Genomic DNA, 56,578 nt, shown 5'->3' on the forward strand with positions numbered 1-56,578 from the left:
GCGGGAGTAGTAGCCAGAGTAGCCCGGACAAGTTCATGGATAGGAGCAGTATTTGTATTGAAAGTGCAGGTAGCCATACAAGCACCGCAGCCATTGTACTCTGTCAGGAACAGCCAGCAATCAACAGCATTCGTCCAATACTGCTTGCGGCCGGGGGAATGGACAATGTCCGCCTTGCCATAAATATTTGGCAAATCCCAGGTGGGTTCATGATCTTTGGGTATGGCGTTTACCGGACAGGCATCAGCACACTTGGTACAGGTCTGACAGAACCTCCAGATACCGGCATCTATAGGATTGGTAGGCTCAAGAGGCATATCGGTCACCAAACTGAACACCCCAAGTACAGGTCCGTATTCAGGGCTAGTGCAAAAACCGTTGTTGCGGTTTCCTTCGGTAATACCGGTCAGCTGGGCGCTGGCAATAGCAGGCATAATACCCGAAAAGGGTGAGGCATAACCGTAACAGGTATAGCCAAGTGAACGGATAAATTCCTGAATAGAATTCTGGATATTACCGAAGAGCCGATAACGCGACAGATTGGCAGCATACATTATCTGGGATTCATTTGCTGTCCTGAACATGTCTTTGGACATAGGCACGGTGAAGCAAAATTCATAAAGCTGTTTATTGGCCGGCAGAACAAAAGTAGTCGCCCCTTCGTAACCTACATCCACATCTTCAAATACATATGCTTTGCCCAGCGCCGGAGGCGGTGGGAAATTTTCCACGAAACCTATAGAGTTCGCAGCCCCTTTATGGTTGGTGAACACCAGTTTATCCTTGATTTTCTGGTCTATAACACCAAAACCGACCTGCCCGCCGCCGTAAAAGATTACCGCTGAACGCAGCATACGGCTGTTTTCCTCAGGAGTACCCTGCCAGACAGGTACATTCATACTTTGGGGAGTAGCCACCTTCTGGGGACCCATAAAAGTGGTCACATAAGGCAAATTCATAAAAAAGCCTGCGCCGGATGAAAGGGCATAATCCTTCAGTGTCTGACCAGGAGTTTCACTGGTAATAGCATTTACTTTATTGGTCAGGACATTGGCATATCGTTTCTTTATTTCGTCCACACCCAAATACTTAGCCTGGATACCGGGTGCCTGCCCTGTCTGGCGTCCATCCCATCTATTCATCAATGACCAGTCAATTTCAGTAGTGGGATTATCCAACTCACGGTATTTCACCCACCAAGGGCGTTTCCATTCAGCATTAGGCGAAGATATCACATCATCCAGATCACGAAAAGCCGGAGCGGCGGCCGCTGCAGTTCCAAGACCGGCACCGACTACCCCAAGCCCTTTCATAAAGTCACGTCGTGACAGCGCGGAATGAAAATTAGGCACTTTTCTATTTCCTTTTTAATAATATTTAGTCTTTCCTATAGTCACCCGGTCTTCCCCGGGAGCCAATTTACATCTTCACCTCCGAATATTAACTGGCATTTTGCTAGTATGCGATACTAGTATACGATTATAGTTTTAGATATTTCAGAGGTCAATAAGCTTTATGGCTTAGAAGCCTAGGCATTTAGTATATTTTCAACATATATTTGTATTTATCCTCCGAATTATTGTTTAATAAACACATACAGGTAGTAGGCAAATCTGCTTAATACAAGAAGGTTATATGACTCACAGACTAAGAAAAGACGGCTACAAAATATGGTCAATTCTTATGCAGGCCAGAACGGCAGCCTACCACGTACGCAGAAAAGACCTGATGGAGTATGGAGTTTCACCGGAACAGGCAGGCATACTGGAACGGCTTTACCACACTAAAGACAAAACTATGACACCCACCCGCATAGCCGAGATTTTTTTACGTCAGCCCAACACTATTACCGCCATTTTGAGGGGCATGGAGAGAAAAGGGCTGGTTGAACTAAGCAAAGACCTGGAAAGAAAAAACATGATTCGGGTCACCATTACCGAAAAGGGCACTCAGCTAAGAGAGATTATAAACACTAATCTTGCTGAAACACGCAAAATATTTGATGTCCTGTCTGACGAGGAGTTGGAACTGCTGGAAAATATGCTCTTAAGAATAAGAGATAAATCCATAACCCAAACTTCATCCTCCAAGTACAATGCAAAACGCAAACTTGAGCAGATTCACGAATCTGACAGCCAGATACTCTGACGGTATTCTCTCCGATACCCCGTTTGCCCGCTCCGGAAATACCTGCCACCTATATTTTTATCAGACCTCATTTATGCTTTTTCCGCTTGTGAAAATACTCCCGAATTGGTATCCTTTCGGCATAAGGAGACGCCTCTTATGGAATATAATGTAGAAGTAAAACTGCTGGCTATGACCCCTGATGCCGAAAATCTGGCCGAACAGGCCGGGCGGCTGTGTTACGCCAGCGGCAGTAAACAGGGCAGCAGCCAGGACTGGCTTCAAACCCGTATCAAACAGGGGCATGAAAGTCTGCTTGAACATGTGTCTGCCACTTTTTATATAAAGGCATCACGGGTGGTTACCCACGAACTAGTCAGACACCGCATTGGCAGTTACTCCCAGCGGAGCCAGCGTTACGTGAAGGAAAATCAGGCCGAGTTTATCACCCCGCCTGAAATAGCCGAAGGAAACGACGCCAAACTGGATTTATTTAAAGAGGCCATGGAAAGTGCCTGGGATTCATACCGCAAACTGCTGGAAGCGGGTATAAAAGCAGAAATTGCCCGTTATGTGCTGCCTAATGCCTGCGCCACTGAGATTATCTGCACCTGGAATTTCCGCGAACTGCGGCATATCTTGAAACTGCGTACCGCCCCGTCCGCCCAGCCGGAAATGCGGGCCGTAGCCGGCCGTATAAAAGAGATACTACAAAAAGAAGCCCCCAAAATATTCGGAGACCTCTAAACAGCACTTAATAATATTTTACCCTGCCGTATCAGATTAAATGGCAGGCACAGAGGTGATTTTCGTAAACCATCTTCAAAGGCGGCGCTTCCTGATGGCAAACCGGCAGATGCAACGGGCAGCGCCCAGCAAAACCGCAGCCGCATCCGTCTTCGTCATGGTGATGCAGGTCGTGCCCATCTTCAAGCTCCAGTGCCAGCCCTGCCATAAGCATTTTGGTATAAGGGTGAACAGCCTGGGATATATTTTCTTTCCCCATCACTTCAACCAGCTTGCCTCGGTACATAACCGCCAAACGGCTGCAAACCGAACTAACCATTTGCAGGTCATGTGAAATAAGCAGATAACTCAAACCATATTCTTCTTTAAGCTCCAGCATAAGCCTGAGCAGCTGGTAACGCAAAATAGTATCCAGCCCGCTTAAAGGTTCATCAGCAATTATTATTTCAGGTCTTACCAATATAGTTCTGGCCAGTGACACCCGCTGACGCTGCCCGCCGGATAGTTCTACCGGGTAGCGGCCGGAAAGCGAAGGCGGAATAAAAGTTTTCTCCATAACGGCTGAAACCGATTGCTGCATTTCAGCCTTGTTTAAGTGACGGTTTATCTTTAGAGGTTCTTCCAGAAGCCCTGTAACCCTCATGCGGGGGTCTAAAGTGGCGTCCGAGTCCTGCAGCATTAACTGGACTTCACGGCGGTACTTTTTGAACTCAGGGCCTTCCATCTTTTGCAGATCCTGCCCTTTATATTCAACCACACCGGCAGAAGGGCGAACCAATCCTGCCAAAGCTCTGGCCAGAGTAGTTTTACCGGAGCCGCTTTCACCTACCAGCCCCAGTATTTCACCTTTTTCCAGTGTGATACTCACATCTGAAACAGCCTTGATAGTATGGTCCGGGTGCTTAAGGCGTACCAAAGGGTTATGTCTGACTACAAAATTAACTGACAGATTTTCAGCTTTTAACACGTTTGCAACCCATTTCGGGTATACAAATGACAAACCACCCTGCCGCTCTCCAGACAAACTTCCTGCGGTATTTCTTTTAAACAAATTGCGGTTGCCTGGGGACAGAACAGGGCGAAGCTACAACCCTTGTCATCACCTAATAAATCCCGGCTTTCAAAACCTGTCAAAGGCATATTCAAAAAACCTGCGGACTGCTGATATTTCATAAGCATACGGCTATATGGATGGCGGGGATTTTCCATCAGACTTTCAGTATCACTGTACTCTACAACCCTGCCAGCATACATTACCGCTAGTTTCGGGCAAAGGGTTTTCAACGCAGGTAGGTCATGGCTGATAACAAGCAAACTGGTTTTACTTGAGGACTTTTTCAGTATATTCAAAGCGGTAGTACGGGTACTTGCGTCAAGGGCGGTAGTGGGTTCATCTGCCACCAGCAAGTCAGGCTCAGCAAGAAGGGCCATGGCGGTCAGCACTCTTTGGCGCATACCTCCGGACAATTGGTGGGGATAGCTTTTCAATACATGCTCAACAGCATGAATATCCCCCAACCCTAGTTCAAAAAACAAATGTTTTGCTCTATCCAGCCCAGTGTCCGGGCTGTTGAAGGCTGTTTTAATTTCACTAATCTGCTCACCCACCTTTAAAAGCGGGTTCAGAGCAGTAGACTGGTTTTGGGGAATAAGGGCAATCTGCCTGCCCCTTATATAGTTCAGCTCTGTTTCGGGCAGATTTACCAGCTCCCTGCCTTTAAAAAGTATGCTGCCGCTTATAACTTTACCGGGTTGCTGCAGCCCCAGCAGGCTATAGACAAGCACAGTCTTGCCGCAGCCGCTCTCACCCATAATACCCAGACTACAGCCTGCTTCAAGATGTAAATTCAGCCCGTTGTTAGCCCTTACCAGCCCGGCTGGAGTCTCAAAATATACGTGCAGGTTGGTAACTTCAAGCAGGTTTTTCATCTGTCCAGTATCCTCTGCAACCGCGGGTCAGTACGGTCTTCAAAACTCATATTGATAAAGGTCAGCCCCAATATACACAGGGTAATGCACAGCCCCGGCGGCAGATACCACCAGTACAGATTCTGGACAAATCCTCCCCGCGAAAAAGCATAATGAAGCATCATACCCCAGCTCTTTTGAGAAGGATCACCCAGACCCAAAAAGCTCATAGAAGCCTCAAGAAGCAAAGCCACCGCCACCGCCAGAATAAACTTGGCAGCTACTAAAGGCAATACATTCGGAAACACATGCCTCCACATCAAGCGGAATTCACTTGCCCCCATAATACGGGCAGATTCCACATAACCGCTCTGGCGGATAGTAATCACCTGCGAACGGATTACTCTTGCCGTCCCCGGCCAGAGAGTCAGAGCGATAACCAGAATAATATTCCAGATGCTAGGGCCCAAATATACCGAAAGTAGTATTACCAAAGGCAAAGCCGGTATGACCAGAAATATATCCGCCGTACCCATCAGCACATTATCCAGCCAGCCGCGGCGGAATCCCGCCCAGATACCTACCGCCACCCCCAGTAAAGTAGCCAGAGAGGCAGCTGCAAATCCCACCCACAAAGACACTCTGGCCGAATAAACCAGCTCGGAAAATATATCCTGTCCCACATCATTAGTCCCCAGCAGATGCTGGGCAGAAGGGTGCAAAAAAGCCTGCCCGTAAGTCCATGGGTCATACAGGGAAATTAGCGGTGCAAACACGGCCGAAAACACAAATATGCCAAGGATTATCACCCCGAAAAACAGCAGCTTGTCTAAGGTCAGTCTCTTAAGGATATTCATCTTAGGCAACCCTCGGGTCAAGGCGTCTGTAAAGCATGTCTGCCGTCATATTTGCAAGCAACACACAAACTGCAATAATCAAAAACGCACCCTGTATAAGCGGGTAATCACGCGCCCCGATAGCTTCATAAATAAGTGTCCCCATGCCCGGCCAAGAAAAAACAGTTTCCACCAGCAACACTCCCGAAAAAAGCATGCCGAACTGTATAGCGGTAACCGTTACCAGCGGGGCAAGTGAATTTCTGAGTATATGTTTAAAAAGAATCCGCCCGCGGCTGAGCCCCTTGGCTCTGGCCATCAGGATATAATCCTCCCCGCAAATGGAGATAACCGTATTTCTCATAATCAGGAAATCATAAGCGGCTTTAAACAGGGTAACAACCAGCAATGGCAGCGCCATATGCCAAAGCAGGTCTGCAAAATAGGCAAAGCCGCTTAGTTCGCCTGAAGTAACCTTGCCCATGGGAAACCAGCCCAGATTAAAACTAAAAAACATAAGCATCAGCATGGCAATCCAGTAATGGGGCATGGCGTAAATCAGCATAAAGCCGCTGGTAAGGCCTATGTCCAGCGGAGTCTTGCGGAAATAACCCGCTACCAGTCCGGCAAAACCGGCCAGCAATGCTCCCAGTATAATAGCCGGCAGGATAAGCACCAGTGTCCACAGCAAATGCCCGCCCACTGCCTCCAGAACCGGCTGCATATACAGGTATGAGTAACCCCAGTCTCCTCCAAACAGCCCGCCCAGATAATCACCAAACTGCTGATATATAGGTTTGTCCAGCCCCAGTTCAACTGAAAGAGCGGCCACATCCTCGGCGGTGTAGTAGGCCTGTTCACCAAGAATATTTTTAACCGGGTCACCCGGCATAACCCTGGGAATCAGAAAATTTAAGGCAATGATAACTAACAGTACGATGCCGTAACGCAGCGCCTTACCCAGAAAACCGGCCGCCGGATGATAATGTCTTTGCATATCTTTATAGAATGAAGAAAGGCTGACCGGAGTCTAGAAACCCCGGTCAGCCATAATACATTAGGGAGACCGAACACTCAAGAAGGAGAAGCCATTAAAGACTCCTCCGTAGATACTGTCTATCACCCAGCCTGACCAACCCTGCTGGTAGGGGTAGACACTCTCTGTCCAGGCCAGGGCAATACCCGGCAAATATTCGGCGGTAAGTTCCTGTATCCGCAGGTCCAGTATAGCCTGCTGGGCAGGATCAGCCGTAGCCAGTCTGGCATCACAGGCGGCCAGATATTCAGCCACATCCAGATTGTGCAAAACACCCTGACCGGTACGTCTGGAATCAAAGTAGCCCGAACCATGCCCGGCATGCATCAGGGTCCCCCAGGGAGTAGCCCCGAAGAGAACCATATCATAATCAAGGGCATCCTTCACCGAAGCCCAAGCCGAAAGGTCAAGTGCCCTTATTTCTACCCCAAGCCCAATCTCAGACAGGGCATCCCGCAGTATTTCAGCCAGACGCATATTGGTAGACTGATCAGATCTGGCCAGCAGCCTCAGGGAAATGTTCTGGCCGGATGCATCTTCACGAATGCCATCCCCGTCTGTATCCATCAACCCGGCCGCATCCAGCAGGGCATTTGCCTCTGCAGGATTATATGCCAAAGAAGGCAGATTTGCATTGTAGTTGGGGTGGGTGGGGGGAACAAAACCAGTGGTAGGCACACTGCCGTAACCCGCATAAAAGTATTCTATTATCTGCTGGTAGTTTATAGCCGCGGCAATAGCCTTGCGGACATTTATGTCACTGGCAGGGCCGTCTTCAAGGTTAAAACCCAATGCAGACGGAACACCCAGATAGGTGCTGGTCTCAAAATCCACTTTGCCTGACTTTATCAGGGCGGGTATGCTGGTATAGGGAAAAGTACCCGAATAATCCCACCAGGTATCTATATCACCATTAGCCAGTGATAAAACTAAAGCATCCATATTCTGGTAGATATCCACTTCAAGGCGGTCAACAGTTGGCTTGCCCTGAAAATAGTCTTCGTTAGCCTTGAAAATAAACTTGCCGGAAGCAAGGTCAAAACTTTCAAATACAAATGGGCCTGAACCGACTGTCATATCCGGCTGGTTATACTTAAGCGGGTCGTCCACATCCTGCCAGATATGTTTGGGTACAACCGAATAGGTCATAAACTCGGTCAAGAGGTTGCCGTAAGGACGAGACAAACTCAAAGTAACCGTATCCCCCGAAAAGCTTACATCTTCTATAACATCTTTCATCCAGCTGGCTGACGCAATGTAATCACGGTAGTACTCTACTGAAAAGGCCACATCCTCAGCCGTCAGTTTGGTACCGTCATGCCAGTAGGCATTGTCTACAATAGTAAAGACAAATGTCATGGCATCATCCGACACTGTCCATGACTTGGCCAGCCAAGGCTTGACGGACATGTCATCCCCCAGCCTTATCAGGCTGTCATGGGTAGTCAGATTGGTTAGTACCCCGTACCAGTAGTCACTGAAGCGATTGACAGTCTTGAAAGGTTTGGTAGAACCAACCTTCAGGGTAACAATCTCGGTATTATCGGCATTCGGGGTTATCTGCTCACAGCCGGCAAACAGGCTCAGCGATATCACTCCCGCCAGACCCAGCAGCCACACTTTCTTAAATTTTTTCCAATTCCCAATCACCAGATTACTGTACCTCCTTTTTTATCCAGATAAGGGCATCCCGGTTTTGGCGTTTCAGCCAAACCTGTCCACCCTCAGTAAAAGTTTTACCGCTATCTGAAAGATGCTCTTTCAGCTTCGCAAGCTCATCCGGATTGAGCCCGGGATTGTAAGAAAACATTTCCAGCTGCACTTCCAGCGGTATCTTATAATCACGGCAAAACACCTCTACATCAGGGCTAAAACCCATCTGGTAGAGTATGTTGTAGATATAAATATAATCAGGTGACGCCTGCAGTCCAAAAAGGGTTTTCAAGGCAGGTCGCAGATCGTTGCCTGCAGTGTGTACAAGAAGCACATTTTTAGCAGCAACCGCTATCATTTTCTCCAGTGCCAGACGGATATTTTCCATCTCCAGCGAATATACCGCCATCACGTGATCATGCTTAGTTATTTCCTCTGGCAATAGGGCTTCCCACTCGTCATGCACTATTCTGATATTCGCCAGAGACTCTTTTTGAATTTCTTTTGCAAGCGCACCGGACTGTCTGGGTGAAGGCTCAACCGCAGTTACATTAACCCCGTGAAGAGCCAAAGGAATGGCAAACGAACCGGCACCCGCCCCTATATCCAGCAGATTTTCACCCTGGTGGGTAATATCTAAAATCCTATCAAGCAGTTTACCGGGGTAATCACGGTTGACATACAGGCTCATCCATGTCTGGTATTTCTGCCAGAAATCCTCGCGGCTGTGACCCTGCCGTTCAAGATTCGCCCTCAGCCCTCTTTGGGCGGTAGCATCATCCCAAGCTTTAGCCCAATCTATGTCAGAAGCGGGTCTGTTCATATTACCATCCATTATGCGATATTAAGCAATTGCAACTAGTTGCATTAGAATACAATAAACACCGCCTCCCGTCAAGACGCAGACACCCTCTTTAAAACTCAGGAAATAACCCCGCTAAACCCGTCCACCCAAGCAGAAGACTGCAAAGCCGGGAAACCAATGCATAGTGCTATACACGTGTTACTTCAGTTATATATGCGTGTTTTTTTAAAGTACTTGCCCTGATATGTTATAATGACCCGCACGTTTTATTTAATGGGAGAAAGAAACAAAAAGCATAATGGTAGAAATGTTCGACAACCTGAATCACAGACTTTATCATCACTTTAGCTGCACTTATCTGGGTATTTTGCGTTATATGCAAAAGCGGATGGCTCACGATACCGAATATACCCTTGAGCAAATGTCTATCCTGAATATGCTCAGAAATCTGGGCAAGGCTGATGTGGATACCATGGCCCGTCTGATTATCAAAGAGCCAAACACCCTGCTGCAAATTATGAACCGCATGGTAGACAAAGGCTATTTGGAAAAACAGAAGATTGGCCGCAAGACTGTTTACCAGATAACCGAAGACCACCGCGCCAGGCATAACCCGGAGTTATTTAATGATTACGCAAAGGATATTTTTGACTGCTTCTCTCAGGAAGAAAAAGACAAATACCTTGAGCTCTCAGATAAGTTGTTCAATTCGGTAAATACCAAACTGACCAACTATTTCGTAGAATACGAATAATCTAAAACCCTGTTTATCAGCCACCGTTATTCCTCCGCTTTTGACAGTTGTTGTCTCCAGCCGGAGGGATGGCGGGAGCGGCAGCCCCTCAAAACCGCTTGATTTCAATTTATTTTATTCTTCTGCTAGAATACTTTATCTGATGTATACCGTCAGTTAACCACTGCCTGTTTTAACCGCAGTTATTACTGGGCAGATAACGCCCGTTTCCCAGTATATTATTCATCAGCATTTAAAAGAGGTGTTTTCTTGAGCGAGATACTGCTGCTGGCGGCAGGCGGAGCTTTGGGTGCAGTCAGCCGTTACGGATTAAATAATCTTTTTATCAAGCTTCTGGGAGAAAGCTTTCCCTACGGAACTCTTATTGTAAACTGCCTGGGCTGTTTTGTATTAGGCTTCCTGATGCAGTGGGGCTTCAGCTCCGGCAACCACAATACCCACCTGAAACTCATGCTTACAGCCGGTTTTCTGGGAGCTTTCACCACTTTTTCCACTTTCAGTTATGAAACTTTAGACTGTTTCAGAAATGGCAACTACGTAAGCGGATTATCCAATATTCTGGCCAACGTAGTGCTGGGTCTGCTGATGGTATTCATAGGAGCATATCTGGGCGGTCTCCTGAAACAAAACAGCGGCACCTAATAAAACAGCCTCCTTTAGGAGGCTGTTTTTGTTTATACCTAATTTACAACCTAAAGACTGGTTAGAGAATACTCGATATTGCGGTCTTTCAGACTGGATACCAGAGCATACACATCCTCTTCAGTACACACCACTGCCGAAGACAGCCCATGCAAAGCAGCATCTATCACCACTCCGGAAACATCATAAAGGTAATTCGGCTCTATGCCGGCACGGTGAAGCGCCGCCACAGATTCAAGCCCTATCGCCCCCACATGACCAACCCCTTTGAGTTTGGTTTTTATAAGTGCCAAATCAATATGACGTGAGCCGCCTTTGGCAATACCCGGCACAACCAGCACCGAAACAATCCCATAGCTGAATTCAATCAGACCCTGTATATTGCGTACACCCACATCCTCACCTGCCTTGGCGTCTGCTTCAGCAATTCCGGTGGATTTGGTCTGACAATCAGCGGTGGCAAAAAGCAGGCCGTTTATCATCTTTAACCCTACCTGCTCACCCTTTTTGATATCCTTTTCAGCAATAGCGGGGGATATCACTATCCCGTTTATGACGCTGTCTATCCCGTCAAAATAGGCTTTTACCTCACGGACGTTCTTGAGCACCCAGTTCACCCCTTCGCGGGTTATCTGATAACGGGAACGCCCCAGATAGGTAATCATGCTTTCGCCTTCCAGCTGGCTTATATAATCCGAGACTGCCTGCGGGGTAATAGACAACTCCTGAGCTATAGCCCTTTGCTGAATAGTAGGCCCATGGGTGGCTATCTCTATAAGTATCTGGAAGCGGGTGGCAAAACTCTTGTTCCGAAGTATCTCTACCATATCAGGTTTATTATAACGGCTAAACCATCAGCTTACAATGTGCATATTTATGGCAAAGCAGTCTTAACCAAGGCAAAAAAGAGTGTTATACTTGCATTCAAATATCCCGTTTAAGGAGGTTTTTATGTCTCCGCGCAAACTGAAAACTGACCCGGTAATAATGGATATGCCCGCCCAAAAGATGGCGGCGGTTCGAGGAAAAGGTGCTCCGGACAAGGTTTTCTCCCAGATATTCCCTGCTCTTTTCGGCTCTGTATACACCATGAAATTTGACCTGCTTAAAAAGGGGCTGGAATCATTCAAAGTGAGCTGTCCGCGTGCCCGCTACCCCAATGCCAACCTATCCCCGAAGGAAGAATGGGTTATTATTGCCGGTATACCGGTACCTGAAAACACAACTTCATTACCCCAAAAAATGCCGGATACTGAAGTAAAGCTGGAAACATGGGAATACGGCACGGTAGCTCAAATACTTCATCTGGGCTCATATGACCAGGAAATGGAAACCGTAGAACGTCTGCACAAGTTTATTGCCGAAAACGGTTATGAAATAGCCGGTCCGCACGAAGAGGAATATCAATCCAAACCGGATGCCAAAGTACTAAAAACCCTTATCCGTTACCAGATTAAGAAAATCAAATAACAGGCCACACCAAGAAGTCAGCATAAATTCCTTGGTCATATACGGCTTACTTTCTCTTTAGCAGTAAGTAGACTGCAAAGACTCAAAAGCCGTTTCCGGGAGGTGTGGCAGTCAAAGCCCGCTTAAGGTTTTCGGGTATTGCCTCTGGACAGAGACGCAAATATCCCGATAAAGCACAGGGTAGTAAAGAGTATCATGGCAGTACGCATACTAGTCAGCAGACCTTCATAATTTTCAGGGCTGATATTTACCGGCCCCAATATCAGGGAAAACAAGAACATAACCACTGCCAGACTTATCATTTGGCCGGAAAGACGCATAGTAGAGAGCGTGCCGGAAGCCACCCCGTAATGTTTTCTTTCAACCGAACTCATAACCGCATTGGTATTAGGTGAGGAGAACAGGGCAAAGCCCATCCCCAGCAGTGCCAGCGATATGATTATAAATACCAGCGGAGTGTCCATACTCAGAGTTGATAAGAGGGCCAGTCCGATAGTCGTCAAACCCATACCGGTGGTAGCCACAAAACGCGGCTGGATACGGTCTGACAGCCGGCCGGCAAAAGGAGACAGACCAGCCTGAATAATAGGCATAGCCACCAGCACCAGCCCGGCAGACTGGGGGCTGAAACCCCTTATATACTGCAAATACAGACTCATCAAGAAGCCCACCCCGAAAGTAGCACTGTAATTTATAAGGGCCGCCAGATTGGACAAAATAAACGGACGGTTTTTTGTGAACAAACGTACGTCAAAAATAGGACTGGTATAATTCAGCTCCCGCCAGATAAACATACTGAAAGCTATAAGCCCAGCCAGTATATACCAGATTGCAGACGGATCAGGTAAAATAGTGGTACCGGCCATAGCAGCTACCACCCCAAGCCCGTATACCAACGAACCCATATAGTCAAATTTTTCGCCTCTGGATTCAGCCATATCCCAACCGCGCATCTTCCAGAAAATAAACCCGATAATCAGCAACCCCAGAGGCACATTTGACCAGAAAATACTCCTCCAGCCGAAGTGTTGGGTAAGAAAGCCCCCCAGAAAAGGCCCGGCAGACAATCCTATATAAACTGCCGCCACATTTATACCCAGCACCCGCCCCCGCATACTGGGGGGAAAAGCCGAAATAAGAATGGGAGCGGAAGTACCGAATATACCGGCACCGCCTATACCCTGAATAATACGGCTGAATATCAGCCAGGCCTCATTGGTGGAAAGCGCTGAAGAAATAGACGCCAGCGTGTAAATAATAATGCCGATAGTCAGTATGCGTTTACGTCCGTATATATCCGCCAGCCGTCCGAAAGGCACCAGACAGACTACCGCCGCCAAAATAAAGGCGGTGGCTATCCAGCTGAGGTGTACAGCATCAATACCAAACTCTTCACCCATGGAAGGTAACGCGATATTGATAGAAGAAGAAATAAAAGGAGTCAGGAAGGCACTTAGGGTGGTTACCAACAGTACAGCTTCCTGGCTTATCTGTTTTTTAGGCAAGTTTATTTGAGCCATAATCTGTTTATTATAATCCAAATACCCCTTGCAGAAAAATCAAACCTAATTACAGGATAAGATTCATAAGTCCCCCCACCCCGATAGCCGCAACCAGCATAACCAGTACTGATTTCAGGGCATCTTTCCGCCCCAGCTCACGGAAGAGTATCACCAGAGACGCTATACAGGGGAAGAGCATGGCCAGTACCAGACTGGCCACCACCAGCTGTTCAGGCCCCATATCCAAAGGCCCTAAAAGAGCCATAGCCGCATCTTTACGCAGAAAACCCACCACCAGAGGCACAGCCGCATCAGCCGGCAAACCCAGAATACCGGTCACAACCGGCTCGGCCGCTTTGGCGATAACGTCAAATACCTTGGTAAAACTAAGAATATTTATAACTGCCACTACCCCCAGTATTATGGGTAAAGCTTCCTTGAGAAAACTTTTAATCCTGAAAGCCAGCTTTTTCAGCACCAGATTGACAGGGGGCAGGCGGTAGGGAGGCACTTCCAGCAATAGTTCCGGGCTGAAACCGGGAGTAATCTTGTTCAGAATCATACCCAGCCCCAGCCAGACTGCAAACAGAGTACCGAAAACCAGAAAAACATACCCTATCCCGAATCCCCCCAGCATACCTATTATCATAGCCTGCAGGGAAACACAGGGCACGGCTACCGAAACCAGTGTAGCCGCAATAAAGCGCTCACGTCTGCTTTCCAGACTGCGGGTAGCCATAATAGCCGGCACGTTACAGCCTAATCCCAGCAGGGTGGGTATAAAGGCAAACCCGTGCAGCCCCAGCCGGTGCATTACGTTATCCAGCAGCACCGCCAGACGGGGCAGATAGCCGGTATCTTCCAGTATGCCCAAGACCAGGTAAAAGGCTACTATGTAAGGCAGAACCATGGCAAACGGCACGTATAATCCGCTGGTAAGCAGCCCCAAAGATTCTTTAAAGTTTATTTCCCCGCCGCTTACATCACCCACCAGCAGCCCGTGCAGGAAACCGCTGCCGCCCAAAGCATCTGACAAAGAATGGACTACCGGCGCCCACAGATTATTAAAAATGGGGTCAAATACATACGCTATCAGTCCCTCACCCACAAACCGCACCACCAGAAAAACTGTCGCCATAATGAACACAGCCATTAGAACACCCAAAACCGGGCTGACACTGGCATCCGCCAGCCTCTCTCCAATGGTATGGTGACGATGGGTTATCTGCTGAACCTCACGGATAATACCGCCGATACGCTGCCAGCGTTCGTCCTGACCCTGCACGGCCAACACCGGCACTTTGGGTGAAAGCAACTGGACAACCAGCTGTTTAATACCCTCGCCGCTGGTGGCGGAAGTGGGGGCTATAGGCACTCCCAGTATTTCCGAAAGCTTATCCAAATCTATTTTTATGCCCTTGTGGTGGGTTTCGTCCCACATATTCATAGCTATAACAGTGGGCAAACCCCTTTCCAGAAGCTGCTGGGTAAGATACAGGTTTCTTTCCAAATTAGTGGCATCTATCACATTCAGGATAATTACTTCTCCATCTTTGTCAGACGCCACTTCATCCAGCATTTTTCTGGCCACTGTCTCCGCTTCACAGGTGGGTTCAAGGGTATAAGAACCGGGTACGTCTATAACCTCGGCAATTTCATCACCCAGCTTCATCTGGCCGCGGCTGAAAGTTACAGTCGTACCGGGATAATTGGCAGACATGGTTTGGACGCCAGTCAGGCGGGTAAAGACCACACTTTTACCCACATTGGGATTACCGAAGAGCAAGACTTTTTTCATATACCGGCAACTTCCACCATTACTTTGGAAGCCATGCCATGCCCCATAGCCAGCTGGGTTCCGTCAACCTTTACTGTAACCGGCCCTTTAAATGACATGGCGCTGATTTTAGTTAATTCCTTGCCCGGCCTAAGCCCCAAAGCCGCCAGGCGGTTATTAACGGCGGCCCCGCCCTCTATGCTGCACACCCGGGCACGGCTACCGTTTTTCAAATTTGCTAGAGAAACTATTTGCTGAGCCATATGTATCCTTGTCTATATAAAATAATTTACTTGCCAGGTTTTAACGGGAACCTTCATTTTTGGAGCAGGCGGCACAATATCCGCTGAAACGCAAATCTGTATTTAAAACCCGAAAACCGCTGGCCTCAGGCACATTACTGAGCATGTATTCCAGCGGATACTTAAACTCCACCACCTTGCCGCAACCCAAACACAGCAAATGGTAGTGCTCGCCGCCGGTCTTTATTTCATAGTAATGGGTATGCTCATCCAGATGAATTTCCTCAATAAGGCCGGCTTCTCTAAGGGTTTTCAGATTGCGGTAAATAGTCCCCAAACTCACCTTAGGGAACTTTTTCTGCACCTTCTGGTAAATATCTACGGCAGACATGTGCCCCTTAGCCTTAGACAAAACCTCCAGCACAGCCTGACGCTGACGGCTGGCACGGGTACCAATCTGAACATTGGCGGGTATGGTACTATTCATCTCCCTGCCCCCCTTATTATCAATAACGATTATTATTATTAGTATATGACAAGCAGACTTGCCCGTCAAGCATCTCCCGAGGATAATTGTAAGGGGCAAGCAGTCTGGGGTATGATATAATACATATGGCAGAATACGTAACCCTGACAACTAACCGCAAAGCATTTCATAACTATTTCCTGGAAGAAAAATACGAAGCAGGGATAGTACTGCTGGGCACGGAGATAAAATCCCTCCGGGGCGGCAGAGTAAATATGGGAGATGCCTACGTTAAACCTCAGGGGGGAGAGCTCTGGCTGGTAAACGCCCACATATCAGCTTACCAGTGCAGCGGACATACCAGCCATGAACCTTTGCGGGAACGCAAACTGCTTATGCACCGCAAAGAAATAGCCCTGCTTATGTCAAAGGTCAAGGAAAAAGGGCTGACTCTCGTACCGGTGCGTATCTACCTTAAAAACGATGTTGCCAAGGTAGAGCTGTCACTGGGGCGGGGTAAAAAGCTGTATGACAAACGGGATACCATTACTAAGCGGGATACCGAGCGTGAACTGGAGCGGGAAATAAAACACCGCAATTTCCGCCGTTAATACCAATATTATGGGGACGCGTGGTTTCGACAGGGAAGGTAGGCTACTGGATTGCAGGCTGAGGTGCCATCCACCTCATTAAACAGGTGGCAAAAAACAACTGGCGAACGTGAACTCGTTCTTGCTGGCTAAATAAAACCAGCACATCCTGCCCGGCCCCACCTCAACGAGCCGGGTTTGGGTGCCGATTAGTTGAGGTGCCGTTTCCCCAACGCCGATGAGGGGAACGAAAGAAATATCGGCTGGTTTGGCTAAATTAGGCCGGCAAAAGCTAGCCAGACAAGATTAAATAGACGGCTAATCCTGTAGTAGATCCTGGGTCACCTTTTCTGGACGGGGAGTTCGACCCTCCCCCGTCTCCACCAGAAACACGGACGAGCCGGCGGGTGAAGTACCCAAAGGCTCGTTTAAGATACGTATTTTGGATTCCTTCCTTGATACCGCCACCTGAAAAATGGGTTTAAAGGGCGGCTTCACCTTAACTGCAATCACCGAACAGCTTTGTTTCACATCCACATACACCCCGTCCAGCATGGTCAGGAGTATCTTCCTCTGTTCAGCAAGGTTTGCCTTACCCCAGAGTACAGGCAGATTCTGGATAAGTTTCCCAGCCTGCTCGGATGCGTCATAGTCGGGTACTACCAGTGATTCCAGACTGAGTTCCAGAAGTCTTTTCTGCCTTAAGTATTCTTCCTCAGGTATCAGACCGTCTATATAGGTCTTGGCCATACGGTGGAGTTTGCCGGTTACCTGCTCTTTTTCTTTTTTGACCCTTTCCACTTCATCCTTAAGGCTTATGATAGATAGTACTTCCTCAAGCCAGCCCGGACCAAGCTCTATAGCGGAAACAAGTTCCCTTATCTGATTATCTATTACATGGCAGCCTATAGTACCGCCATGTCCGGGGCATTCCTGTATGCTTCTTGAAGCTTTGTGCTCCCGGTAGTAGCTGTTTCCGCTTTTATAAGTCTGAGCCCACATAGGCATTCCACAATAGGCACATCTGACCAATCCTTTAAGCAGGTATTCTCTACCAGGTGAAGTAGTCAAGGTTTCAGATCTGCCCGAATTCTTCCTTAAGGCCAGTTGGACAGTATCAAATAATTCCCGGCTGATTAAGGCTTCATGGGCACCGGCTAGGATTTCATCCCGGTGGTTTATCTGCCCGGTATAGAAGGGGTTATGCAGGATATTTCTGACCGAGGAACTGGTAAATAGTCTTGGCCCTGAGACTAATTCTCCGTTGGCATCAGGTAGATTTTTGGTGTTGTGGGTACGAAATCCCTGTTCATTTAGCCAGATAGCCAGTTGGGAGAGAGTGGTTGTACCGGAGGAATAGCGCCGGAAAAGCTCGGCTGCTGCTGGCCCTTCCCTTGAGTGGATGTGAAGTCCTCCGGGGTGTTCCTTCTCGCAGCGCCTTTTCTTTTCTCCCTTGTCGCCTATCTCCCAACAGGATTCATAGCCGAAGGGGATACAGCCATTGTGTTTGCCTTCCCTGGCTCTTTGGTCAAGTCCTTTTCTGACATGGGTACTTAAAGCTTCACTGAAATACTGGGCAAATGCCCCCAGCATCTGGGTGAAAAGGATACCGTCCGGTTTAGAATAATCCAGATTTTCAACAATAGAGACCAGCCCTATCCCGTACCTGCCCAGTAGTTTTAATGATTCCAAAGTAACGGTAAGATTCCTTGACCAGCGGTCAAGTGTATGTACAACTACAATCTCAAATTCATTTTTGGCTGCATCTTCAAGGAGTTTCCTGAAGACCGGTCGTTTATGAGTACTGTCTACATGGGCGGATTTGCCTTCTTCCCGATATATGCGTACAGCCTGCCAACCCCGGTTCTTGCAGAGCTCGGTAAAGAGTCTTTCCTGAGCATCCAGAGAGTAACCCTCAACCTGTGAAGCCGAAGAGACCCGGACATAGGCAACCGCCCGTTTAGTTTCGGCCATTTCCTGTTTCCCTGTTAGCTTCACGCTGAGAAACTGAAAATGCCACCTCTGCCAGAGTTGTCAGAAACTGTTCTACCATCATCTTTTGCATTACCTCAACCTCAGAAGTGGCGGTTAGTGTATACGCAGCACGTATACGTGTCAACTCATCCGATTTATCAGATTGAGTTATCTCTTCAGATACAAGCTTGCCGCCATCTTCCTGTATAGACATCTCTAACAATTCCTAGTTCATTTGCAGAAGAGTCTTTCAGATTTTTCTACTACCTGTCTCACATATTCCTGTTGAGTAATAAACCCCCTGAAATGCCTGCCATCTTTCGGGCAGACAAACATAATGAAAGGTTTACCGGATTTACGGCCGCTGGCCAGTTTCACTTCCAGCGTTTCACTGCAGACCGGGCATTTTATGGATTCAACTGCCATATCTTTACTCCTTACCCAGATACGATTGACATAATAGATACAAAGCCTGTCCTCTTAAGGTGGGATTATCACTTTTATTACCTCTGGCAAAGGGAATAAAACGGGTTATGGCTTTTTCTACAACTTTCTTCTGGTCACTTGTCAATTGAAAATTGAGATGACTCAATTTGGCAAGTCTGGATTGCTGCCAGTTTTGGAGCTGAACACTCAATTCTTCCTGGCCTATGGAAGCCAGAGAAGTCAGATTATCCGAGGATTCAGGCAATACCAAAAGTACTTCTTCCTGTTTAATCTGGGACAAAATTTCCCGTAGAAGTTGAGCTCTGAGCCCCAGGTCATCCACCCCGTGGATATGATTTAGAGCCTGAGCCAACAGTTTAGCTTCAGAGTCATTTAATTCAAGTACAATACAAGGCACAGTTTGTATCTTAAGTTCAACCAGTACCTTTAATCTCTGGTTACCGGATAAGACTTCAAAATATCCATCTTTAGATCTGACCACCAGATTTTCAACCAATCCATATCTTTTAATACTCTGCTTCAATTTCCCAAGTGTCTTCTCATCCAGTTGGTTCGGGTTCCAGACTGCTTCCCTGAGAATCCCCAAGGGCAAATTAGTTATTTCCATTATTCCCCTCCTTGATAGGGTAGGGTAATACCGCAGATTTCAGGTATCCCCGCCATTTCGGATCCAGAAAATATAAATATCTGTGCTTGGCAGATTGTTTAATCGCATTAATTTTTATCCCCTGTTTTTTCAGGTAACCCTGATCACGGCTGCCCAGAAAATTATTTAAAGAGCGTCCGTGCCTGAGTCGGCCATCTCCCAAATCATACAAAGGCATCGCCGATGATAGTCCGGTATAAAGCCAGCCGGTAGCCTGATAGATAATTCCCAGATGCCCTGCCGATGGATCGCTGTAGGATATCAGAAACTTTAAATCTGTATGACGTTTTAAGTACCTGAATATCACCCCTAAAACCCTTGATTCAGCGTTTTTAGGTAAATCATCTGATAACCAAAATCTGGTAAGGGTTAAACAATCCTGAGGCTCTGCCCCATCCACCAGTCGGTAAGCCAAGGCTGGACCGGCACCCAGGGTAATGGCACCGGTCAGCCGGTTATCCAACATAACCCCAAAACAAAGCATCGTGCCTGCCGGAAATGAATGCAGATAGTGCTCCCGTTCCAGAATCCGGGCAGCCGCTTTACGGGGAATTGGGCAAACCAAGAGGTTATGGAGCGCCGCGCTGGGATTTAAACCCGCTCCTGTATCCCGGCAGGATACCATGCTACTCATCACACCCGCGGCGCAATTTACATCCATAAAAACCTTCCTTACCTTAAGATCCCAAAACCATTTGATTTCCTAAATTATCTATCTCTCTATTCATCATCATTTTCCAGGTCATAAGTTTCTTCCTCTTCTCTGCGCCGTGCAATTCCTCTGGCTTAGGATACAATAGCCTGGTAAAGAGAATCACCCAGCAAGATTTCATCAGCCCCAATATCCAACTGGTACAGCTCACCCAATAATTGAGCTAAAGTCTTCATTTTCGCATTCCTTTCCTGTGATATAATTTTGCCAATACCTTTTGGCATCAATAACAGTATGTCCTATAATTCATGAGATGTAATTGCGTCATAGGGAGGTATCTATGACAACGGATAAAATACAATGGGCGTTAAATACCTTATTCCCCAAGGGTGAGGAGAATGGAGGGCCAGCGTATTTAATATTAGACAAATATCAACCCGCAATAACAAGTTTACGCAAAAAAGATCCTGCTTTAGCAAGAAAAGTTGAACGTACGCTTAAACTAATATTTCCAGAGTACTTTCCTCGGAGAAAATATATCAAATGGGACGATACTTATCGTGCGACAAAGGCTAGAATAAATCTTTTACCTCATAACCCATATCTTAGAAAAGATATCTCGGATATTAGAAATGCACTTGGTCTTCCTGATGAGCAAATTAAGATACCATTTGAACAAAAAATATATTCTGATAAATTACAATTATTGATGAAACCGAAAAAAAACCAGGAAAAAGTATCTCAAGAAGAGGCCCAAAGGATAATCGGAGTTGAAGTACTATTGGAGTGGTTAAAAGTATTTCATGAAGTCGAGACCAAACATCAAATAGCTGATAGTGATTTACCCCTAGATATCAGAAAGATGGCGATCAAATCTGCAGAGAAAACCTTCAATACTACGAATTTCCCTGTCTGGTTGCAAGAGCACCTTACATCAACAGTAAATGATGAAACTTCTTTTATAGATAAAGTTATAGACCTACTAATCAAACGACACAGACTGCCGTTTGATTTATATTGGAAGTATGCGATTCAACAATTAAAATACTATCTATTAACTAATAATCCAGAGTGGGTCACAAACTTGGGATATAAAAACATTATAATTTCACCAACATTTCATAAGGGTAGTTACGTAACTCATTTTAATGCCACTATCACAAATATCGATGAGACCTTCACTTTTGAAGATTGGACCAAGTTATGGAATAAGTATATAAAGCCAGAAAATAATGCACTACTGGAAGCAAGTGGTAGTATACCTCAAGGGCGCCTCCCTGTCGGAGTTGATTTTAATAAATTAGAGAAACGGATTAAATTTTTCGAACCCATGATTAATAACAATTTAAGTCCACAGGAGATCGCGAATGATTGTCCAAAATACTTAGATTTAAACGATGACGAGCAGAATTTAGAGCAAGAGTCGATTGTTGATTCAATGAAAAAGTTGAAGACACTTCTAGAACCAAATGATTAGAACGATATGAACTGGATCCTTAAGAGTTAACACTAGAATAAAATACGCTGATTATTTAAAACAAATCGGCTTTTAATGGTATTAAAATTATCAGTAAAATACGAACATTTTGCAGGTAAATTTGTCATATTTATCATATTTTATAACACACCTTTGATGTAAACTATGGCGATGATTTTTGGGATTTTACCCAGTTAATCAGATCCTCTTTTATGAACACCCGCTTATTCCCCAGCTTATATGAAGGCAGGCCTTTCTTAATCAGATTATAAATTGTCTGGTGACTAATACCCAGAAACTCCTGAGCCTCTGAAAAAGATAAAAAACCGCACTCAATCTTCGTTTCTGACTTCTCTATTTTCTTTCTAACCATTGTAATACTCCATTTATTTATGGAATATTACACATCCGTATTGTTTTAGGCACATATTGATTATATTTGATTATTATTGACACCTTTGCGTTTATGTTATATCATCTCTTTATCCATTTACGGGAGGATCTAATGCGAAAACTAATTATCCCATTAGCTGTTATTTTTACCTTGCTGCTTTCCATTTGCCTTACCGGCTGCAATACCAATATCTTTGACCCCTCAGGTAACAACCCGGGATTATTTAATCGCCCTCTGGTAACCAAGATCTCATATTTTATAGACAATACATTTGATATTTCCGCAGGTGATTATTATAAATTCGAGTTTACGATTTCTTCTGATATGCTTAATACCCGGGTCGGAGGCTCATTCTACGCTTCCGGTGGATCAGGTAATGATATCCGGATGCTTATTCTGGATAGTACCGATTACGTTAACTGGGCAAACGGTCACTTTGTAACACCTTGTTATGACTCAGGCAAACTGACCACTCATTCATTTATGTTGAATCTTACCGCTGGCACTTACTATCTGGTTTTAGACAATACCTTCTCCTTCATTTCTTCCAAGCAGGTTAAAATCGACGCTGGGATGGAATGGCAGGAATACGAATAAACTTAAGGAGCATCTACATGGCACTTGGCTTCAGCCTTACAATAATCGGTTTAATCCTATTCGCAACCTGTTATGCAGCCTTTGGAATAGACCTCAGCCAACTGGGCATCAGAATCGGTCCTATTGAGTACCAAATACTTCAATGGGTAATGATAATAGGAGGAGGGCTGTTCCTATTAGGATTGGTCAGGATTATTGCTAAATCTATTGAACATAATAAAAACAGTTAGAGCAAAATAAAAGTGATTCTGAGACCTTGCGTGTAAAAATTTTAGGTATATTACATCTAGGTCAGAATATATGTAAGTTCAAGTCCAACACAGTGGGTGGTATTGCACGGCAGACAGAACTAAGACGTTTGAATTGGCATTCATTATATCAAAATAATGTTTACCGGACATTGTATTTCCTTCCTCGTAGTTTATACGGTTCAACCCCTCCTTCCAGATGGTCAACCACCTGTCTAGCGACTAGTTCTAGGTCGATTGCTCCGGCACAGACAATTTCTCCAGAAGTAGCCGTCCCCTTCAATATGTGGAACATATCGGAGTCTGAGGAAACTGCAACATTCGAATTGTGGGTCGTGATTACAAATTGCCGTTGGTCTTTCCTTTGCCGCAGACGCTGAACTATGTCGTGATAAACGGTAGCCACGTCGAGCGCATCTTCTGGCTGGTCAATGATGATAGGCATTGACCCTTCAGACAAAGCGATGAGCAGGAGAGCGGTACACTTTTGTCCCACCGATAACTGGGTAAGTGGATAATATTGCTCATCTTCTTTTCGGTATTGGATGTTGGGAACGTCCTCGGGTAAACATTCATACGGGATGGACAACAGCTGACGCAATAGCGTTTCATTCCCTATTATCGAATCTACAATCTTTGAGGAAGCCGCGGCGGTCAGTAATCCTTTTGTTTCTAACTCCGTCTTGTCTTTTCTTAATACAGCAGCCACAAACTCCCTCGGCATCATATTCTTCACAAGTTGTTCCTTAAATTTCTGACCTATGGATAGTCCACGGGTGATTTCGGTTAACCCTTCTATAAACGCTTGACGGTTACCATTTTGTTCTAACGTCAATTGAAGTCGTTCATCGCTTTTCTTGGTTAGATCTTCATAAATATTCGACCTAGCTACGAAAAGGTCCTGTCTGGCTTTATCCAATGTATCCAACAAAGTTTCTCTTTTTACACGGTGAGTCTCAAAGAAAGATGCTTTCAGATTGAACTCATCTCGCTGGGAGACTATATTATCTAGGTTCTCAGCTAGCCCTTTGCGCTGTTTCGACAGAGCTTCTTGCTGGCCACCGGCTGTCTTCAGGAAGGCTTCGAATTTTTTATCCCATTCGCCCTTTCTTTTGTCAAATTCAGAGCGATCCTTTTGGGCCAATAGCAAAGCATCATCGAAAGCTTTCAATGATACCTTGACATTTGATACCAAGCTATCAGCCGCCGCCGATACTTTGTCTCGATAACCTTTCAGATCAGTATCTTGTTCTCCGTCCGGTAGTCCAGGAACCGCCGGCACCGACTCCGGGTTAACGCTTTGTTCAATTTGTTGCCGAAGTTTTTGGGAAGCCGCATTGACCAAATTTATCAAAGCGACTTTATTATTCCAATCCTTTCCTTCTTTGTACATCGGATCTGCAAGCATATTATCCAACTCTTTGATTTGAGCGTTGATAGTAGCAATGCTCGCATCAAGTTCTTGAACCTTGTCCTTCGCGAGCAGAGAACTTATATACTCCTCAACATTCGATGCAAGATTATCTTGCGCTTCCTGAATTGGCCGGCGTAATGTATCAAGGTCAACTAACCTATCGATCGAACGTAATTGGATGCCGGTATCACGAGAAATATCGATTACTTCATTTTGGCTATATGCGAGTATCGGGAATACTTTCGTTATATCTCCTTGGAAGGCACTCCCATCAGATGAATCAGTAACTTGAATTGGATTAGTATCACCGTCGAATTGCCTTTCGACTATATAATTAATACCTGAGGCAGTTTTGACATGGATGGTGATTTTACCCCCGAGACCTAGTTGATTTTCGAGTTTACTCTTTAAATCGGTTTGAATATCGTGAACATATGAAGGTTGATTGAGTGCAAACCTAACAAACTCCACAACAAGGGACTTGCCGACTCCTTTTCCGCCTAGGATTGCGTTCATACCGGGATGAAACTTGGCACGCAGACCATTGAAAAAGCCTTTGTCGACATGTAAATCCAGAACCATCGGGCATTGGACGTTGGGCGGGTCGATAATTCTGATCCGTGTCTGTGGGTCATAGAAGCACTGCCGAAGTGCACCAATCGACATTGTTCCAATCTTAAAGTACGAGCTCTTACTGCCTATTTCACGCAGTGAATGACTATCTGAGCACTTAATGCAGGCGAGTTTTCTCTGGTAATTAGGATCTTCACCGTCGAAAAAAGCCATAGTCTCGTCTTTTGTAATCTCAGCACCTAGCAAATTTTGATTTCTAATTATGCTAATCCTCGCTTGCCCCTTCATTTCCTTGACAACCCCTGAGGATGAATCGCAATGAGCTAATAATGCAACTCCCTCAGCTTCGGTTATCTTGTTAATGACTTGGTTAACGTCACCTGTAGCAAGTGCGTCTTTCCGTCCCCTCTTTTCTTCGGTAATGTCAATCTGCGCTAGAAAATCATGAACATGTGCCATACCTTTTGAAGGATCGAAAATAGCCAGGACGTGGACGTTTCGTTCGCCGCCCATCACTGTTATCTCGACACCTGGAAAGACGACTATGCCACTTCCACGAGCTGCGGTCTTCAATGAGTCGATCCAAATACCGGTATTGTGGTCCGTAACAGCCAGAGCATCTAATCCGTGTTTCTTTGCCCTAGAGATTATCATTTCAGGCGTTGCTCCGCGCTCTTGATAGTCATCACCTGATCCTGGACTGTGAAAGTGAAGATCTATTTTCTTCCACCTGAGACCTTGAAAATCGGTAGTCATTATCCAGCCCTCCTACAAAGCCGCCCGATGCTACTTGATTTAAAGGTAATCTTTCATCAATGAATTTGCCTATCTAAAAATCCTTACCGCACACTTTCCTGTTTTCTCGAAATCGCTGATGAATCTGCCGTCGTCCTTAATCGCTCTATCGTGGTCATACACAACAAAAAGCATCTTATAATCATTGCTTCCATACTTGGTGATATCCGCAGCAATGCCCTCGGAGGCTTTGCTTGGTGTTGTTTGTCTTCGGATATATTTCGTTTCGATCACGAGATCCAACTCACTAAATGAGTGGTCAGGTATCGTTGTAGCTAATGCGAACCTTATGCCAGGATGCTCTCGTTCGTAATCGTTCCGATTGGCGTTAATAACCGATTGAATCTTGTCATTAAGGTCAGCCTCGTTTAAAGGCAGATTCCGTTGAAAAAGGGTTGGAATTGCTTTGTCTAGTTGGTCACAAATTGTTTCGATTAATCTTATTACGGGTTCCTTCAAATATGTTTGTTCACCCATGATGGCTAATAGCGAATCTTTGGGTCTTTCTTGATACGGTTCATCGTGCAACCTTTGAATTCTCTTCAGCGCCTTATTAATCTCTAACCCATGTCTGTTGCACAACTCCCAGATATTTGTAATCGCAGTCTCTTCGTCCAAAGAGGGGTACAATCGAGAAACGGGTTCACCAAGATATGTAAGTTCATTGAGATAATCATAAGAAAAACTCTCTAATGTCGATTCAGCGAACAGTCGTGCTTGCCGGATGTAGTCAATAAGGCAAGTCTTTTCTTCAGCGTTGTTTGGTTCTTTTATCAAATCATGGTTGTATATACCAGACTCATCGACTGTCTCAAGCTCAGATGCATAGCTCGCTAATCGCCTATCTACACATTGAAAGCATCCTCCGCAATGACTTGCCTGCTTCCGATTTAGAAAAGTCTTGCTACAAGACACAGCGCTTGGTATTAAATTTTCGCGGTTGTGCGTACTCAGTTCTCTAAAAATATCTGATTTTGTTTTGAATAGGAATGGTGTTTCGATTTGAACCTTTGAACCGTGTACCAGCGAGAAAAAGTCTTGAAGCAAGGAGAGAGTTCTGGGATGCGTAGTCCTGCTAGTCCTGGCATTAATCCCATCTTGCCTTCTTGCGAAATTAAGGGAGGTAACACCATTTTCGTGCACATAAAACCGAGGATCATGTTGAGAACTCGCAATGGCATAGGCAATTGACGTGTACAGAAAGGCTCGGGTACGCTGCGTCTCTTCGACCGCTTTGTTAAGAGTTGAAACCAAGCTACACTTAAATTGGTAGTGCCTGACACGATCAGAATAAGTGTCTTTTAGTGCTTGAAATAGCCCGTTCTGTGTTTTTATAGTCCCTGGCTGGCTTTGGTGACTAACAAGGCAGATAACGTCTTTGGACTCTTCGAGTAAATCTACAGCTCCTGCAAGAGAGTCCAACCCTCCAGAAAAGAGCATCACTCTCAAATTCCCATCTTCGGGCAAAACGATACCCGGGTCATCGAACATGCTTGTAGGAGGAGTGGAATGCCCGGCTTGAAACGTGAATTCGTATTCTTTGTCGCCAGTCATGAAAACCAGTGCTTCAGCCAATTTGTGTTGAACTGAGGCATCGTTCCAAAAACTGTAGTCGCGAACTTTCACAATAAAATGAAGTCGTCTAGCCCAGTTGTGATATTCAACGGCGTCTCGGGGGCCACGAGATATCAACCTGTCGGCCGCGTAAATATATCCTGCTATTTCCAGTAAATCTAAAATCCGGTCGGGCAAACGGAATGCTTGGCGAACGAACCGTGGCAACTGAATGGTGATATTCTTCTCTTGCATGCCAACACGATATTCGAGTGACAGTGCTGGGTTAGTTAGAGACTCAGTCGGAGAGGCACCATTGCATGTAACAACTCTTGGGGCTGACTCTGTCGAGCCGGAACCTTCAAAGATAGTTTCAAGGGAAGGGTCTGTCATTTTGCCTCTTCCCTCCGGAGTTCCTCTCTCAGTTTACCAAACGCTATTCTTAAGAAAGTGCGGATTTCGTAGTCTGAGGGAACTTCTCGATCAGCATGCTTGTTAAACCATCCGGCAGCGAATGATTGTGTGATCTTGGCCGTCTCGAACGCATGTTGGGATGCGATATTGATGTGCTCGTTCAGGCGTTTTCTTAGCGCCTCCCTTTCCTGCAGCGTCTTAACTGAGGATGACAAAGCTCTTTCGAGGAAGTAATTCAGATATCGTTCGGTTGTTTTAGCAAAGAACAGGCGCGATATTTCGCAGAAACCGACACCACCTCCGGTACCTCGCCAAGCTTCCACAGAGTTATTATCGGTGTCAAACATTCTCAGTTGCTGGCTATTCTTGCCATGCCAGATTGAGACTGCATCGACCGCAGCAGCCCGAGCAATCTCGCCGTATTCCAATGAACCTATTGTAGCTTCAACATATTTGTGAAGGGCTTTTGCGATGAAATAAGGAGAAGCATTTGTACCGATGTCTACATTTGAATCCGCCAAGAAGCTAAGTGGATTCGCAAACTGTGAAGAGACAGCCAGAGTAACCAAGAATTTAAAAGAAGCAATGACTCCAGAATCCCCTTCGACCTCATTTAAGCGATCCCGGACATTTTCAATGGTTTGGCTTGCAACGATCTTGACCTTGTCTTCTGCAAGGTCTGAACTCATCAGTTCATCGACAATGCGAATCCAAGGTTTGGTCTTTGGTAGAATACCAAGCCGTTCGTGCCCCATTAGCCTTGGTTACCTCATAGCTTAAGCATTATTTGGTCTTTTTCCTGAGACCTGGTTACTTTCTTCTTAACGACCCTCGGCTTAGGGTTGTCCTTATTGCTTTTCAAGCTCCATACATCGTTTTCCAAGGATGAAATACGCCTATGATAATATTTATAACACCTAATCCTCACATATTTTCAATATTGGATGCAGCAATTTACTTGCTGTATCCAATATAATTCCATCAATCTAAAGTAACTATTTGGTCATTTTAGCCCTTATTTTTCTTATACACAATACCTTATGCTCAAATCTAAATATATTGCTTATCTTTGGTGCTCCATAAATATAATGATATAAACACACTATACCCCTGGCTTTTTTATTTATTAGTTCATTTGAGACCAGCGACAATAGACTCAGAAGCCAATTCGTTGAGATGTATAAAAGTTATATTAATAATTAGTTCCGTGTATATAATTACTTCTAGGATAAATTTCATTTAATATGTACAATAATTCTAAGCACAAAATTAAAACTTAGGATGTCGACTATCCAAAATAGGCTGATAAATACTTAGGTAGTATAAATTCATAATCCCAATCTTTCTATTATTTCTTCCAATTTTCTTTTAGGAAGCAATATCCTGCGGACAAATCTGATACTATGGATTTGTCCAGTGTGAACTAGTTCATAGATCATGCTTTTACTAACTCCTAACAGCTTAGCCACTTCTTGAACAGATAAAGTACATTTTTCATCTTGACCTTCCAATGGTTTGCATATCAAACTTAGATTATTACTTGCTTGCGCTGTCTTAGTTTCCGAGATAAATTTTTTAACAATCATACTGGCTAAAATTCTAAGCCCCTCTGTTATTTACTGTGCTGCTTCCGTCATCTCCTTTTGATTGGATATGGTTGATTCCATGACATCCCCCTATACTTACTTTTTATCATTTGCCTCAGTCTACTATTTCTAATGATGTCCTTGTATATCTCTATCTTGTATTGCGATGGTATAATTGTACCTATACAAAATCAAAAATAATAGATAATCTGGAGAAAGAATGATTGGGAATAATTCCTCTCAGATAGTTGATCAAGAAGAAAGCAAATTTACAGAACAACGCTTCTTTGAGGTTAATCGGGAGGAAAGGCATTATTGTGCCTTGTTAGCTCACGCACTGCTATCCTCAAAACCAACTAGAACTTCTTTCACTGAAATGATCAATTCCAGATGTAATATCAATCTTTCCTCAGATTCACTGGAAATCTATCTTGAGGCCGCAGTGTTGAGAGACTACTGGAATGCCCTCGGGAACTCAAAAAAATATCCGCTAGAAACAAATCAGAGACGTAGACAGGTACTGAAGGGCATTATTAAACACATGGGTTATAGTATAGACATTATAGATAACAACCCTTTTTTCTGGACAAAAGGTATTAATGGGGATGGATCTAAATTGTGGAGTCCTGGCCATTGGGATGAAAAGGCTATAAAAGCTTCATCATTTCCAAAATTGAAGGAAATCAAATGGGCGTTTAATGCGAAGCCGGATATCATGATGATTTCAAACGGGCATGTTCTACTTATTGAAGCAAAGCTTGAATCACCGGAAGGCAAATACGATAAGTTTGGCACTGGGCAAAAACAAATTCAGGAACTTATCGCTGATCTGATGAAACAATTCATACCAACATTTCAAAATACCACAATTCAAAATATATTGTTAGCCCTCAAATCTCCCAACGAGGATGAATGGCCTTACCATATCACATGGGAAGATGTAATTGATATCCTCAAGACCACTCATTTGGATGCTTTTACACAAGAATGCTTCAAACAGCTTAAAACACAATATTATTCTAATGCCAACAACCATTAAGAGAACGACGCAATAAGAAAATACGCGATGCAGCAAATATTAATACTTCCGTAAGTAAAATGTTGAGAGGAAGAAAAATGACAGAGACACTACATTCCCTGAGTCCATTTGAGAAAGCCGCATTAATAATACAACTAAGGCGACTAACAGGTAAAGATGCTATACAAGTTATGCAAGATGCGGAGTATGGTTGGTCTAATTCAACTTATTACAGACGACTAGATGACGCTCTGGCAAATTTAGAAAAAAAGGGGCTTGTAACAAGAATAATTAAGGAGAATTATCAACTCCATTGGATAGTCAGCAAAAATGCTTCTAAATTCCTATCATCTAGCGAATTATTTGAGCACTGTTATTATTTAGGTACCAGAGTTGATACATTAGAAACTAGTCTTTGTGAACTCCAAGATAATTCCCGATGTTCACAAAAGCAACTGCGTGAAGAAACAGAATCTAATTCAACCCTTAGAATTGAATTAGATGAGCTGAAGAATGAAAACCAAAAATCTATACAAAATATATTAATATCTAGGTTTCCACGGCTAGATCTCAATGCCGCGTGGATTGAAGCAATACTCATGTTAGCACTTGTAGAACTAATGGCACGCCACAGACTTTCAACTCTTGGTGCAGAGGATGCACAAAATATTCCTTTCTCCCAACTTTTTATCAAGCTCAGGGAAGTGCTTCCAAAGACCGAAGGACGCAGTTTTCAATTCGATAAAGATATAATGAAAATTTTATACGGTCTCAGGAGCAAAACAATACATAATGGTTTAGCGAACAATTTCCGAGAAAGTGAAACTAATACAATTAATGAGTTGGTTTTAGATATATATAAACAGTTATTCTAAAATATTGGAGAATTAGTATCACTGACGAAGGATACTTTACAAATATAAGTATCCTAATTTTAAAATTATTTTCATTAGAAATGATCACATAGTATTTCACAAATAACATCGTTATTTGATCGATTTTAGGGGAATATCATGTCAGCATTAATTAAGCAATCGTCTCTGCAATTTCTATTCATCGCCACAGTAATAGCGATAGTTCAATTTATCGTATGCTTGTCCCCTTCCATTACTCGGTTCCCTGCAATTGTTGGGGCTAATCCATTCTTGAAGGCACTTTGGCAAGTCCATGCATCCATTCTAAGCATGATAGTAGTAGTAATAACAATAATAATCCCGGTAATTGTTAACGAAGAGAACAGAACCCACACCTTGCTATTTGAACTAGATGATAAAAAGCGAACGTCACCTTTAAATGGGGATAGATACAAATGAATTATACAAGCCAGCTTATCGAAATAGCTCAAAACATCGCTAATAATACCCCAGATTTCTATAGGATACTTGGACCAGGAAGAGGAGATAAGTCCACCGGCGCATTTATGAAAGAGTTGCGCACCAAATCAATAGAGTTATTCGGTGAGGATTTCTCAGAGCAGACTATATGCGGAGAAAATAAACTGGCGGTTGATTTTTATTTCCCAAGTGAAGCAACTATTGTTGAGATCGCCTTGACCATCCGAAATCCCAACTCTGAATTCCATAAAGATATTCTCAAAGCTTTGATAAGCAAAAGAAAGGGGAAAGCCGTAGAAAAACTAGTTTTCATAGCCAAACCCGGAGCCGTTAAGCAACATCAGAAACCTGCTTCTAAATCAATCGTAAAATTAGTAAACGAATTTGGTATTTCAATTGTCATAATAGAACTGGTTGATAATACTAATACTGGAACAATTTGAATTATCTAAACAATCTTAAAGATACGGAGAATTATATGAAGGATGACGAAATATTAGCCGGATTTCTAACTGCTTATAACTGCTTCTTAGAAACAGAAAGAGATCTTTTAAGTGTAAATGCGAATGAGCGATCCTTAACACACAAGCTAGCCGAACATATCCAGCAAACTTTTCCTGAATATAATGTTGATTGTGAGTATAATCGCCGTGGATATGGTAACAACTCACAAAAGAAAGTCGTACAAGATGACGGGATTAAGAAACGAGTATTCCCTGATATAGTAGTTCATAAAAGGAAGACCGATCATTCCAATTTGCTAGTCATAGAGGCAAAGAAACATTCAAATACGGATACCGAACAAGATGACTTTAAACTGAAGCGTTTTACTAAAACAGATGGTGATTATCATTACCAACTAGGGCTATTACTTATACTGAACTTAAACAGTATTGAAGAAAGTACGGCAACAAAATACAAGGATGGTGAAGTAGTACAACCCAGCAGTATCCCCATTAGAAACTTGAACGGTAATAGCTAATAAATAGGAGGGAAGAAGATGGATGTTCATTATTTTCAACGATATCATCAGAAAGAAAATGTAAGCACAGGGAATGTGATTCTCTTACTATCAAGACTGTATCATTATTCACCGCAAAAATTCCATTCACTGCTCGATGATATTTTTGAAGATAAATTTAGTATGCTAGATACAGGGGTTAAGTTTTCCAGCCAAATTAAACGAGGGAACAGCGTACCTGATGGAATAATTAGCCAGAAGAGTTTTAACATAATTATAGAAACCAAGCTAAATAATAGTTTTGATACAGAACAGTTAAAAAGCCACCTCAATAATTTCGAACATGAAAACTACCAGATTTTACTTACTTTAGACCCGAATGAACTTACTGAACAAATCAAAACCAAAATATATAAAGAAATAGAATTATATAACAACATCGAAGGTCAAAAGATCTACCATTCTCACTTAACATTTGAAGGATTAATTAAAAAGGTGAGAGAGCAAATTAATATAAATCAAGATTGGGAATTAACAGATATAATCAATGATTTTGAAGAATACTGTAACCATGACAAATTACTTTCAAACACCAAATATGTTATAAGAGCCGTTCCAGTTGGGGCGACATACGATGAGAATATAAAATACAAAATGTATCACGCGCCAACTAATTTTGGATTTGTTAATCAAACTTATCTGGCACTTTATAAAAACAAGTCTATCAAGGCTGTTGGGAAGATAATCAAAGCTGTAGAAGCGGATGTTTTAAACGGCACGGTCGAATCCAAAAATGGAGAGGTACTAGACCCCTCTCAAAAACAAATTATAAAAATAGTCTCTGAACTAGGAATGACGCACGGTTGGGAGATTAATAAAGAACATACCTTTTATTTTGTCGATAATTTCTATGAGACTGAATATATCAAAAAATCTAAGTACCCAATACAGAGTTCCAAAAGACTTGATGCAAGAGTTATAACAGGCAATGCAAATATTAATTCAGCGGAGGATATTGCTAAAGCAATCAATGGCAAGGAATGGTAATAATCCATATCGAAACACATGCGAATCAGATCTCTTATTTAGTAAATGGAAATATATTATAATAAACATTGATAGTTTCCATTCTCAAGTACGTCTTCTATAGTATCAAATTAATATACTCCGCTAAGTGTTTAGACTACATTGACCTTTTTGCCATTAATAGATTAAGTTGAACCCTAAAACCTAAATTTATTTAATGATATATAGAAATATATTTTCTTTCATAGGAGTATTAAATATGGGCAAACATGATGACTATGGCAAGATCCTTTTTCAAGAATTATTTGGCGATAAGCGGTGGTCCGCTAGCTCGCCTGAAAGGATAGTAGATGAGAGTGGTGTGCAAGCCTATTTAGATGGAATCATCTATTCAAAAGATGGTAGCGTTGAATACGCAGTTGAAATTGAAGCACGCGTATATAAACAGATAAGAGGAGCAATTGTTGACCTCGCTCTGCATAAAGCACCGAAAAAATTATTGGTTATTATGCGAGCTCAATCACAGTTAGGAACTGAAGAGAAGATCATAGAACATTGCTCCTTTGTCTGGAGAGAACTTGCCGGTCAAGATCGGGGGGTGTTCCAGGTTATCTGTCTCAGCGGGACGGGTAACGCACCTGCTTTCGAGGAAGATAAAAGACTTCTGATGGAGAAGTTACAAGTTATCGTATCTTAAGACAATACAAGGTAATTAAGGTTATTCCATTAGGAGGCTTGTATGGGTGCAAATATTGAATTCAATATTTGGATACGTGATCTTGCTACACAATCTAACCATTCCTTCGTATGTGACTCCGAGGGAATGGCGAAATAATCTCCTTCGGCTAGATCTGAGATTACCTCCAAAGATTAACCAATGTATTAGTTCACTATGAATTCCAGCCCCTGTTCAAACCACAGCCAACCCTCCCCCGTCTCCACCAAAGCTAACTCCATGTTCTTATTTTTAAAAGTTAGAACATGGAGTTAGAGGTATTAAAAACCTTAATCCTATATCTTTGAAGAGTTTATATTCTGTCATTCGTAAAGTAGAAGTATACTCTGCAAATTTGTACTAAGAAATAGCCTAGATTGGTTCAGTCTATTATAAAGGGCGACCTATACAGAGCATCTAATTCCTCGATTGAAGATTTAACCAATCTATTAAGTATTTCATTAAGTTGCACTTTTTCTTCCTTAGTCAAAGTATTCATAACTTTGTCCAAGACCTTAGCAGCTAATTCAGGATTCCAATTTCTTTTTGCATTCTCGCCGAGCACTATTTTCAGGTTAGAACCCTCAATCTTCTCTTTTTCTAAATACCTTCTTGCTTCCAAACGGTTAACAAATTGAGTAACAGATGTCGGCTCTCTGACCAAAACTTGAGCTATCTCAGCCAAGGTTAAAGATCCCTTAGCCGCGATTGTTTGTAAAAGGGAATCCTGATCTGTAGTCAAATCTAAATCTGCAATTTCTTTCCCCACGGCTTTATATAAGGCCCTGTATATAATTACCAGTTTCATTACCATGTTTCTGTTGGCATCAGGAAAAACATTCAGTAAATCCAAACTAAACCTCTTACTATTTTTTTACATTGTATTGACAACGAGCAAATATTGCAATAACATATTGTATACAATATGTTAAGGAGAAGGACGACATGAACAATTACCACAATACGCTTAGCAGGCGTGATTTCATGAAAGGTTTGGGCTTGACTACCGCTGGTTTAGGATCGCTGACCGTAGCTTCACCAGTATTCCACGATCTAGATGAACTTTCTGCCTTTAAGAGTTTTGAAACTGAGAAAAGACCATGGTGGGTTAAAGAGAGAGATTATCTTGATATGACTACCGAGGTAGATTGGGACATGAAGAAAAGATGGCCCGATGCCAACTATGATAATTTCATGGCGCATCTCGGTCCGCAAGAGGCTCTGAAGCGCATCGCCGATATGACGACTCAGAGACAACAAAACATACTGTCCGATAAAGCCGGTCATGGTTTACGAGATTACGTTTTGGGTAGGACAGGTTGGAGTACCATGCTAGCCCTAATGCCTCTTTATTGGAGCAGTCGTGAACTCGAGACGTTTGATCTTAGCCCCAGCATACCGGAATTACCCGTCAATGGCACTCTGTTCCTTCTTAATAATGAAAACCTGAATGTGCCAAAGTGGGAAGGAACACTTGAAGAAAATGCAAATATGGTCCGCTCAATTGTGAGATGGGCAGGTGGATCTACTGTAGGTTTCGGGCAGATAGATGAAAAAACCATAAAACTGATCTTCGAGAATGAAGCCAGCATGACCCCCGGCGCTCCTCCGCAGCAAATCGTTTTCGAAGACGTTGAGCATCCCTATCAGACAGATACAAAGAAAGTTATACCCACAAAATGCAAGTATGTCATAACCACAACTATAAGGGAAGATGTTGATCTTGTCAGATATGCTCCCAGCGAAATAAATGGTGGCACTATCTCCAAAGCATATAGCCAAAATTCGTCTACAGCAGTAAGGGTAAATACCTTTTTAAGAGGGATTGGTTACAACAGCGTAGCCAGCGGACCGGCATTTATGGTTCCGAATGTAGCTTGGGCAGTAGTCACTGGGTTAGGGGAATTAAACCGAATGAAGAGCAGTTTCACTCCTGAAAATGGCCCCGCCATAAGAAACACATTGGTTTTTTTGACAGACTTACCTCTCCCAGTTACCAATCCCATAGATGCTGGTATGAATCGTTTTTGTTATGACTGCGGTAAATGTGCGGAAGCCTGCCCTGCAAGTGCGATTAACTCTGAAAGAGAACCTTCATGGGATATTGTATCTGCCAGTGACCAAAGAGGCAACCCTGTACATCTTAACCCGAGTCTCTTTAATAATCCCGGTCATAAGTCTTGGTTCACCAACCATTTTGCCTGCAGCAATTATTGGGTGGAATCGTGTTCAATGGGCTGTGGTATTTGTGTTTCCAGATGTGTATTCAGCAAACTTAACCCATCTTCAATCCACGAGGTTGTAAAGGGTGCAGTAGCTACTACTCCGGTGTTTAACAGTTTCTTCGTAAAAATGGATAACCTGTTCGGCTATAACAAATTCTCTGCAGAAGATCAGACTGACTTCTGGGATAACCCGGATAAATGGCAACCCCTGAGTAACTGGAAAACCAATTATTAGCAATAAATAAAAACAAGGCAGGAGGTTAATATGTGGTCTAGCACCGTATTATATTGGGGTTTGGGTATGGCTTTATCAGGCGCCTTTATGGTTTGGTTTGGTAATTACATGAAGAGTAGAAATCTGCTAACCAAATGGCATGACTGGTTTTTGGGGCTTACGGGTATGCTCCTACTGGCATTTACAATACAAAATGTCTACGGCTCTTTTGCTGAAAATGAAACTTTGGCCGCTTATTTAATGCTACTATTCTTCGGTCTGCCGGCTATTATTCTGTTGGGGCTTACATGGCAATTAATAAATCGAAGAAATAAAAAGAGCTGACCTTTAATACGCAATTTACAATGAAGGGATTACCTACAAGTAAATAACATTTCTCGGGGAAATGAAAAATTCGATGCAAATCGTTCCCCGAGAAATGCAGCAAAACCTTGACTCAAACAGACTAATCCCCAAATGGTTTAGAAAGGATAATACGTTATGAGTAATTTCCATACCACCTTTAGCCGTCGGGATTTTATAAAAGCTTTAGGTTTAGCCGGAACGGGTATGGGGGCAGCTTCAACTACTCCAGTTTTCCACGATATTGACGAACTCATGGCAAAAAATTCAGCTTCGCAGAAGCATCCTTGGTGGGTCAAAGAACGTGATTACTTGAATCCCACAACTGAAATTAACTGGGATGCTATGGAACGTTTCCAAGCACACACTCTATGGGCACATTTGGCTCCTAGTGAAGTACATACAAACATTGAAGATGCCATGGGTGTATACCAAGCCGGGATAGAAAAAGACAAACAAGGCTGGCTAAACGAATTGCCGGGACATGATTGCAGGGCTCAATCTTTATACAATATCGGTTGGATACACCCCTACTCTGTATATACAGGTGCAAGAGGAGTGTTTTTAGGTGAAAATATATTAATGCCTCAGGATAGGGGATTACCTATCTGGAAAGGCAATTTGGATGAAAATGCTTCGATGATGCGGGCTCTGGCTATGGAATGCGGAGCATCTCAGGTGGCATTTGGAGAGATAATTGAAGGCAAAACCAAGCAGCTCATCAACCAGACAACTTGCGAGTATGGGCCAGAGGTAACTATTGAATTTGAGGATGTAGATAAACCATATGTTGATGTACACGGTGATTTGCCGTCTAACTCAAACCCGTTATATACGGGAAAAGGTTCACGCGGTTATTTCCCCGTCGGTCCACAAGGGAAATTGGTGATTCCCAATAATATGAGATGGGTTATTATTATGACCATCCGGCAAAGACTGGATTTTGTTAGAACAGCGCCTTCATTGATTGCTTCATCAGATAGTGCAAAAGCTTATGATCAAATCCAAATCACAAACTATAGAGTCAAAGCTTTCCTGCGAGGTATTGGATACTATGGTGTAGGAGGAGCAACTTTTGGTTTAACCTGTGCGAGACCAGGTTGGGCAACCTTGTTCGGTTTAGGAGAACTAAGCCGGATGCATGAAGCAATAACCCCCGAGTACGGCCCGTTAATCAGATCCACTATAATAATTCCCACTAATCTGCCATTACCGCCCTCAAATCCCATCGATTTTGGTGCAAACAGATTCTGTCATACTTGTAAAAAATGTGCCAATTCATGCCCTGTTAATGCTATTTACAGTGAAACTGATCCGGATTTTATCAGAACACCTGAGAACGCAGCGGGTGGTATAACCACCGCAAAACACCTGCAACCCACCTTTTTTAATAACAGCCCCGGCTACAAACGCTGGCCACTAAATCACTACGCTTGTGCCCAGCAGTGGCAATCCATTGGCACTGATTGTGCCATCTGCCAGGGCAATTGCGTATTTAGTAAAGAGCCAAATGCTTTGATACATGAATTCGTTAAACCGATGATCGCCAATACCAAAATCTTTAACAGCTTCTTCTACAACATGGACGAGGCGTTTGGCTATGGAATTGTTTCAGAAGAACATTGGGATGATTTCTGGAAAGTAACACCAAATGTGTCATTTAACGATATGCATTACTAATAACTTTATGAGAGGATTAGCTGTATGTTTGATAATTCTACTATTTTTGTACTAACAAGTGGGACTCTTTTCTGGAGTATCATTATTGTCGCATTAGTCATACTCTTCTTACTATCTATTCGGTGGATACATAAGCATAATATCAAGCCCAATCGGTCGGAATGGTTTATCGGTATAACTGGTTTATTGCTGTTTCTATTTACAATTCAAAATTTTTTAGGAAGTTTAGAGGAATCAACACCTCAGGCAGCTTATATGTTCCTGCTGGTTACTGGTTTACCGGCTGTCATACTTTTAGCTATTAGCTGGCAGTTGGTTACCCGCCGTATCAAAGCTAAAAGTTAATACAGATATTACCTGAAACGCCCGGCCTAAAGCAGGGTAAAAGGGAAAGAAATCCGGTGGAAAGCCGGAGCAGTAGCGCCTACTGTGAGTGGTGAAACCACAAGCCAGCAAAGCGTCCGGTTTCAGGTACTGCCCTCCCGGTGACTACGGGAGACAGGTGTGGAGTTAAAGATATTTAGCCCCCTCCTGTATTCCGGAGGGGGCTCATTTTTAGGGGTGGGGTAAATTAAGCTGAATTGGAGGAAAGAAGGATGATATCTGAACTTAAAACAGATACCTGTTATAAAGAACTGGGCTGTTTCCACGGGGTAAAAGCGGGCATTGTTTACCACAAAGCTCTGGGAGCAGCTACCAATACCTTGGTAATAGAACTGCCGGAAGAAAGGAATATGCTCTCCACCCGCACCGGTCTTGGTAAAGCCAAGTATATACTGAATACTCACATACCCCCCGAACTCTGGAATTTTATGCACGACAACTCAGCAGACTGGCAGACGGCCTACTCGGTCGTACTTGAAGAAGTCCTTAAAAGATACGGTACAGACCTGGATAATGTCTCATTCCTGTCCACCGGGGTAGACCAGGATAATATAGCCTGGGCGGAAGAAACCTATGAGGAGTTTTGGGTACTTGCCTTTGCTACCGCCGGGGTAAAGACCAACGCTATGCGGATAGGCTGTGATGCGGCAAGCGGGATAGAACGTAACGGCAAGTTTGAGAAGATAGGCACGATAAATATCATACTGCTTACCGGCTCAACTCTGGAAACGCCCACTCTTGCTTCATCGTATATTACCCTGACCGAGGCTAAGAATGTGGCCTTGCAGGAGCTGGACATACGGAGTGCGGTACACTCTGAATGGCAGGCAACCGGTACAGGAACAGACCAGATAATCAGTGTATCGGGTACAGGGGATAAGTATACCTATGTGGGCGGACATACCAAGCTGGGTGAAATGATGGCTAAATCTGCCACCAGGGCGGTCAGACAGGCTATCAGGAACTGTCGCGGATACTAGTGATTATGACATTATCACTTTGATCCCTATTGATCTCAGTCGAAGTTAGAACCCAAGCCATCTCTCCCCCGTCTCCACCAAAGCTAAAAACGTGACTTGGCCTTAATAGGCGAGGGCATTCGAACGTAAATATCAGGACGGGGAGTATAGATGTCCGAGAGACCTCTATCTCTATATCTGAGTAAAAACGGGGTAATAATAGCGGGTATACTCGGTATCATAAGCCCAACCCATACAGCAAAGGAGAAAAGCCCGTAAGGTCTCCGAAGAAATACTGTATGACCAGAAGCAGAGGTACCAGTCAAGTTAAACACCCCAAGTGTAGCTACAAAACTATATATCCTGCTAAGGATTTGGTTTCGAGTAATCCTTATCTTCAAAACTGATTAGACAATACTATAGACCCGTAACCGTTAAGAACAACCTAAACCAGAAGAATAGCTATAATATCAGTTATTCCAAAATATTCAGATTAGACTGCAAAAAAGTCGACAGATTGACACTTTGATTGATAATTTTAAACTTGCGCCTGATATTCTCACGATGACGGTTTATGGTAGCGGCCGAAACACCCCTCAAACTGGCAATTTCTTTGGTAGTTAGCCCGTTTTTGATCATATTGGAAACAGCAATCTCTACGGGTGACAGGCAGTTACAAACTCCAGTTAGGCTTGTCACAAAGGAGGAACTTATTCCCTCCAAATTCGAAAGAATCAGCTGGGTATAGATCTTCTGTGAAGGAGGAAGTTGAGCCTCCAATGACAGGAGAATAGGTTTTAATATCTTGTCAACGTTCTGGTTGATATCATTATATATGTCTTGCCGAGCAGCTTCACCCCGAGACAAAATAACCTTCAAAGCCGTATTTGCTTCCTGTAACGCCTGTCGCTCCAGTTTAAGCTGGCGGTTAATCTCCTCCAATTCCTCATCTATGGCAATACGTCCAGCTAAATTGCCAATCTGCACGGCAACGTTATTGAGCAAAATCCGTTCCTCTTTAAGGAATGGGCCTTCGTAAATAACAGGGCGCTCCTCGGTGTAGTAAATAGTACACTCACCCATCAGTTCGCCATTTAACAAAACCGGAGAGGATTGGTTCCATTTGCTAATCTGAAAACCGGTGGATAAAAAGGAGTGTCCTCTAAAAACTATTTTAGCTTTGGTGATATCAGGATACTGCCAGGCATTAGGTAGAAAATTGGAAAGCTCAAACAGGAATCGGTTTAAAGAGGAATGGTGGCGCTCTGCCAGCTGAAAAATGCCATACAGGCAGTTCAGTTCTTTAACCCGCTCCCGCAAAGCTATTTCAACTTCATCAGTTTGACCTTCAACAGTTAGCGGAATCGGCTTCAGACAAGAACCAGTATCCTGAGGCTTGCCCGATACAGGGTAAACTGCCGGAGAATTATTATTCTCTTGAAGATTCATTCAATATTACTCATATATTATAGGCATTATATAGGTATTATTCCAGTATTTTCAATAAGGAGAATACCAGATACTCTTAACAGAGTCAATTTAAAGATGGAGAGTGACTGGCGCCCGAAACCAATAAAATACGTCTTGGAACAAATTTCGGCTTATCCCCACCTTGCTTGGCCACAAAGGCAGCCTGACTGTTTTCCTCTTCCAAAGGTTCTGAACTCTCCTGCCGGTGCAGGCATGATGGGTAAATGTACATGTATAAAAGAGAGGAACAGGGAATTCTTCCTATTCCTTATCCTTCTTCTAATTTCATATACCGTATGCCATAAGTTTACATAAATCAGGCTCAAGACCAATAGAGCGAATTATTGACACTTCAGAATCAGCTCTTGAGATTAAGATTTCTATTATGCACCTGAGTGACAATGCTTATCTAAGGGGGTATTAAAAGAGCAAAAACACATGCACCCAGCGCGAAGTTTGTAAAAAATAGGCAAACCCTTTATTGTCAATTTTACTGGCTGTACTAAACATTTTATCCTGCCGAGACAAATTCCAAAGGAGAAACGTATGACTAAACTTGGGTTAGATCGGTTTGAAGTTCAAGCACTGTTCAAAAGGTCATTATCAAGCCGGCAAATTGCTGAAAGTGATATATACAACTCCTTATCGGATTTAATAGGAGATGTGATAGAAGAGAACAATAATAAAATTTCACAGCAATTATCATTAAAATTATCTGAAAAGGAACAATGGAAATATGGTAAATGATAGCATAGCCCTAAACCCAAACCCGGTAATTCAGCATTTAGGAAAACCTCCCGAAGAATTCACTAAAAAAGACCTGATAAAATTTATAGAAGACAATAACATTAAAGCTGTTAATTTTCGGCACCTGGGTGGTGACGGTCGCTTAAAAACCTTAAATTTTGTAATAAGTAGCAAGCCGCAACTGGACAGGGTATTGTCCGCCGGCGAAAGAGTTGACGGTTCAAGCCTCTTTTCGTACATTGATTCAGCTTCAAGTGACCTGTATATTGTTCCTCGCTACAAAACTGCTTTTGTTAACCCGTTCTCGACTACACCGACACTCGAACTGTTATGTTCGTACTATACGAAAGACGGCACTCCTCTGCCGAGTTCCCCTGAGAATATTCTTAAAAAAGCCAACCAGTCGTTGCTGAAAAGCACCGGCCTGACTTTTCAAGCTATGGGTGAACTGGAATACTACGTGATAGCAAATAAACAAAACCAGTATCCCGCTACAACCCAAAAGGGCTACCAGGAATCAGCCCCTTTCTGCAAGTGGGAAACCTTAAGATACGAGGCAATGCAGGCAATAGCCAAGGCGGGAGGCCGTATAAAATACGGCCATTCTGAGGTTGGTCACATATTTAACGAAGAGCACGAGATGGAACAGAATGAGATAGAATTTCTGCCTGTGCCAGTTGAAGACGCCGCCGACCAGCTGGTTATTGCCAAGTGGATACTGTGGATGATGGGGCACAAACACGGGGTTGTGGTAACATTTGCACCAAAAATTCTGGTTGGCCACGCTGGAAGCGGCCTGCATGTACATACCAAATTGATGAATAATGGCACAAATGCACTGATTAACGGTGGTGGTCTCAGCGAAACAGCACGCAAGGCCATTGCCGGTTACCTAAGACTGGCTCCGTCACTAACTGCCCTTGGAAACACTGTCCCGCTCTCATTCCTCAGACTGGTACCCCACCAGGAATCTCCTACCAATATATGCTGGGGTGACCGCAACCGCTCTGTTCTGGTGCGTGTGCCTCTAGGCTGGTTAAACGTGGGAAATATGGCAAAGGATGCCAATCCGCAGGAAACAGACGAGCCCACCGCCTTCAGCGACAGCCAAACAGTAGAATTCCGTTGCCCGGATGGATCGGCGAATATTCACCTGCTTATGGCAGGGCTAGCCGTTGCCGCCCGGCATGGGCTTGAGATGGAAAATGCCTTAGAGTTAGCCAAAAAACTTTATGTTGATGTTAATATTTTCGCTGACGAAAATAACCAAATCCAGCAGGCGCTCCCCCAATTGCCTTCTTCTTGCTGGGATTCGGCGGAATGCCTTATAAAAGACCGCCAGATATACGAGAAGGACAACGTATTCCCGCCGACTGTAATTGATGGCTTGGCAAAAATTCTGAAGTCATACAATGACAATGACCTTAGTCAGAGGTTCTACGGTAAAAATGATGAAATCCAGAAGCTGGTAGACCGATATTTGCATTTTGCATAAACCAGACTGTTAATCCTTGCCTGATGTTTGTTTAAAAACGTATAAAAAGGGTGCGGCTTAAGCCGCACCCTTTAGTTTAATTAAATACCCCGCAACTTAAACTGTTTAAATTTTATTGAGGGAATACGACTAGCCAAACTCCAGTCCCCGTGTGTTTCTGACCGCAGCCAACCCTCCCCCGTCTCCACCAGAAACACGGACGAGCCGGCGGGTGAAGTACCCAAAGGCTCGTTTAAGATACGTATTTTGGATTCCTTCTTTGATACCGCCACCTGAAAAATGGGTTTAAAGGGCGGTTTTACCTTAACTGCAATCACCGAGCGGCTCTGTTTCACATCCACATACACCCCGTCCAGCATGGTTAAAAGTATCTTCCTCTGTTCAGCAAGGTTTGCCTTGCTCCAGAGTACAGGCAGATTCTGGATAAGTTTCCCAGCCTGCTCGGATGCATCATAATCAGGTACAACCAGTGATTCCAGACTGAGTTCCAGAAGTCTTTTCTGCCTTAAGTATTCTTCCTCAGGTATCAGACCATCTATATAGGTCTTGGCCATGCGGTGGAGCTTACCTGTTACCTGCTCTTTTTCTTTTTTAACTCTTTCCACTTCATCCTTAAGGCTTATGATGGAGAGTACCTCTTCAAGCCAGCCCGGACCAAGCTCTATAGCGGAAACAAGTTCCCTTATCTGTTTATCTATTACATGGCAGGCTATAGTACCGCCATGTCCGGGGCATTCCTGTATGCTTCTTGAAGCCTGATGCTCCCGATAGTAGCTGTTTCCGCTTTTATAAGTTTGTGCCCACATAGGCATTCCGCAATAGGCACACCTGACCAGTCCTTTAAGCATGTATTCTCTACCAGGTGAAGTAGTCAAGGTTTCAGATCTGCCCGAATTCTTTTTTAAGGCTAGTTGGACAGTATCAAATAATTCCCGGCTGATTAAGGCTTCATGGGCACCGGTTAGGATTTCATCCCGGTGGTTTATCTGCCCGGTATAGAAGGGGTTATGCAGGATATTTCTGACTGAGGAACTGGTAAATAATCTTGGCCCTGAAACCAATTCTCCGTTGGCATCAGGTAGATTTTTGGTATTGCGGGTACGAAATCCCTGTTCATTTAGCCAGATAGCCAGTTGGGAGAGAGTGGTTGTACCAGAGGAATAGCGCCGGAAAAGCTCGGCTACGGCTGGTCCTTCCCTTGAGTGAATGTGAAGTCCCCCGGGGTGTTCCTTCTCGCAGCGCCTTTTCTTTTCTCCTTTGTCGCCTATCTCCCAACAGGATTCATAGCCGAATGGGATACAGCCATTGTGTTTGCCTTCCCTAGCTCTTTGGTCAAGTCCTTTTCTGACATGGGTACTTAAGGCTTCACTGAAATACTGGGCAAATGCCCCCAGCATCTGGGTGAAAAGGATACCATCCGGTTTAGAATAATCCAGATTTTCAACAATAGAGACCAGCCCTATCCCGTACCTGCCCAGTAGTTTTAGTGATTCCAGAGTAACGGTAAGATTCCTCGACCAGCGGTCAAGTGTATGTACAACTACAATCTCAAATTCATTTTTGGCTGCATCTTCCAGGAGTTTCCTGAAGACCGGTCGTTTATGAATACTGTCTACATGGGCGGATTTGCCTTCTTCCCGATATATACGTACAGCCTGCCAACCCCGGTTCTTGCAGAGCTCGGTAAATAGCCTTTCCTGGGCATCCAGAGAGTAACCCTCAACCTGTGAAGCCGAAGAGACCCGGACATAGGCAACCGCCCGTTTAGTTTCGACCATTTCCTGTTTCCCTGTTAGCTTCACGCTGAGAAACTGAAAATGCCACCTCTGCCAGAGTTGTCAGAAACTGTTCTACCATCATCTTTTGCATTACCTCAACCTCAGAAGTGGCGGTTAGTGTATACGCAGCACGTATACGTGTCAACTCATCCGATTTATCGGATCGAGTTATCCCTTCAGATGCAAGCTTGCCGCCATCTTCCTGTATAGACATCTCTAACAATTCCTAATTCATTTGCAGAAGAGTCTTTCAGATTTTTCTACTACCTGTCTCACATATTCTTGTTGAGTAATAAATCCCCTGAAATGCCTGCCATCTTTCGGGCAGACAAACATAATGAAAGGTTTACCGGATTTACGGCCGCTGGCCAGTTTCACCTCCAGCGTTTCACTGCAGACCGGGCATTTTATGGATTCGACTGCCATATCTTTACTCCTTATCCAAATACGATTGACATAATAGATACAAAGCCTGTCCTCTTAGAGTGGGATTATCACTTTTATTACCTCTGGCAAAGGGAATAAACCGGGTTATGGCTTCTTCTACAACTTTCTTCTGGTCATTTGTCAATTGAAAATTGAGATGACTCAATTTGGTAAGTCTGGATTGCTGCCAGTTTTGGAGCTGAACACTCAATTCTTCCTGGCCTATGGAAGCCAGAGAAGTCAGATTATCCGAGGATTCAGGTAATACCAAAAGTACTTCTTCCTGTTTAATCTGGGACAAAATTTCCCGTAGAAGTTGAGCTCTGAGCCCCAGGTCATCCACCCCGTGGATATGATTTAGAGCCTGAGTCAACAGTTTAGCTTCAGAGTCATTTAATTCAAGTACAATACAAGGCACAGTTTGTATCTTAAGTTCAACCAGTACCTTTAATCTCTGGTTGCCGGATAAGACTTCAAAATACCCATCTTTAGATCTGACCACCAGATTTTCAACCAGTCCATATCTTTTAATGCTCTGTTTCAATTTCTCAAGTGTCTTCTCATCCAGTTGGTTCGGGTTCCAGACCGCTTCCCTGAGAATCTCCAAGGGCAAATTAGTTGTTTCCACTACTTCCCTCCTTTATAGGGTAGGGTAATACCGCAGATTTCAGGTATTCCCTCCATTTCGAATCCAGAAAATATAAATATCTGTGCTTGGCAGATTGTTTAATCGCATTAATTTTTATCCCCTGTTTTTTTAGGTAGCCCTGTTCACGACTGCCCAGAAAATTATTTAAAGAGCGTCCGTGCCTGAGTCGGCCATCTCCCAAATCATACAGGGGCATCGCCGAGGATAGTCCGGTATAAAGCCAGCCGGTAGCCTGATAGATAATTCCCAAGTGACCTACCGATGGATCGCTGTAGGATATCAGAAACTTTAAATCTGTATGACGTTTTAAGTACCTGAATATCACCCCTAAAACCCTTGATTCAGCATTTTTAGGTAAATCATCTGATAACCAAAATCTGGTAAGAGTTAAACAATCTTGAGGCTCTGCCCCATCCACCAGTCGGTAAGCCAAGGCTGGACCGGCACCTAAAGTAATGGCACCGGTCAGCCGGTTATCCAACATAACCCCAAAACAAAGCATCGTGCCTGCCGGAAATGAATGCAGATAGTGCTCCCGTTCCAGAATCCGGGCAGCCGCTTTCCGGGGAATTGGGCAAACCAAGAGGTTATGGAGCGCCGCGCTGGGATTTAAACCCGCTCCTGTATCCCGGCAGGATACCATGCTACTCATCACACCCGCGGCGCAATTTACATCCATAAAAACCTTCCTTGCCTTAAGATCCCAAAACCATTTGGTTCCCCAAATTATCTATCTCTCTATTCATCATCATTTTCCGGGTCATAAGTTTCTTCCTCCTCTCTGCGGCGTGCAATTTCTCTGGCTCGGTACGCAAGAGTATGGAAAATAGAATCCTCCAGCAAGATTTCATCCGCCCTGATACCCAGCCGGTATAGTACACCCAAGAGTTGCGCTAAAGTTTTCATTGTTGCCTCCTCTTGCCAACTTTCTGTTGGCATCAATAAAAGTATGTCCTATAATTCATGAAGTGTAATTGCGTCATAGGGGGGTATCTATGACAACGGATAAAATACAATGGGCGTTAAATACCTTATTCCCCAAAGGTGAGGAGAATGGAGGGCCAGCGTATTTAATATTAGACAAATATCAACCCGCAATAACAAGTTTACGCAAAAAAGATCCTGCTTTAGCAAGAAGAGTTGAACGTACGCTTAAACTAATATTTCCAGAGTACTTTCCTCGGAGAAAATATATCAAATGGGACGATACTTATCGTGCGACAAAGGCTAGAATAAACCTTTTACCTCATAACCCATATCTTAGAAAAGATATCTCGGATATTAGAAATGCACTTGGTCTTCCTGATGAGCAAATTAAGATACCATTTGAACAAAAAATATATTCTGATAAATTACAATTATTGATGAAACCGAGAAAAAACCAGGAAAAAGTATCTCAAGAAGAGGCCCAAAGGATAATCGGAGTTGAAGTACTATTGGAGTGGTTAAAAGTATTTCATGAAGTCGAGACCAAACATCAAATAGCTGATAGTGATTTACCCCTAGATATCAGAAAGATGGCGATCAAATCTGCAGAGAAAACCTTCAATACTACGAATTTCCCTGTCTGGTTGCAAGAGCACCTTACATCAACAGTAAATGATGAAACTTCTTTTATAGATAAAGTTATAGACCTACTAATCAAACGACACAGACTGCCGTTTGATTTATATTGGAAGTATGCGATTCAACAATTAAAATACTATCTATTAACTAATAATCCAGAGTGGGTCACAAACTTGGGATATAAAAACATTATAATTTCACCAACATTTTATAAGGGTAGTTACGTAACTCATTTTAATGCCACTATCACAAATATCGATGAGACCTTCACTTTTGAAGATTGGACCAAGTTATGGAATAAGTATATAAAGCCAGAAAATAATGCACTACTGGAAGCAAGTGGTAGTATACCTCAAGGGCGCCTCCCTGTCGGAGTTGATTTTAATAAATTAGAGAAACGGATTAAATTTTTCGAACCCATGATTAATAACAATTTAAGTCCACAGGAGATCGCGAATGATTGTCCAAAATACTTAGATTTAAACGATGACGAGCAGAATTTAGAGCAAGAGTCGATTGTTGATTCAATGAAAAAGTTGAAGACACTTCTAGAACCAAATGATTAGAACGATATGAACTGGATCCCTAAGAGTTAACACTAGAATAAAATGCGCTGATTATTTAAAACAAATCGGCTTTTAATGGTATTAAAATTATCAGTAAAATACGAACATTTTGCAGGTAAATTTGTCATATTTATCATATTTTATAACACACCTTTGATGTAAACTATGGCGATGATTTTTGGGATTTTACCCAGTTAATCAGATCCTCTTTTATGAACACCCGTTTATTTCCCAGCTTATATGAAGGTAAACCTTTCTTAATCAGATTGTAGATTGTCTGGTGACTGATACCCAGAAATTCCTGAGCCTCTGAAAAAGATAAAAAACCGCACTCAATCTTCGTTTCTGACTTCTCTATTTTCTTTCTAACCATTGTAATACTCCATTTATTTATGGAATATTACACATCCGTATTGTTTTAGGCACATATTGATTATATTTGATTATTATTGACACCTATGCGTTTATGTTATATCATCTCTTTATCCATGTACGGGAGGATCTAATGCGAAAACTAATTATCTCATTAGCTGTTATTTTTACCTTGCTGCTTTCCATTTGCCTTACTGGCTGCAATACCAATATCTTTGACCCCTCAGGTAACAACCCGGGATTATTTAATCACCCTCTGGTAACCAAGATCTCATATTTTATGGATAATACATTTGATATTTCCGCAGGTGATTATTATAAATTCGAGTTTACTATTTCTTCGGATATGCTTAATACCCGGGTTGGGGGTTCGTTTTATGCTTCCGGTGGATCAGGTAATGATATCCGGATGCTTATTCTGGATAGTACCGATTACGTTAACTGGGCAAACGATCACTTTGTAACACCTTGTTATGACTCAGGCAAACTGACCACTCATTCATTTATGTTGAATCTTACCGCTGGCACCTACTATCTGGTTTTAGACAATACTTTCTCCTTCATTTCTTCCAAGCAGGTTAAAATCGATGCTGGGATGGAATGGCAGGAATACGAATAAACTTAAGGAGAATTTACATGGCACTCGGATTCAGCCTTACAATAATCGGTTTAATCCTGTTCGCAACCTGTTATGCAGCCTTTGGAATAGACCTCAGCCAACTGGGCATCAGAATCGGGCCTATTGAGTACCAAATGCTTCAATGGGTGATGATAATTGGAGGAGGGCTGTTCCTATTAGGATTAGTTAGGATCATTGCGAAATCTATTGAACGCAATAATCACGATAATAAAGAGTAGTAGATTTGCATTTAATATAAGAAGGTGACTATCGCCAATCCCTGGAGGCAGTCACCTTTTCTTTCACATCCAGAGACTCCACTTTCTGAATAACCAAATTACAGGCTCCGTCTTTCCGCGAAAGATAACCACTCACTATCAGAAAAGGTTTTTTGAAAGTAAGTTCACTCTGCCGGTAAACGCTAGGGAATACCATGCAAGGTATATGCCCAAATTCATCTTCAAGGGTAAGAAATACTACCTTGCCGCGGGGGCGTTGGCGGCGGATAACCAGTCCTGCAGTACTCAGATAATCCCCATCTTTCATTTTGTCTATGCCTTTACTCGTGCAAATGCCTTTGCCTAATTTGTGCCTTAAACTGTCCATTATATGCCCGGTCGGGTAAAGTCCAAGATTGGAATATTCATCTATCATTTTATCCCAGTTACATGGTGGAGCAAGTGTAGCCAAATCCTGTTCAACCGGCAACGGCAATGGAAGTTGGCTATTGGCTGGCTGGTAACGCAAACCTATCTCCCACTTTACTTTGCGCCTGTTAAGTTCAAAACTGTCAAAAGCGCCTGCGCTTGCCAGGTTTAAAGCAACATCTTCAAGTACCCCGCTTCTTTCCAGAAAATCACCAATGCGTTTATAATTACCTCTCTCAGTACGTGTTTCAGTAATGGCACTTGCTGCCGCCTCACCCAGGCCACTCACCATAAGTAAACCTAGTCTTACTGCCCCATTTTCTATCCGGCAGAGCCTATCGCTTTTATTTATATCTGGATTCAGAATCTTTATACCATGACGCTTGGCGTCTTCTTTTAGGGTTTCCAAGTTGTAAAAGCCCATCGGCTGCTGGTTAAAAATAGCTGTAAAAAATTCCAGAGGGTAATATAGTTTCAGCCATGAGGCCTGATAGGCAGTCACCCCGAAGGCAAAGGCATGGGATTCGGGAAACATATACTGACCGTTAAACTTGCTGAAAATAACCCCGGCGGTTTCTTCGTCTACCCCCCGCGCCAACGCACCGGCAAGAAACCTGCTCCGGTAATCTTCCAAGAGTGCCTGATTATGCCGGCGGCTAAAAGCCCGCCTTAGCTGATCTGCCTCGGCTGGTTTAAAACCGGCCACATCTATGGCCAATTGATTTACCTGATCCTGAAAAAGGACTATCCCCAGGGTGCGCTCAAGGGCATGCTTTTCAAGTGGGTGATCAAAAACTACAGGTTTTTTACCGCATCGTCTGGCCAGATATTCCTGCACCCCCCCATTTACACCCACCCCAGGACGTACTGCACCTACCTCATGGGCCATATCAAACAGGTTGCGGGGCTTTAAACGCACAATAGTCTGCATCTGGGCGGCAGATTCCACCTGGAAAATGCCTATGGTATCTCCTCTGCAGAGCATGTCATAGACCTTCTGGTCATTAAAATCTATTCTTGACATATCCGGCATAGTGCCGGTTCTCTCATAAATAAGCCCGGTGCATTCCTGTATCTGAGAAAGTGCACCCAGAGCCAGAAAATCTATTTTCACAAAGCCGGCATCATCTATGCTGTCTTTATCCCACTGGCAGATATAGCGTCCGGGAGTGGTTGCTGGCTGAACAGGCACTACATCTGAAATCGGAGTGGAAGAAATTATCATACCGCCGGGGTGCTGTCCAAGATACTTGGGGAAGCCGTCCAGTTCCCAGGAAAGACGTAAAAGGTCACACCAGCCGGGTGAATCCAGTTTTTCTTTAAATTGAGGGAGCTTTTGCATAACTTTTTCAAGCTTGCGGGCGCTCCCCCATTCAAGCTGAGCCGAAAGCTGGGCAAGTTCTTCCGCTGGCAGATCCAGTACTTTGCCCAGATCCCTTACCGCTCCGCGTATCTGATAAGTGCCTATAGTGCCGGTAAGAGCGGCATGCCGCCAACCCCATTTCTCATGGGTTCTCAGGATAAGCTCTTCCCGGATACTGCGGGGAAAATCCAGATCTATATCCGGTGCACAGCTAAGGCTGTCTTCAGGCATAAAGCGCTCAAGAGAAAGACCAAATTCAAGCGGATCAATATGGGAAATGCCGATAAGATAGCCGATAAGTAAAGATACTGATGACCCGCGCCCCCGACCGGGAGGGTTTTCCTCAAGCGGCAAATCTGCACTGCTTAGTCCCAAATCCACCATAACCTCCCGTCCCAGTTTGGCCACATCATGGTATAGGAGCAGGAAACCAGCCAGCCTGTGTTTCTTAACCAGACGCAATTCTTCCCTAAGCCGGAATTCAACTTGCGGGCTGACAGTACCGTAGCGTCTTAGGGCTGCCTGATTGCAAATTTCTTCCAGATACTCATCCGGACTTTTACCATTTTCAGTTTGGTACTCAGGGAAACTGTAACCAGATGCGGTTGCAAGATCAAAGTCGCATTTGGCGGCAATATTAAGTGTATTCTCCAATGCCTGTGGGTAGTCCTTAAAGGCCTCTTTAAGTTCATCTAGAGTGCGCAGGTAAAATTCTGAATTGGGCCGCCTTACCCGGTGGCTTTCCTCAAGTGTCTGACAGTGGCGTATTGCCACCAGACAGTCCTGAAGCTGGTGACGTTCGCGCTGGTGGTAATGGACATTACCGGTGGCAACCAGTTTTGCCCCAGTTTGGGCAGAAAGCTGGTAAAGTGTGCGGTTTCGCCCAACATCTCCATAAACCAGGTTTGACTGGATTTCTATGAAATAATTCTCCACCCCGAACCATTCCTGATATTCCTTGATAAGCCTGGCTGCTTCGTCTGATTTATGGGAATTCACCAGTTCAACAAGCTCGCCCTTTGTACAACCTGAGAGGACTATAAGACCTTCTGTATGTTCAGCCAGATACTCACGGGGAAGCTCCGGCTGACGGCGATCTCCCTGCCGGTAAGCTTCAGTTATCAAGCGGCAAAGGTTGGAATAACCCCGGCTGTCCTTTGCAAGCAGGGTCAGGTGATAACCGCCTTCAAGGGTAATTTCTGCGCCTATGATCCCCTTTATGCCCAAGCTTTTACACAACCGGGCAAAACTCATAGCACCACAAAGATTGTTATGGTCAGTAATGGCAAGAGCGGTATACCCAAGCTCTTTTGCCTTGAGTATAAGCTCTTCGAGTGAAGATGCCCCGTCAAGGAAAGAATAATAGCTGTGACAGTGAAGCTCGGCATACATAGTGCTTTCCCTAATAGTTCTGGCGAAACCAGCACCCATCCGCTAGGTTTTTAAAGAGACAGATCTTACAGCCGCTTGCCAGTCTTAATTCAAAATAGAGCCGGGAGACCACCTGAGGGCGCCACCATTCATCATCTATCCGCCAGCAACCCTCTACACCGGCTACAGTCTGCCAGATGCAATCCCTTACAGAAAGCGGGGTGCCACTTTTACTTTCCCTCACCAGGATTGCTTCCGGCAGATCTACTGGTTTAAAGGCACCAGGGCATAGCGTCTTTCGGGTATCCTTGACCATGGCTCCATTTCCTTCACTTTAAATACCTTGGGTGTACCGAAACGCATTTCCATCTGGCGGATATTATCTACCAACTTTTCACTGGACCTTACCTCAGTAAAAATACTGCCCTGCCAGCCTACCGGATAGCTAAGACGTGAAAGCCTGAGGCTCACTTGTTCCACCGGCCCAGGCTGGCTACAGTTTTCAAGCACCTGTCTTACACGCCTGATTATCGCCGTCTGGTTTAAAGCCGGCTCTTTAAAATTAATTTCCTGCTCCCAGCTTTCCCCGCGCCAGCCAAGCGTACGCATTGTGAGGCAGCGGATACCCAACCTGCGCTCACCCAGCCTGGCAAAGGCTTTAGCGAGCAGGGCTTCTGCCGTCATAAATAGCACTTCAAGTGAAACTGTGGGGGAAGGAAGACTGGTGCTTTCTTCTATGCATTCCTGTTTTATCCGCGGGCAAAACGGTGAACTATCCTGACCCCGGCAGAGTTTCCAGATACGTTGCCCGTCCGTACCGAACTGAGCCTGAAGCTGAGAAAGTGACAGTTCGGCTATTTTAGCCAAAGTATCCAACCCAAAAGCTTTCAGCATTTGGCGGCATTTTAGGCTCACCGGCAATATATGGCAGGGCAGTTTCTTAAAAAAATCACCGCTCAACCTGCCGGAAAGGTAATAAGTAGGATCTTCGGCATATAGTGCAGCAATACGGGCCTCAAATTTACTCTTACCAAGTCCAAGGCGAATTCCAAAGGCTTCGGGCACAGCCATACGCGCCCGCTCAAGCAAAGCTACCCTGCCGCCATAAAGCTTTTCAAGCCCACTGGAATCTGCATATACTTCGCCAATTCCGTTTCCTTCTATAAAAGGGCTGAAATATTCAAGGCCATCCAGAACACCTTCAAACATCCGGTTATATTCCGGTATGTCTGCTTTCATCACCTGCATGTCAGGGTGGTGCGAAAGCGCCTGACCCAGCGGCATATCTTTCTTCAGCCCTTCAAGCCCAGGGGTATAATCCAACAGGTATTTCTGAGAATCAATACTGTAAACAAGCCCTGCCTTCTGCTCCCGGCAAAGTTTTCCGGCAAGTACAGCACATTCAAAGGCAAAATGCGGTATTAAGATGCATAAAATATCCATTGCTACTCCATTAAGAATCAATTAAAATATAACAGAACATCTGTTCTATTTTCAACAGGTAAATGTCTGTCTGATGTATAATTTCAGGGAGAAAAATTATGAGTAAAATTTATATAGGCACCTCAGGCTGGAGCTACCCAAAGGGCGAAGGTACATGGAACGGTTACTTTTACCCTAAGGGAACTAAAAACGAACTGGGATTCTACAGCCAGTGTTTCAACTGTGTGGAAATAAACAGTTCTTTCTACACCCCACTCAACCCGGCTTATGTCTGGAACTGGGTGAAGAAAACCCCGCCAGATTTCAGTTTCATGGTTAAGCTTTGGCAGAAATTTACCCACCCCGAGATGTTTGAAAAAGCAACCGGCAAGGTTGCCTCACTCTCAGGTGCAGATGTAGACATTTTCAAACGGGGAATAGCTCCGTTAGAAGCTACAGGAAAGCTGGGGGCAGTATTGGCACAGTTTCCACCCGGTTTTATAAATACCGACGAAAACAAACTCTACCTTGAGGCACTGCTTAATACCTTCAGCCAGTACCCGCTGGCAGTGGAACTGCGTCATAGGAGCTGGAGCGATGATATTAAAACTAGAAAACTACTTTCATCTCTTGATATAGCCTGGGTGCAGATAGACGAACCAGTATTTAAATCTTCAATAAGCCAGGAACTTCCACTCACCTCTTCAAAACTGGCATACCTTCGTTTTCATGGGCGGAATGCCCAGGATTGGTGGACAGGAAATGCTGAAACACGCTACCGCTACCTATACTCAGCAGAGGAAATAAATGAACTGGCAGAACGGGTTAAAAAAGCAGTAGGCTCTACCCAAACCACCTTTGCTTTTTTTAATAATCACTGGCAGGGATACGCACCAAAAAACGCAACAGACTTAAAGCAAGCTATTCAGGCGCGATTTGCTCTAGAAGAATAATTAGCTACTAATTGGGTTCATATTTTAGCAAGACAAGCACTGACTGTTTATATTAGCTACCAATATCTCATGACTTCGCTAATCGGTTTCATCCATTTTCACGTATATCAGAGACTTACAGATATTAGATATTAAGGCTATAATGCAGCTAGTACCTTTATAAAGAAAAACCGGATCAGAATACTAATATTATTAATCCTTCTATTAAGTGCGTTGCCCTCTCAAGTAACTCTAACTAGAAGAATTTTAAGAGGTTAGATATGGCAGATAATGAACAATTTAAAATTTATGATGATACTATAAAACGTAGCTGGGTTGACCAATACTACACTGAGGTTGAACATGTCCAGCAGAGATTTCACTTTTTCTTGGTGTTAATGTCCTTTTTGATTGTGGCATTTGTAACACTGGTCATTAATATAGATGCTAACCCATTTTGTCTGCCCCTAATCTGTATACTAATAGGTTTCGGCTTTATACTCTCAATTTACTTTAGTCTAATCTCATATTTTCAAACCAGAGTCATAATGCAAGTGTCAGAAGGCAAACTTTGTTCACCGGTGGCAGGTGATAAAAGAAAATCAACGGAATGGTTGAGCGAATGGTTACCTGACCATTTTGAATATTTATTTAGCCCGTTTGACTTCAACAAGAAAAGTCCGGTAAGCCATACATGGTTTGTGCCGTCTCTTTTCGCATTGCTTTGGTTATTTTTTGCCTTTCTTACTTACTGGATCATAAACTTTGAAATACTTGTATTCTGCTTTCACTAAATCGTCACTGTTCACCCGGGGAAATCACCTCTTAGGCTATAGGTATATTTACGCTGATAGAAGTATCTGCATTGAAATCATTTTATCCAACTGCATCCGGGGAATAAGAATCCTGCGGCCAAATCTGAGACTAGGAATTTTTCCAGTGTGAACTAG

General features: G+C 43.9%; 60 protein-coding genes, 1 other RNA gene, 1 pseudogene and 1 riboswitch (2 of these 63 cut by a window edge). Of the genes and pseudogenes, 28 read left to right on the top strand and 34 right to left on the bottom strand.

The genetic code is table 11. From position 1 onward, the window contains the following. Positions 1 to 1,352: the 5' portion of a reductive dehalogenase gene (locus ASJ33_RS07525; RefSeq protein ID WP_023652767.1), read on the bottom strand. Its footprint begins 142 nt before the window's first position; the window shows 1,352 of its 1,494 coding nt (coding positions 1–1,352); it begins with the start codon at positions 1,350 to 1,352; its stop codon lies off the left edge, out of view. Between the two features lie 283 nt (positions 1,353 to 1,635). Between ASJ33_RS07525 and ASJ33_RS07530 the strand changes: the two genes are divergently transcribed. Together ASJ33_RS07530 and thyX are read left to right on the top strand one after the other, a co-directional pair. Next, positions 1,636 to 2,148, top strand: coding sequence for a MarR family winged helix-turn-helix transcriptional regulator (locus ASJ33_RS07530; protein WP_023652768.1), 513 nt, complete (start codon positions 1,636 to 1,638; stop codon positions 2,146 to 2,148). Positions 2,149 to 2,286: 138 nt separating this feature from the next. Further along, positions 2,287 to 2,874, top strand: a complete 588-nt coding sequence (thyX, locus tag ASJ33_RS07535; protein ID WP_023652769.1) for an FAD-dependent thymidylate synthase — start codon at positions 2,287 to 2,289, stop codon at positions 2,872 to 2,874. 31 nt (positions 2,875 to 2,905) lie between these two features. On the opposite strand, the gene ASJ33_RS07540 is transcribed toward thyX, so the two are convergent. Genes ASJ33_RS07540 through ASJ33_RS07565 form a run of 6 tightly spaced genes read right to left on the bottom strand, consistent with a single transcriptional unit; the run spans position 2,906 to position 9,130 of the window. Continuing rightward, positions 2,906 to 3,841 carry an ABC transporter ATP-binding protein gene (locus ASJ33_RS07540; protein WP_041331383.1) on the bottom strand — a complete coding sequence of 312 codons (936 nt, stop codon included), beginning with the start codon at positions 3,839 to 3,841 and terminating at the stop codon, positions 2,906 to 2,908. Next, a complete protein-coding gene (locus ASJ33_RS07545; protein WP_041331385.1) occupies positions 3,835 to 4,803 on the bottom strand; it encodes an ABC transporter ATP-binding protein in 969 nt (322 codons plus the stop codon). The genes ASJ33_RS07540 and ASJ33_RS07545 overlap by 7 nt, the downstream gene beginning before the upstream one ends. Further along, positions 4,800 to 5,639, bottom strand: a complete 840-nt coding sequence (locus ASJ33_RS07550) for an ABC transporter permease (RefSeq protein ID WP_041331387.1) — start codon at positions 5,637 to 5,639, stop codon at positions 4,800 to 4,802. The genes ASJ33_RS07545 and ASJ33_RS07550 overlap by 4 nt, the downstream gene beginning before the upstream one ends. A 1-nt stretch (position 5,640) precedes the next feature. Next, the gene (locus ASJ33_RS07555; protein WP_041331389.1) at positions 5,641 to 6,615 is read right to left on the bottom strand and encodes an ABC transporter permease; all 975 of its coding nucleotides are present in this window, start codon (positions 6,613 to 6,615) and stop codon (positions 5,641 to 5,643) included. 60 nt (positions 6,616 to 6,675) lie between these two features. Beyond that, entirely contained in the window at positions 6,676 to 8,304 is a 1,629-nt protein-coding gene (locus ASJ33_RS07560; protein WP_041331391.1) for an ABC transporter substrate-binding protein, read from the bottom strand. A 4-nt stretch (positions 8,305 to 8,308) separates the two neighbouring features. After that, entirely contained in the window at positions 8,309 to 9,130 is an 822-nt protein-coding gene (locus ASJ33_RS07565) for a class I SAM-dependent methyltransferase (protein WP_041331393.1), read from the bottom strand. Between the two features lie 280 nt (positions 9,131 to 9,410). Here ASJ33_RS07565 and ASJ33_RS07570 point away from each other — a divergent pair, with 280 nt between their 5' ends. Then, positions 9,411 to 9,866, top strand: a complete 456-nt coding sequence (locus ASJ33_RS07570) for a BlaI/MecI/CopY family transcriptional regulator (RefSeq protein WP_012882517.1) — start codon at positions 9,411 to 9,413, stop codon at positions 9,864 to 9,866. Positions 9,867 to 10,115: 249 nt separating this feature from the next. Then, positions 10,116 to 10,508: a fluoride efflux transporter CrcB gene (crcB, locus tag ASJ33_RS07575; RefSeq protein ID WP_041331395.1), complete on the top strand. Its 393-nt coding sequence runs from the start codon at positions 10,116 to 10,118 to the stop codon at positions 10,506 to 10,508. A 50-nt stretch (positions 10,509 to 10,558) separates the two neighbouring features. Here the strand turns inward: crcB and ASJ33_RS07580 are convergent, their stop codons facing one another. Next, a complete protein-coding gene (locus ASJ33_RS07580; protein ID WP_023652777.1) occupies positions 10,559 to 11,335 on the bottom strand; it encodes a winged helix-turn-helix transcriptional regulator in 777 nt (258 codons plus the stop codon). A gap of 124 nt (positions 11,336 to 11,459) precedes the next feature. Between ASJ33_RS07580 and ASJ33_RS07585 the strand changes: the two genes are divergently transcribed. After that, on the top strand, positions 11,460 to 11,978 hold the full coding sequence (locus ASJ33_RS07585) for a GyrI-like domain-containing protein (protein WP_023652778.1): 519 nt from the start codon (positions 11,460 to 11,462) through the stop codon (positions 11,976 to 11,978). Positions 11,979 to 12,100: 122 nt separating this feature from the next. Here the strand turns inward: ASJ33_RS07585 and ASJ33_RS07590 are convergent, their stop codons facing one another. The 4 genes from ASJ33_RS07590 to ASJ33_RS07605 are packed head-to-tail and all read right to left on the bottom strand — an operon-like array spanning position 12,101 to position 15,986. Beyond that, positions 12,101 to 13,498, bottom strand: coding sequence for an MFS transporter (locus ASJ33_RS07590; protein WP_023652779.1), 1,398 nt, complete (start codon positions 13,496 to 13,498; stop codon positions 12,101 to 12,103). A 49-nt stretch (positions 13,499 to 13,547) separates the two neighbouring features. Then, a complete protein-coding gene (locus tag ASJ33_RS07595) occupies positions 13,548 to 15,278 on the bottom strand; it encodes a ferrous iron transporter B (RefSeq protein ID WP_023652780.1) in 1,731 nt (576 codons plus the stop codon). Continuing rightward, the gene (locus tag ASJ33_RS07600) at positions 15,275 to 15,520 is read right to left on the bottom strand and encodes a FeoA family protein (RefSeq protein ID WP_023652781.1); all 246 of its coding nucleotides are present in this window, start codon (positions 15,518 to 15,520) and stop codon (positions 15,275 to 15,277) included. The genes ASJ33_RS07595 and ASJ33_RS07600 overlap by 4 nt, the downstream gene beginning before the upstream one ends. A gap of 40 nt (positions 15,521 to 15,560) precedes the next feature. Beyond that, positions 15,561 to 15,986, bottom strand: coding sequence for a Fur family transcriptional regulator (locus ASJ33_RS07605; protein WP_023652782.1), 426 nt, complete (start codon positions 15,984 to 15,986; stop codon positions 15,561 to 15,563). 125 nt (positions 15,987 to 16,111) lie between these two features. Here ASJ33_RS07605 and smpB point away from each other — a divergent pair, with 125 nt between their 5' ends. Together smpB and ssrA are read left to right on the top strand one after the other, a co-directional pair. Then, a complete protein-coding gene (gene smpB / locus ASJ33_RS07610) occupies positions 16,112 to 16,576 on the top strand; it encodes an SsrA-binding protein SmpB (protein ID WP_023652783.1) in 465 nt (154 codons plus the stop codon). Positions 16,577 to 16,588: 12 nt separating this feature from the next. Continuing rightward, positions 16,589 to 16,941, top strand: a transfer-messenger RNA (tmRNA) gene (gene ssrA / locus ASJ33_RS07615). Positions 16,942 to 17,488: 547 nt separating this feature from the next. Here ssrA and ASJ33_RS08585 read toward each other — a convergent pair. From ASJ33_RS08585 to ASJ33_RS07650, 5 genes and pseudogenes are all read right to left on the bottom strand, one after another. Continuing rightward, positions 17,489 to 18,529, bottom strand: a pseudogene (locus tag ASJ33_RS08585) (recombinase family protein); the annotation flags it as partial. Next, complete coding sequence (locus tag ASJ33_RS07635) at positions 18,516 to 18,743, bottom strand: hypothetical protein (protein ID WP_023652785.1); 228 nt, start codon at positions 18,741 to 18,743, stop codon at positions 18,516 to 18,518. The gene ASJ33_RS07635 and the pseudogene ASJ33_RS08585, both read right to left, overlap by 14 nt. A gap of 17 nt (positions 18,744 to 18,760) precedes the next feature. After that, positions 18,761 to 18,955, bottom strand: a complete 195-nt coding sequence (locus ASJ33_RS07640) for a hypothetical protein (protein WP_023652786.1) — start codon at positions 18,953 to 18,955, stop codon at positions 18,761 to 18,763. Between the two features lie 4 nt (positions 18,956 to 18,959). Continuing rightward, positions 18,960 to 19,583, bottom strand: coding sequence for a ParB N-terminal domain-containing protein (locus tag ASJ33_RS07645; protein ID WP_023652787.1), 624 nt, complete (start codon positions 19,581 to 19,583; stop codon positions 18,960 to 18,962). Next, a complete protein-coding gene (locus ASJ33_RS07650) occupies positions 19,570 to 20,283 on the bottom strand; it encodes a hypothetical protein (protein WP_023652788.1) in 714 nt (237 codons plus the stop codon). The genes ASJ33_RS07645 and ASJ33_RS07650 overlap by 14 nt, the downstream gene beginning before the upstream one ends. A 331-nt stretch (positions 20,284 to 20,614) precedes the next feature. On the opposite strand from ASJ33_RS07650, the gene ASJ33_RS07655 reads away from it, so the two are divergent. Then, positions 20,615 to 21,751: a hypothetical protein gene (locus ASJ33_RS07655; RefSeq protein WP_023652790.1), complete on the top strand. Its 1,137-nt coding sequence runs from the start codon at positions 20,615 to 20,617 to the stop codon at positions 21,749 to 21,751. Positions 21,752 to 21,914: 163 nt separating this feature from the next. Here ASJ33_RS07655 and ASJ33_RS07660 read toward each other — a convergent pair whose 3' ends face one another. Further along, a complete protein-coding gene (locus ASJ33_RS07660) occupies positions 21,915 to 22,124 on the bottom strand; it encodes a helix-turn-helix domain-containing protein (protein WP_023652791.1) in 210 nt (69 codons plus the stop codon). Positions 22,125 to 22,256: 132 nt separating this feature from the next. On the opposite strand from ASJ33_RS07660, the gene ASJ33_RS07665 reads away from it, so the two are divergent. Beyond that, the gene (locus ASJ33_RS07665) at positions 22,257 to 22,742 is read left to right on the top strand and encodes a hypothetical protein (RefSeq protein ID WP_023652792.1); all 486 of its coding nucleotides are present in this window, start codon (positions 22,257 to 22,259) and stop codon (positions 22,740 to 22,742) included. Further along, the gene (locus ASJ33_RS07670) at positions 22,724 to 22,972 is read left to right on the top strand and encodes a hypothetical protein (protein ID WP_236886597.1); all 249 of its coding nucleotides are present in this window, start codon (positions 22,724 to 22,726) and stop codon (positions 22,970 to 22,972) included. Before ASJ33_RS07665 ends, ASJ33_RS07670 begins: the two co-directional genes overlap by 19 nt. A 160-nt stretch (positions 22,973 to 23,132) precedes the next feature. Here ASJ33_RS07670 and ASJ33_RS07675 read toward each other — a convergent pair whose 3' ends face one another. The 4 genes from ASJ33_RS07675 to ASJ33_RS08680 form a co-directional block, all read right to left on the bottom strand. Further along, positions 23,133 to 25,733: a TrlF family AAA-like ATPase gene (locus tag ASJ33_RS07675; protein WP_023652794.1), complete on the bottom strand. Its 2,601-nt coding sequence runs from the start codon at positions 25,731 to 25,733 to the stop codon at positions 23,133 to 23,135. 69 nt (positions 25,734 to 25,802) lie between these two features. After that, positions 25,803 to 27,719, bottom strand: a complete 1,917-nt coding sequence (locus tag ASJ33_RS07680; RefSeq protein ID WP_023652795.1) for a 7-cyano-7-deazaguanine synthase — start codon at positions 27,717 to 27,719, stop codon at positions 25,803 to 25,805. Next, a complete protein-coding gene (locus ASJ33_RS07685) occupies positions 27,716 to 28,495 on the bottom strand; it encodes a hypothetical protein (RefSeq protein WP_023652796.1) in 780 nt (259 codons plus the stop codon). Before ASJ33_RS07685 ends, ASJ33_RS07680 begins: the two co-directional genes overlap by 4 nt. Positions 28,496 to 29,068: 573 nt before the next feature. Beyond that, positions 29,069 to 29,326, bottom strand: a complete 258-nt coding sequence (locus ASJ33_RS08680) for a helix-turn-helix domain-containing protein (protein WP_048894003.1) — start codon at positions 29,324 to 29,326, stop codon at positions 29,069 to 29,071. Between the two features lie 220 nt (positions 29,327 to 29,546). Here ASJ33_RS08680 and ASJ33_RS07695 point away from each other — a divergent pair, with 220 nt between their 5' ends. The 6 genes from ASJ33_RS07695 to ASJ33_RS07725 all read left to right on the top strand — a co-directional run bounded on the left by ASJ33_RS07695 (position 29,547) and on the right by ASJ33_RS07725 (position 34,362). Further along, entirely contained in the window at positions 29,547 to 30,365 is an 819-nt protein-coding gene (locus ASJ33_RS07695) for a hypothetical protein (RefSeq protein WP_023652798.1), read from the top strand. Positions 30,366 to 30,442: 77 nt separating this feature from the next. Next, positions 30,443 to 31,219, top strand: a complete 777-nt coding sequence (locus tag ASJ33_RS07700; protein WP_023652799.1) for a hypothetical protein — start codon at positions 30,443 to 30,445, stop codon at positions 31,217 to 31,219. A gap of 434 nt (positions 31,220 to 31,653) precedes the next feature. Beyond that, a complete protein-coding gene (locus ASJ33_RS07710; protein WP_023652800.1) occupies positions 31,654 to 32,121 on the top strand; it encodes a hypothetical protein in 468 nt (155 codons plus the stop codon). Positions 32,122 to 32,156: 35 nt separating this feature from the next. Continuing rightward, positions 32,157 to 32,660, top strand: coding sequence for a hypothetical protein (locus ASJ33_RS07715; protein WP_023652801.1), 504 nt, complete (start codon positions 32,157 to 32,159; stop codon positions 32,658 to 32,660). Between the two features lie 18 nt (positions 32,661 to 32,678). Further along, positions 32,679 to 33,686: a hypothetical protein gene (locus ASJ33_RS07720; RefSeq protein ID WP_023652802.1), complete on the top strand. Its 1,008-nt coding sequence runs from the start codon at positions 32,679 to 32,681 to the stop codon at positions 33,684 to 33,686. Between the two features lie 238 nt (positions 33,687 to 33,924). Then, positions 33,925 to 34,362: a hypothetical protein gene (locus ASJ33_RS07725; RefSeq protein WP_048894005.1), complete on the top strand. Its 438-nt coding sequence runs from the start codon at positions 33,925 to 33,927 to the stop codon at positions 34,360 to 34,362. 400 nt (positions 34,363 to 34,762) lie between these two features. Here ASJ33_RS07725 and ASJ33_RS07730 read toward each other — a convergent pair whose 3' ends face one another. Beyond that, a complete protein-coding gene (locus tag ASJ33_RS07730; RefSeq protein WP_023652805.1) occupies positions 34,763 to 35,233 on the bottom strand; it encodes a MarR family winged helix-turn-helix transcriptional regulator in 471 nt (156 codons plus the stop codon). Between the two features lie 92 nt (positions 35,234 to 35,325). Between ASJ33_RS07730 and ASJ33_RS07735 the strand changes: the two genes are divergently transcribed. The 5 genes from ASJ33_RS07735 to ASJ33_RS07755 all read left to right on the top strand — a co-directional run bounded on the left by ASJ33_RS07735 (position 35,326) and on the right by ASJ33_RS07755 (position 40,226). Further along, on the top strand, positions 35,326 to 36,840 hold the full coding sequence (locus ASJ33_RS07735) for a reductive dehalogenase (protein ID WP_023652806.1): 1,515 nt from the start codon (positions 35,326 to 35,328) through the stop codon (positions 36,838 to 36,840). 66 nt (positions 36,841 to 36,906) lie between these two features. Further along, positions 36,907 to 37,164, top strand: coding sequence for a hypothetical protein (locus tag ASJ33_RS07740; protein WP_072555864.1), 258 nt, complete (start codon positions 36,907 to 36,909; stop codon positions 37,162 to 37,164). Between the two features lie 156 nt (positions 37,165 to 37,320). Continuing rightward, positions 37,321 to 38,862 carry a reductive dehalogenase gene (locus tag ASJ33_RS07745; protein WP_023652808.1) on the top strand — a complete coding sequence of 514 codons (1,542 nt, stop codon included), beginning with the start codon at positions 37,321 to 37,323 and terminating at the stop codon, positions 38,860 to 38,862. Positions 38,863 to 38,886: 24 nt separating this feature from the next. Further along, the gene (locus ASJ33_RS07750; RefSeq protein ID WP_023652809.1) at positions 38,887 to 39,207 is read left to right on the top strand and encodes a hypothetical protein; all 321 of its coding nucleotides are present in this window, start codon (positions 38,887 to 38,889) and stop codon (positions 39,205 to 39,207) included. Further along, a riboswitch (cobalamin riboswitch) is annotated at positions 39,206 to 39,347 on the top strand. Its footprint overlaps the gene before it by 2 nt. 111 nt (positions 39,348 to 39,458) lie before the next feature. Next, the gene (locus ASJ33_RS07755; protein WP_023652810.1) at positions 39,459 to 40,226 is read left to right on the top strand and encodes an adenosylcobinamide amidohydrolase; all 768 of its coding nucleotides are present in this window, start codon (positions 39,459 to 39,461) and stop codon (positions 40,224 to 40,226) included. A 453-nt stretch (positions 40,227 to 40,679) separates the two neighbouring features. Here the strand turns inward: ASJ33_RS07755 and ASJ33_RS07760 are convergent, their stop codons facing one another. Beyond that, positions 40,680 to 41,654, bottom strand: a complete 975-nt coding sequence (locus ASJ33_RS07760; protein WP_011309933.1) for a helix-turn-helix transcriptional regulator — start codon at positions 41,652 to 41,654, stop codon at positions 40,680 to 40,682. A gap of 567 nt (positions 41,655 to 42,221) precedes the next feature. On the opposite strand from ASJ33_RS07760, the gene ASJ33_RS07770 reads away from it, so the two are divergent. Continuing rightward, a complete protein-coding gene (locus ASJ33_RS07770; protein WP_012984537.1) occupies positions 42,222 to 42,422 on the top strand; it encodes a hypothetical protein in 201 nt (66 codons plus the stop codon). Then, positions 42,412 to 43,917: a glutamine synthetase family protein gene (locus ASJ33_RS07775; protein ID WP_072555795.1), complete on the top strand. Its 1,506-nt coding sequence runs from the start codon at positions 42,412 to 42,414 to the stop codon at positions 43,915 to 43,917. The genes ASJ33_RS07770 and ASJ33_RS07775 overlap by 11 nt, the downstream gene beginning before the upstream one ends. An 80-nt stretch (positions 43,918 to 43,997) precedes the next feature. Here ASJ33_RS07775 and ASJ33_RS07780 read toward each other — a convergent pair whose 3' ends face one another. From ASJ33_RS07780 to ASJ33_RS08445, 6 genes are all read right to left on the bottom strand, one after another. Further along, positions 43,998 to 45,695 (bottom strand): recombinase family protein, encoded by a 1,698-nt coding sequence (locus ASJ33_RS07780; RefSeq protein ID WP_236886598.1) that lies wholly within the window; start codon positions 45,693 to 45,695, stop codon positions 43,998 to 44,000. Next, positions 45,682 to 45,840, bottom strand: coding sequence for a hypothetical protein (locus tag ASJ33_RS07785; RefSeq protein ID WP_155760400.1), 159 nt, complete (start codon positions 45,838 to 45,840; stop codon positions 45,682 to 45,684). Before ASJ33_RS07785 ends, ASJ33_RS07780 begins: the two co-directional genes overlap by 14 nt. A gap of 86 nt (positions 45,841 to 45,926) precedes the next feature. After that, positions 45,927 to 46,121: a hypothetical protein gene (locus ASJ33_RS07790; protein ID WP_023652786.1), complete on the bottom strand. Its 195-nt coding sequence runs from the start codon at positions 46,119 to 46,121 to the stop codon at positions 45,927 to 45,929. A gap of 4 nt (positions 46,122 to 46,125) precedes the next feature. Continuing rightward, complete coding sequence (locus ASJ33_RS07795; RefSeq protein ID WP_046961390.1) at positions 46,126 to 46,749, bottom strand: ParB N-terminal domain-containing protein; 624 nt, start codon at positions 46,747 to 46,749, stop codon at positions 46,126 to 46,128. Next, positions 46,736 to 47,449 carry a hypothetical protein gene (locus ASJ33_RS07800; protein ID WP_046961391.1) on the bottom strand — a complete coding sequence of 238 codons (714 nt, stop codon included), beginning with the start codon at positions 47,447 to 47,449 and terminating at the stop codon, positions 46,736 to 46,738. Before ASJ33_RS07800 ends, ASJ33_RS07795 begins: the two co-directional genes overlap by 14 nt. A gap of 59 nt (positions 47,450 to 47,508) precedes the next feature. Continuing rightward, a complete protein-coding gene (locus ASJ33_RS08445) occupies positions 47,509 to 47,676 on the bottom strand; it encodes a hypothetical protein (RefSeq protein WP_155760401.1) in 168 nt (55 codons plus the stop codon). Positions 47,677 to 47,765: 89 nt separating this feature from the next. On the opposite strand from ASJ33_RS08445, the gene ASJ33_RS07805 reads away from it, so the two are divergent. After that, complete coding sequence (locus tag ASJ33_RS07805; protein WP_046961392.1) at positions 47,766 to 48,902, top strand: hypothetical protein; 1,137 nt, start codon at positions 47,766 to 47,768, stop codon at positions 48,900 to 48,902. 163 nt (positions 48,903 to 49,065) lie between these two features. Here the strand turns inward: ASJ33_RS07805 and ASJ33_RS07810 are convergent, their stop codons facing one another. Beyond that, positions 49,066 to 49,275: a helix-turn-helix domain-containing protein gene (locus ASJ33_RS07810; RefSeq protein WP_023652791.1), complete on the bottom strand. Its 210-nt coding sequence runs from the start codon at positions 49,273 to 49,275 to the stop codon at positions 49,066 to 49,068. Between the two features lie 132 nt (positions 49,276 to 49,407). Between ASJ33_RS07810 and ASJ33_RS07815 the strand changes: the two genes are divergently transcribed. Further along, positions 49,408 to 49,893, top strand: a complete 486-nt coding sequence (locus ASJ33_RS07815; RefSeq protein ID WP_046961393.1) for a hypothetical protein — start codon at positions 49,408 to 49,410, stop codon at positions 49,891 to 49,893. A 17-nt stretch (positions 49,894 to 49,910) separates the two neighbouring features. Next, complete coding sequence (locus tag ASJ33_RS07820; RefSeq protein ID WP_046961394.1) at positions 49,911 to 50,132, top strand: hypothetical protein; 222 nt, start codon at positions 49,911 to 49,913, stop codon at positions 50,130 to 50,132. 28 nt (positions 50,133 to 50,160) lie between these two features. Here the strand turns inward: ASJ33_RS07820 and ASJ33_RS07825 are convergent, their stop codons facing one another. Both ASJ33_RS07825 and ASJ33_RS07830 read right to left on the bottom strand, forming a co-directional pair. Continuing rightward, positions 50,161 to 53,295, bottom strand: coding sequence for a DNA polymerase III subunit alpha (locus ASJ33_RS07825; RefSeq protein ID WP_046961395.1), 3,135 nt, complete (start codon positions 53,293 to 53,295; stop codon positions 50,161 to 50,163). 243 nt (positions 53,296 to 53,538) lie between these two features. Then, positions 53,539 to 54,717: a DNA polymerase Y family protein gene (locus tag ASJ33_RS07830; protein ID WP_072555799.1), complete on the bottom strand. Its 1,179-nt coding sequence runs from the start codon at positions 54,715 to 54,717 to the stop codon at positions 53,539 to 53,541. 98 nt (positions 54,718 to 54,815) lie between these two features. Here ASJ33_RS07830 and ASJ33_RS07835 point away from each other — a divergent pair, with 98 nt between their 5' ends. Further along, a complete protein-coding gene (locus ASJ33_RS07835) occupies positions 54,816 to 55,649 on the top strand; it encodes a DUF72 domain-containing protein (protein WP_052753403.1) in 834 nt (277 codons plus the stop codon). A 260-nt stretch (positions 55,650 to 55,909) separates the two neighbouring features. Continuing rightward, on the top strand, positions 55,910 to 56,422 hold the full coding sequence (locus ASJ33_RS07840) for a hypothetical protein (protein WP_046961398.1): 513 nt from the start codon (positions 55,910 to 55,912) through the stop codon (positions 56,420 to 56,422). Positions 56,423 to 56,470: 48 nt separating this feature from the next. Here the strand turns inward: ASJ33_RS07840 and ASJ33_RS07845 are convergent, their stop codons facing one another. After that, positions 56,471 to 56,578: the final stretch of a helix-turn-helix domain-containing protein gene (locus ASJ33_RS07845; RefSeq protein WP_081372242.1), read on the bottom strand. The gene runs 159 nt beyond the window's last position; 108 of the gene's 267 nt are visible here — the last part of the coding sequence; the start codon falls outside the window, past its right edge; its stop codon occupies positions 56,471 to 56,473.

The sequence above is a fragment of the Dehalococcoides mccartyi genome, from assembly GCF_001889305.1.
In the GTDB taxonomy this organism is placed as follows: Bacteria; Chloroflexota; Dehalococcoidia; order Dehalococcoidales; family Dehalococcoidaceae; genus Dehalococcoides; species Dehalococcoides mccartyi_A.

Bases quoted from the DNA above. Each gene is read 5' to 3' on its own strand.
- thyX (WP_023652769.1), top strand. From the start codon at position 2,287: ATGGAATATAATGTAGAAGTAAAACTGCTGGCTATGACCCCTGATGCC.
- ASJ33_RS07645 (WP_023652787.1), bottom strand. From the start codon at position 19,583: ATGGAAATAACTAATTTGCCCTTGGGGATTCTCAGGGAAGCAGTCTGG.
- ASJ33_RS07745 (WP_023652808.1), top strand. From the start codon at position 37,321: ATGAGTAATTTCCATACCACCTTTAGCCGTCGGGATTTTATAAAAGCT.
- ASJ33_RS07750 (WP_023652809.1), top strand. From the start codon at position 38,887: ATGTTTGATAATTCTACTATTTTTGTACTAACAAGTGGGACTCTTTTC.
- ASJ33_RS07660 (WP_023652791.1), bottom strand. From the start codon at position 22,124: ATGGTTAGAAAGAAAATAGAGAAGTCAGAAACGAAGATTGAGTGCGGT.
- ASJ33_RS07555 (WP_041331389.1), bottom strand. From the start codon at position 6,615: ATGCAAAGACATTATCATCCGGCGGCCGGTTTTCTGGGTAAGGCGCTG.
- ASJ33_RS07665 (WP_023652792.1), top strand. From the start codon at position 22,257: ATGCGAAAACTAATTATCCCATTAGCTGTTATTTTTACCTTGCTGCTT.
- ASJ33_RS07735 (WP_023652806.1), top strand. From the start codon at position 35,326: ATGAACAATTACCACAATACGCTTAGCAGGCGTGATTTCATGAAAGGT.
- smpB (WP_023652783.1), top strand. From the start codon at position 16,112: ATGGCAGAATACGTAACCCTGACAACTAACCGCAAAGCATTTCATAAC.
- ASJ33_RS07780 (WP_236886598.1), bottom strand. From the start codon at position 45,695: ATGGTCGAAACTAAACGGGCGGTTGCCTATGTCCGGGTCTCTTCGGCT.
- ASJ33_RS07550 (WP_041331387.1), bottom strand. From the start codon at position 5,639: ATGAATATCCTTAAGAGACTGACCTTAGACAAGCTGCTGTTTTTCGGG.
- ASJ33_RS07835 (WP_052753403.1), top strand. From the start codon at position 54,816: ATGAGTAAAATTTATATAGGCACCTCAGGCTGGAGCTACCCAAAGGGC.
- ASJ33_RS07640 (WP_023652786.1), bottom strand. From the start codon at position 18,955: ATGGCAGTTGAATCCATAAAATGCCCGGTCTGCAGTGAAACGCTGGAA.
- ASJ33_RS07830 (WP_072555799.1), bottom strand. From the start codon at position 54,717: ATGGATATTTTATGCATCTTAATACCGCATTTTGCCTTTGAATGTGCT.
- ASJ33_RS07590 (WP_023652779.1), bottom strand. From the start codon at position 13,498: ATGGCTCAAATAAACTTGCCTAAAAAACAGATAAGCCAGGAAGCTGTA.
- ASJ33_RS07820 (WP_046961394.1), top strand. From the start codon at position 49,911: ATGGCACTCGGATTCAGCCTTACAATAATCGGTTTAATCCTGTTCGCA.
- ASJ33_RS08680 (WP_048894003.1), bottom strand. From the start codon at position 29,326: ATGATTGTTAAAAAATTTATCTCGGAAACTAAGACAGCGCAAGCAAGT.
- ASJ33_RS07700 (WP_023652799.1), top strand. From the start codon at position 30,443: ATGACAGAGACACTACATTCCCTGAGTCCATTTGAGAAAGCCGCATTA.
- ASJ33_RS07670 (WP_236886597.1), top strand. From the start codon at position 22,724: ATGGCAGGAATACGAATAAACTTAAGGAGCATCTACATGGCACTTGGC.
- ASJ33_RS07815 (WP_046961393.1), top strand. From the start codon at position 49,408: ATGCGAAAACTAATTATCTCATTAGCTGTTATTTTTACCTTGCTGCTT.
- ASJ33_RS07695 (WP_023652798.1), top strand. From the start codon at position 29,547: ATGATTGGGAATAATTCCTCTCAGATAGTTGATCAAGAAGAAAGCAAA.
- ASJ33_RS07810 (WP_023652791.1), bottom strand. From the start codon at position 49,275: ATGGTTAGAAAGAAAATAGAGAAGTCAGAAACGAAGATTGAGTGCGGT.
- ASJ33_RS07725 (WP_048894005.1), top strand. From the start codon at position 33,925: ATGGGCAAACATGATGACTATGGCAAGATCCTTTTTCAAGAATTATTT.
- ASJ33_RS07680 (WP_023652795.1), bottom strand. From the start codon at position 27,719: ATGACAGACCCTTCCCTTGAAACTATCTTTGAAGGTTCCGGCTCGACA.
- ASJ33_RS07840 (WP_046961398.1), top strand. From the start codon at position 55,910: ATGGCAGATAATGAACAATTTAAAATTTATGATGATACTATAAAACGT.
- ASJ33_RS08445 (WP_155760401.1), bottom strand. From the start codon at position 47,676: ATGAAAACTTTAGCGCAACTCTTGGGTGTACTATACCGGCTGGGTATC.
- ASJ33_RS07580 (WP_023652777.1), bottom strand. From the start codon at position 11,335: ATGGTAGAGATACTTCGGAACAAGAGTTTTGCCACCCGCTTCCAGATA.
- ASJ33_RS07600 (WP_023652781.1), bottom strand. From the start codon at position 15,520: ATGGCTCAGCAAATAGTTTCTCTAGCAAATTTGAAAAACGGTAGCCGT.
- ASJ33_RS07775 (WP_072555795.1), top strand. From the start codon at position 42,412: ATGGTAAATGATAGCATAGCCCTAAACCCAAACCCGGTAATTCAGCAT.
- ASJ33_RS07570 (WP_012882517.1), top strand. From the start codon at position 9,411: ATGGTAGAAATGTTCGACAACCTGAATCACAGACTTTATCATCACTTT.
- ASJ33_RS07720 (WP_023652802.1), top strand. From the start codon at position 32,679: ATGGATGTTCATTATTTTCAACGATATCATCAGAAAGAAAATGTAAGC.
- ASJ33_RS07760 (WP_011309933.1), bottom strand. From the start codon at position 41,654: ATGAATCTTCAAGAGAATAATAATTCTCCGGCAGTTTACCCTGTATCG.
- ASJ33_RS07635 (WP_023652785.1), bottom strand. From the start codon at position 18,743: ATGTCTATACAGGAAGATGGCGGCAAGCTTGTATCTGAAGAGATAACT.
- ASJ33_RS07790 (WP_023652786.1), bottom strand. From the start codon at position 46,121: ATGGCAGTCGAATCCATAAAATGCCCGGTCTGCAGTGAAACGCTGGAG.
- ASJ33_RS07685 (WP_023652796.1), bottom strand. From the start codon at position 28,495: ATGGGGCACGAACGGCTTGGTATTCTACCAAAGACCAAACCTTGGATT.
- ASJ33_RS07545 (WP_041331385.1), bottom strand. From the start codon at position 4,803: ATGAAAAACCTGCTTGAAGTTACCAACCTGCACGTATATTTTGAGACT.
- ASJ33_RS07650 (WP_023652788.1), bottom strand. From the start codon at position 20,283: ATGGATGTAAATTGCGCCGCGGGTGTGATGAGTAGCATGGTATCCTGC.
- ASJ33_RS07715 (WP_023652801.1), top strand. From the start codon at position 32,157: ATGAAGGATGACGAAATATTAGCCGGATTTCTAACTGCTTATAACTGC.
- ASJ33_RS07825 (WP_046961395.1), bottom strand. From the start codon at position 53,295: ATGTATGCCGAGCTTCACTGTCACAGCTATTATTCTTTCCTTGACGGG.
- ASJ33_RS07800 (WP_046961391.1), bottom strand. From the start codon at position 47,449: ATGGATGTAAATTGCGCCGCGGGTGTGATGAGTAGCATGGTATCCTGC.
- ASJ33_RS07585 (WP_023652778.1), top strand. From the start codon at position 11,460: ATGTCTCCGCGCAAACTGAAAACTGACCCGGTAATAATGGATATGCCC.
- ASJ33_RS07655 (WP_023652790.1), top strand. From the start codon at position 20,615: ATGACAACGGATAAAATACAATGGGCGTTAAATACCTTATTCCCCAAG.
- ASJ33_RS07595 (WP_023652780.1), bottom strand. From the start codon at position 15,278: ATGAAAAAAGTCTTGCTCTTCGGTAATCCCAATGTGGGTAAAAGTGTG.
- ASJ33_RS07710 (WP_023652800.1), top strand. From the start codon at position 31,654: ATGAATTATACAAGCCAGCTTATCGAAATAGCTCAAAACATCGCTAAT.
- ASJ33_RS07565 (WP_041331393.1), bottom strand. From the start codon at position 9,130: ATGAACAGACCCGCTTCTGACATAGATTGGGCTAAAGCTTGGGATGAT.
- ASJ33_RS07770 (WP_012984537.1), top strand. From the start codon at position 42,222: ATGACTAAACTTGGGTTAGATCGGTTTGAAGTTCAAGCACTGTTCAAA.
- ASJ33_RS07675 (WP_023652794.1), bottom strand. From the start codon at position 25,733: ATGACTACCGATTTTCAAGGTCTCAGGTGGAAGAAAATAGATCTTCAC.
- ASJ33_RS07805 (WP_046961392.1), top strand. From the start codon at position 47,766: ATGACAACGGATAAAATACAATGGGCGTTAAATACCTTATTCCCCAAA.
- ASJ33_RS07605 (WP_023652782.1), bottom strand. From the start codon at position 15,986: ATGAATAGTACCATACCCGCCAATGTTCAGATTGGTACCCGTGCCAGC.
- ASJ33_RS07530 (WP_023652768.1), top strand. From the start codon at position 1,636: ATGACTCACAGACTAAGAAAAGACGGCTACAAAATATGGTCAATTCTT.
- ASJ33_RS07740 (WP_072555864.1), top strand. From the start codon at position 36,907: ATGGCTTTATCAGGCGCCTTTATGGTTTGGTTTGGTAATTACATGAAG.
- ASJ33_RS07755 (WP_023652810.1), top strand. From the start codon at position 39,459: ATGATATCTGAACTTAAAACAGATACCTGTTATAAAGAACTGGGCTGT.